Raw genomic sequence first — 57,671 nt, 5'->3', positions numbered from 1 at the left:
ACATGCATGACCCACCGCGGCGGCATCAATGCCGACGGCAAGACCGGTGACGGTTGCGGTCTGCTCATGCAGAAGCCCGATCAATTCCTGCGTGCCATGGCCCAGGAGCACTTCGCTGTCGAGCTGCCCAAGCAGTACGCCGTCGGCATGGTGTTCTTCAACCAGGACCCGGTCAAAGCCGAAGCTGCCCGCGCCAACATGGACCGCGAGATCCTCGCCGCTGGCCTGAAACTGGTCGGCTGGCGCAAGGTGCCGATCGACACCAGCGTCCTCGGCCGCCTGGCCCTGGAGCGCCTGCCGCAGATCGAGCAGGTGTTCATTGGCGGTGAAGGCCTGAGCGACCAGGAATTCGCCATCAAGCTGTTCAGTGCCCGTCGTCGTTCGTCGGTGGCCAACGCCCACGACGCCGACCACTACATCTGCAGCTTCTCGCACAAGACCATCATCTACAAAGGCCTGATGATGCCGCGCGATCTCGCGGCGTTTTATCCAGACCTGGGTGACGAGCGCCTGCAAACCGCGATCTGCGTGTTCCACCAGCGCTTCTCCACCAACACCCTGCCGAAATGGCCGCTGGCGCAGCCGTTCCGCTTCCTCGCCCACAACGGCGAGATCAACACCATCACCGGCAACCGCAACTGGGCCGTGGCTCGTCGCACCAAGTTCGCCAATGACCAGATCCCGGACCTCGAAGAGCTCGGCCCGCTGGTCAACCGCGTCGGTTCCGACTCGTCCAGCATGGACAACATGCTGGAACTGATGGTCACCGGTGGCATCGACCTGTTCCGCGGCGTGCGCATGCTGGTACCGCCAGCGTGGCAGAACGTCGAGACCATGGACGCCGACCTGCGCGCCTTCTACGAATACAACTCCATGCACATGGAGCCGTGGGATGGCCCGGCCGGTATCGTCATGACCGAAGGCCGCCACGCGGTGTGCCTGCTCGACCGTAATGGTCTGCGCCCGGCGCGCTGGGTGACCACCACCAATGGTTACATCACCATCGCCTCGGAAATCGGCGTATGGGGCTATCAGCCTGAGGAAGTGCTGGCCAAGGGCCGTGTCGGCCCGGGCCAGATCCTTGCCGTGGACACCGAAACCGGCCAGATCCTCGACACCGACGCCATCGACAACCGCCTGAAGTCGCGCCACCCGTACAAGCGCTGGCTGCGTCAGCACGCCACCCGCATCCAGGCGACGCTGACCGACGACCAGGGTGTGGCCAGCTACGACGCTGACCAGCTCAAGCAATACATGAAGATGTTCCAGGTCACCTTCGAAGAGCGTGACCAGGTACTGCGCCCGTTGGGTGAGCAGGGCCAGGAAGCCGTTGGCTCGATGGGTGACGACACGCCGATGGCCGTGCTGTCGCAGCGCGTGCGCTCGCCGTACGACTTCTTCCGCCAGCAGTTCGCTCAGGTAACCAACCCGCCGATCGACCCGCTGCGCGAAGCGATCGTAATGTCGCTGGAAATCTGCCTGGGTGCCGAGCGCAACATCTTCCAGGAGTCCCCGGAGCACGCTTCGCGGGTCATCCTCAGCTCGCCGGTCATCTCGCCCGCCAAGTGGCGTTCGCTGATGAACCTGGAGCGCGAAGGCTTCGACCGCCAGCTGATCGACCTCAACTATGAGCAGAGCGTCGGCCTGGAAGCGGCCATCCGCAACATTGCCGACCAGGCCGAAGAAGCTGTGCGTGGGGGCAAGACCCAGCTGGTGCTGAGCGACCGTTATATCGCCCCGGGCAAGCTGCCGGTGCACGCTTCGCTGGCCGTTGGTGCAGTGCACCACCGCCTGACCGAACAGGGCCTGCGTTGCGACAGCAACATCCTGGTGGAAACCGCTACCGCCCGTGATCCGCATCACTTCGCCGTGCTGCTGGGCTTCGGTGCCTCGGCCGTTTACCCGTACCTGGCGTATGAAGTACTGGCTGACCTGATCCGTACCGGCGAAGTGCTGGGCGACCTGGACGAAGTGTTCAAGTACTACCGCAAAGGTATTTCCAAGGGCCTGCTGAAGATCCTGTCCAAGATGGGTATCTCCACCATCGCCTCGTACCGCGGTGCACAGCTGTTCGAAGCCATTGGCCTGGCCGAGGAAGTGGTCGGCCTGAGCTTCAAGGGCGTGTCCAGCCGCATCAAGGGTGCGCGCTTCGAAGACCTGGAAAACGACCAGAAGCTGCTGGCGGCCGAAGCCTGGAGCGCGCGCAAGCCGATCCAGCAAGGTGGCCTGCTGAAGTTCGTCCACGGTGGCGAATACCACGCCTACAACCCGGACGTGGTCAACACCCTGCAAGCGGCTGTGCAGCAGGGCGACTACGCCAAGTTCAAGGAATACACCACGCTGGTGGACCAGCGCCCGGTGTCGATGATTCGTGACTTGCTCAAGGTGAAAGTGGCCGACCAGCCGCTGGCGCTGGAGCAGATCGAGCCGCTGGAGGCGATTCTCAAGCGTTTCGACTCGGCGGGTATCTCGCTGGGTGCACTGTCGCCGGAAGCCCACGAAGCGCTGGCCGAGGCCATGAACCGCCTGGGCGCACGCTCCAACTCGGGTGAAGGCGGCGAAGACCCGTCGCGCTATGGCACCATCAAGAGCTCGAAGATCAAGCAGGTGGCCACCGGCCGTTTTGGTGTGACCCCGGAGTATCTGGTCAACGCCGAAGTGCTGCAGATCAAGGTTGCCCAGGGCGCCAAGCCGGGTGAGGGCGGCCAGTTGCCGGGCGGAAAGGTCAACGGCCTGATCGCCAAGCTGCGTTATGCGGTACCGGGCGTGACCCTGATCTCGCCACCGCCACACCATGACATTTACTCGATCGAAGATCTGGCCCAGCTGATCTACGACCTCAAGCAGGTCAACCCGCAGGCGCTGGTATCGGTCAAGCTGGTAGCCGAAGCGGGCGTGGGCACCATCGCCGCAGGTGTGGCCAAGGCCTATGCCGACCTGATCACCATCTCCGGTTACGACGGTGGTACCGGTGCTTCGCCGCTGACCTCGATCAAATACGCCGGCGCCCCTTGGGAGCTTGGCCTTGCGGAAACCCACCAGACCCTGCGCGGCAATGACCTGCGTGGCAAGGTACGGGTGCAGACCGACGGCGGCCTGAAAACCGGCCTGGACGTTATCAAGGCGGCCATCCTCGGCGCCGAAAGCTTCGGCTTTGGTACCGCGCCAATGATTGCCCTGGGCTGCAAGTACCTGCGCATCTGCCACCTGAACAACTGCGCCACCGGCGTGGCCACCCAGAACGACAAGCTGCGCAAGGACCACTACATCGGCACCGTCGACATGGTGATCAACTTCTTCACCTTTGTCGCCGAAGAAACCCGCGAGTGGTTGGCCAAGCTGGGCGTGCGCAGCCTTGGCGAGCTGATCGGCCGTACCGACCTGCTCGAAGTGCTGCCAGGTGACACCGAACGCCAGCAGTACCTGGACCTGTCGCCGCTGCTGGGCAGCTCGCACATTCCTGCGGACAAACCGCAGTTCTGCGAAGTCGACAAGAACCCGCCGTTCGACCTGGGCGAGTTGGCCGAGAAGATGGTTGATATGGCCATGCCGGCCATCCGCGACCAGGCGGGTGGCGAGTTCAGCCTCGACATCTGCAACTGCGACCGCTCCATTGGTGCGCGTGTGTCGGGCGAAATCGCCCGCCTGCACGGCAACCAGGGCATGGCCGCGGCGCCGATCACCTTCCGCTTCAAGGGGACTGCGGGCCAGAGCTTTGGTGTGTGGAACGCCGGTGGCCTGAACCTGCACCTGGAAGGCGACGCCAACGATTACGTCGGCAAAGGCATGACCGGTGGCAAGGTCACCATCGTGCCGCCAGCCGGCAGCCCGTTCGAAACCCAGCACAGCGCCATCGTCGGCAACACCTGCCTGTACGGTGCCACTGGCGGCAAGCTGTTTGCCGCAGGTACTGCGGGCGAGCGCTTCGCTGTACGTAACTCCGGCGCCCATGCTGTTGTCGAGGGCACTGGCGATCACTGCTGTGAATACATGACCGGCGGGTTTGTCTGCGTTCTGGGCAAGACCGGTTACAACTTCGGTTCTGGCATGACTGGCGGCTTTGCCTACGTGCTCGACATGGACAATAGCTTCGTCGACAAGCTCAACCACGAGCTGGTGGAAATCCAGCGTATCAGTGGCGAAGCGATGGAGGCCTACCGTAGCCACCTGGCGCGTGTCCTTGCCGAGTATGTGGATGAGACCGGCAGCGAGTGGGGGCGTGAGCTCTCGGAGAACCTGGACGACTACGTGCGGCGCTTCTGGCTGGTCAAGCCGAAGGCAGCCAACCTGAAGCAGCTGTTGTCCAGCACCCGTGCCAACCCGCAGTAAAAACAGCTGCAAGTGGCAAGCCTCGAGCTGCAGGTAATGGCAGTGCGAGGTTTGCCCGGCTTAAGTGATCGTCTTGCGGCTTGCAGCGTGTAGCTTGCAGCTGCTGTAAAGAGGTTTTGAAAAATGGCTGAACGTCTGAACAACGACTTCCAGTTCATCGAAGTGGGCCGAAAGGACCCGAAAAAAAAGCTGCTGCGCCAGCGCAAGAAGGAGTTCGTGGAAATCTACGAACCGTTCAAGCCGCAGCAGTCCGTGGAGCAGGCGCACCGCTGCCTGGGCTGCGGTAACCCGTATTGCGAGTGGAAGTGCCCGGTACACAACTTCATCCCCAACTGGTTGAAGCTGGTCTCCGAAGGCAACATCCTGGCCGCGGCGGAACTGTCGCACCAGACCAACACCCTGCCGGAAGTATGCGGCCGTGTTTGCCCGCAAGACCGCCTGTGCGAGGGTGCCTGCACCCTGAACGACGGTTTCGGCGCGGTGACCATCGGCTCGGTGGAGAAGTACATCACCGACACCGCCTTCGCCATGGGCTGGCGTCCGGACATGTCAAAGGTCAAGCCAACCGGCAAGCGCGTTGCCATCATCGGCGCCGGCCCGGCGGGCCTGGGCTGCGCCGACGTGCTGGTGCGCGCCGGGGTAACCCCGGTGGTGTTCGACAAAAACCCTGAGATCGGTGGCCTGCTGACCTTCGGTATCCCCGAGTTCAAGCTGGAAAAGACCGTGCTCAGCAACCGCCGTGAAGTGTTCACCGGCATGGGCATCGAGTTCCGCCTGAACACCGAGGTGGGCAAGGATGTGACCATGGAACAGCTGCTCGCCGAGTACGACGCGGTGTTCATGGGCATGGGTACCTACACCTACATGAAGGGCGGCTTCCCGGGTGAAGACCTGCCGGGCGTGCATGACGCACTGGACTTCCTGATCGCCAACGTCAACCGCAACCTGGGCTTCGAGAAGTCGCCGGAAGACTTCGTCGACATGCAGGGCAAGAAAGTGGTGGTGCTGGGTGGTGGTGACACCGCGATGGACTGCAACCGTACCTCGATCCGTCAGGGTGCCAAGGCGGTGACCTGTGCTTATCGTCGTGACGAAGCCAACATGCCGGGTTCGCGCAAAGAGGTTAAGAACGCCAAGGAAGAGGGCGTGAAGTTCCTCTACAACCGTCAGCCCATTGCCATTGTGGGCGAGGACAAGGTCGAAGGCGTCAAAGTGGTCGAGACTCGCCTGGGCGAGCCTGATGCCCGTGGCCGCCGCAGCCCTGAGCCAATCCCGGGCTCCGAAGAGATCCTGCCGGCAGACGCCGTGGTAATCGCCTTCGGCTTCCGCCCGAGCCCGGCGCCTTGGTTTGAACAGCATGGCATTCAGCTGGACAGCCAGGGTCGTGTGGTTGCCCCGGAGAAGGGCAAGTTCAAGCACCAGACCAGCAACCCGAAAGTGTTTGCCGGTGGCGACATGGTGCGCGGTTCGGACCTGGTGGTGACTGCGATCTTCGAAGGGCGTACGGCTGCCGAGGGTATCCTGGACTACCTCGAAGTCTGAGGTTCGACCTGTTCGCGGGCATGCCCGCTCCCGCAGGGTTAAGCGCAGAACCCGTGGGGGCAGGCATGCCCGCGAAGCTTTTGTATACAAAAACGCTTGATCTGTGGCATCCAATAGACAAAACACATGGCCATGGCCGTGCCTTTTGCGCTGGTGTCTGAGAAAATGCCCGCACTATTTTTCCGGATGCCGACATGACTGCCCTGAAGAACGATCGTTTCCTGCGTGCACTGCTCAAGCAACCCGTAGACGTCACCCCGGTGTGGATGATGCGCCAGGCCGGCCGCTACCTGCCGGAGTACCGCGCCAGCCGCGCCAAGGCCGGTGACTTCATGAGCCTGTGCATGAACCCGCAGTTCGCCTGCGAGGTCACCCTGCAGCCGCTGGACCGCTACCCGCTGGACGCAGCGATCCTGTTCTCGGACATCCTTACCATTCCCGATGCCATGGGCCTGGGCCTGTACTTTGAAACCGGCGAAGGCCCGCGTTTCAAGAAGGTCATCAGCACCCCCGCCGACATCGAGGCGCTGCCAGTTCCGGACCCACAGAAAGACCTCGGCTACGTGATGGATGCGGTCAGCACCATTCGCCGTGAGCTCAATGGCCGTGTGCCGTTGATCGGCTTCTCCGGCAGCCCGTGGACCCTGGCTACCTACATGGTCGAAGGCGGCTCGTCGAAGGACTTCCGCAAGACCAAGGCCATGGCCTACGACAACCCGCAAGCCCTGCACCTGCTGCTGGACAAGCTGGCCCAGTCGGTCACCAGCTACCTTAACGGCCAGATCCTGGCCGGCGCCCAGGCCGTACAGATCTTCGACACCTGGGGCGGCAACCTGTCGGCGGCGGCCTATCAGGAGTTCTCCCTGGCCTACATGCGCAAGATCGTCAGCGGCCTGATCCGCGAGCACGAGGGGCGCAAGGTGCCGGTGATCCTGTTCACCAAGAATGGTGGCTTGTGGCTGGAAAGCATTGCCGAAGCCGGCGCCGACGCGCTGGGCCTGGACTGGACCTGCGAGATCGGCGACGCCCGTCGCCGCGTGGGTGACAAGGTGGCGCTGCAAGGCAACATGGACCCGACCGTGCTGTATGCCAAGCCCGAGGCCATTCGCAAGGAAGTGGCGCGCATCCTGGCCAGCTATGGCCACGGCACTGGCCATGTGTTCAACCTTGGCCACGGCATCACGCCGGAAGTTGACCCGGAACATGCGGGTGCATTCATCAACGCCGTGCACGAACTGTCGGCGCAGTACCACCAGTGACTTGATGCACTGCACAGTAAACCCGGCTTCGATGCCGGGTTTTTTGTACGTTAAGTTTGAATTCAGCGATCGTCGCTAATCTGGTCCCATCGAAACCGAAACAGGACCCGATTATCATGAAAATCCGTTATCTCGCCCTCATCCTCGCCCCCTTGTTCAGCACTGGCGCATTTGCGGCTGGCTACACCGGCCCTGGCGCCCAGTCGGTAACCACGGTTGCCGCCGCGAACGACGCCGCCGACGACACCCCGGTTGTGCTGCAGGGCTTCGTGACCAAGAAGATCAACAACGACGACAAGTACGAGTTCAAGGACAACACCGGCACCATCACTGTCGAGATCGACGATGAGGACCTGCCGCCGACACCGTTCAACGACAAGACCAAGGTGAAGCTGACCGGTGAGGTTGAAAAGCACCTGATGAGCCGGGAAGTGGATGTGGATATTGTCGAGATCATCAACTGATCTGATGGCCTCTTCGTGGTCACACCCGCTCCCACAGGTTGTGGGTGCGGGCGTGCCCACGAATGCATCACACCGTTTTGGGTGGCAACTTGCTCAGGTGCAACGCCACCATCAAGGCCACCGCCAGCAAGCTGCCAATGAACAGCCCGATCCCGTTCCAGCCCCACTGGTGCCAGAACACCCCGCCCGCCGTACCGGCCACGCTGGAGCCAGCGTAGTAGCAGAACAGGTACAGCGACGACGCCTGCCCCTTGGCCTTCAGCGCCCGGCGGCCGATCCAGCTGCTGGCCACCGAGTGCGCACCAAAGAAGCCGAAGGTGAACACCAGCATGCCCACGATCACCATCACCAGTGGACTGGCCAGCGTCATCAGCAAGCCAACCGCCATTACCACGATACTGGCCCAGAACACCTTGCGCCGGCCCAGTTTGTCCGCCAGGGCGCCGACCTGTGCAGAACTGTAGATACCCGACAGGTAAACCACCGACAGCAAGCCGACCAGCGCCTGGTTCATGTGGTAGGGCTCGGCCAGCAGGCGGTAGCCGATGTAGTTGAACAATGTGACGAAGGCGCCCATCAGCAGGAAGGCTTCAAGGAACAGCCAGGGCAGGCCGGCGTCCTTGAAGTGCATGACAAAGCCGTCCAGCAGGCTGCGTGGGTTCATCGTCTGTGCGCGGAAATTGCGTGACTCCGGCAGCACCTTCCAGAACACCAGCGCGGCCACCAGGGCCAGGCCGCCAATGGTCAGCATCGCCGTGTGCCAGCTGACGAAGTCGATCAGTACGCCCGTGATGAGCCGCCCGCTCATGCCGCCAATCGCGTTGCCGCCGATGTACAGGCCCATGGCCAGGCCAATGTGTTGCGGGTGGATCTCTTCGCTCAGGTAAGTCATCGCCACTGCCGCCAGGCCGCTCAGCGACAGGCCGACCAATGCGCGGGTGGCCAGTACCAGCTCCCAGCTGGGCATCACTGCGCTGGCCAAGGTGGACAGGGCGGCGCAGACCAGCGCGAACACCATCACGGGCTTGCGTCCGATGCGGTCAGAAATGGGGCCGGTGATCAGCAGGCCGAACGCCAGCATGGCGGTGGACACCGACAGCACCAGGCTGCTCTGTGCCGCGTTGATGGCAAACTCCCGGGACAGCAGAGGCATCATCGGCTGTACGCAGTACAGCAAGGCGAAGGTGGCGAAACCGCCGCTGAACAAGGCCAGCACGGTTTTCATGAAGGCGGGTGTGCCTTTTTCGATCCACATTTCGGTCAGGATGGCAGGTTTTGGCTCAAGGAGGAGGGGGGCTACTGCAGTTTTCACGGGCGGGTACCTCTGGCGCAATGAAAAAAGCATATAGCTGGCTAACGATTAGATCCAATATATTGTTCGACCTATTTGAGATGTTTTACGACTTGATTGGAGCGGCTCATGGAACTGCGTCATCTGCGTTACTTCATTGCTGTGGCCGAAGAGCTGCACTTTGGCCGCGCCGCCCAGCAGCTGGGTATTTCCCAACCGCCCTTGAGTCAGCAGATCCAGGCCCTGGAGCAGGAGTTGGGGGCGCGGTTGTTCGACCGGACCAACCGTCGTGTCGAACTGAGCGAGGCCGGTCGATTGTTCCTCGAGGAGGCGCGCCAGGTATTGGCGCAGGTGGAGAAGGCCGCGGATGTCGCCCGGCGTGCGCAGTTGGGCGAGCTGGGGGAGATGAAAATCGGTTTCACCTCCTCGGCCCCGTTCACCTCGAAAATCCCCAAGGCCATTCACGCCTTCCGTCAGCGCTTTCCGGCGGTGCACCTGAACCTCAAGGAAATGAGCAGCCGTGATGTTGCCGAAGGGGTATTCGACGAGTCCATCGAGGTGGGGTTGATGCGGCCGATGCCGCTGCCGGAGGGGTTGGTGGCCACCGAGTTGTTCCGAGAACCGTTGGTGGCGGTGATCAATGCCTCGCATCCGCTGGCTGAGGGCACTGAGCAAGGCGTCTACATGGCGGCGTTGGCCCCTGAGCCCTTCGTGTTCTTCCCGCGCAGTTATGGCAGCGGCTTGCATGCACAATTGCTGAGCCTGGCCCGGCATGCGGGTTTCAGCCCCCATTTTGCGCAAGAGGCAGGGGAAGCGATGACCATCATCGGCCTGGTCTCGGCGGGGCTGGGGGTGTCGGTGTTGCCGGCGTCGTTCCAGCGCATGCGCATCGAAGGGGTGGTGTACCGCACCTTGCTCGATGAAGAGGCGATGACGGCGGTGTGGCTGGTGCAGCGCGAGCGTGGTCATTCGGTCATGGCCAAGGCATTTGCCGAGTTGTTGACAGGGCAGGTGGTCGGTCAGGCGTGATGCCGGTCAAATGGCACTGGTCATTGCCCCACTGCCACCACATACTCGGGCATTCGTTGATACACGGAGGTCAATCATGCGGCGCGTGGTGTTCAATCAGAAGGGTGGCGTGGGCAAGTCGAGCATTGCCTGCAACCTGGCGGCGGTCAGTGCCAATGAAGGCTACCGGACCTTGTTGATCGACCTGGATGCCCAGGCGAACTCGACCCAATACCTCACCGGCCTGACCGGCGAGGACATCCCCATGGGCATCGCCGATTTCTTCAAGCAAAGCCTTTCCAGCGGGCCGTTCAGCAAGAAGAACAAGGTCGATATCTACGAAACCCCGTTCGACAACCTGCATGTGGTCACCGCCACTGCCGAGCTGGCCGACCTGCAGCCAAAGCTGGAGGCAAAACACAAGATCAACAAGCTGCGCAAGTTGCTCGACGAGCTGGACGAGGATTACGAGCGTATCTACATCGATACCCCGCCGGCGCTTAATTTCTATGCGGTTTCTGCGCTGATCGCTGCCGATCGCGTGCTGATCCCCTTCGACTGCGACAGCTTTTCGCGCCAGGCCCTGTATGGGCTGCTGGCCGAGATCGAAGACCTCAAGGAAGACCACAACGAAGACCTGGTGGTCGAAGGCATCGTGGTCAACCAGTTCCAGTCACGTGCCAGCCTGCCGCAGCAGATGCTCGACGAACTGCTGGCCGAAGGGTTGCCGGTGCTGCCGGTGTACTTGGGCAGCTCGGTGAAAATGCGCGAATCGCACCACGCCAGCCTGCCGCTGATTCACCTGGAGCCGCGGCACAAGCTGACTCAGCAGTTTGTCGAGCTGCATTCGCTGCTTGAAGAAAACGCTTAAACCCCTTGGCTACGCAGCCACTCCAGCAGCGACTGGAGTGGAAACGCCCCGGCCTGGCGGCTGATTTCGCGGCCGTTCTTGAACAGCAGCAGGCTGGGGATCGAGCGTATGCCCAGTTGCCCTGCGAGGTTACGGTTGGCTTCGCTGTCGAGCTTGGCCAGGCGGCAGCGGCCAGCAAGCTTCCGGGCGGCCTCTTCGAAGGTGGGGGCGAATGACTTGCACGGGCCGCACCAGTCGGCCCAGATGTCGACCAGCAGCGGCAGGTCGCCTTTGATCTGGCTGGCGTAGCTGGCTTCGGTAAGTTCGAAGGGGGTGCTCAACAGCACATCCTTTTTGCAGCGACCGCATTTCGGCGCATCGCCCAGGCGCTCGGCGGGCAGGCGGTTGAGGCCGTTGCAGTGGGGGCAGGGGATTACCAGTGGGTCGGTCATTTCATCTCCGGTGTTGGGTTCACGGTTTCCTTGTGTGAGCGGGCGTGCCCGCGAACACCGGCGAAGCCGGTGCAATCCATCACGCTGCCTGCTTCGCGGGCACGCCCGCTCCCACAGGATTCGGCACTAATCAGGAAGAGCAGCTGATTTCCAGGTGCTTGCCCCACTCCGGCGGTCGCTCGGCGTAGGCTTGCATCCCGGGCTGTTCCTCGAAAGGCCTGGCCAGGACTTGGTGCAGCCGTCGAACTTCACTGTAGTCCCCCGCCTCGGCCGCTTCGATGGCTTTCTGCGCCAGGTAGTTGCGCAGCACGTACAGCGGGTTCACCGCATGCATCCGCTCGCGGCGGCCTTCGGCATTGCCGGGCTCACGCCCACAGCGGGCCAGGTAGTCTGCGCCCCAGGCATCGAAACCGGCCAGGTCGATAAAGTCATCGCGCGCCACCTTCAGCGCCTCGGCTACCGGCTGCTCACCCAGTTTGCGGAAGAACAGGCTGTAGTCCACGCCACCGCGTTGCATGCACTGCAGCAGGCGCTCGACCAGCACCATGTCATCATCTTCGGCGGTGGTCAGCCCTAGGCGCCGGCGCATCAGGTCCAGGTAATGGGCCTGGTACAGCGGCAGGAACAGGCCCAACGCTTCCTTCAGTGGCTCAACTTCGATCACGGTGGTCAGTGCCTGGGCCAGCGCGCTGAGGTTCCAGTGGGCGATGGGCACCTGGTTGGCGTAGCTGTAGCGGCCACGGTCGTCGGAGTGGTTGCAGATGAAGTTGGCGTCGAAGTCATCCAGGAACGCGTAGGGGCCAAAATCGAAGGTGATGCCGAGGATCGACATGTTGTCGGTGTTCATCACGCCGTGGCAGAAGCCATACGCCTGCCAGCGGGCGATCAGTTCGGCATTGCGCTCGACGATGGTGCGGAACATGGCCAGGTAAGGCTGCTCGGCGTCACGGCATTCGGGATAGTGCTGTTCCAGCACGTGGTCGATCAACACGCGCTGCTGCTCGGGCTGCTTGGTGTAGTAGAAGTACTCGAAATGGCCGAAACGCACATGGCTCTGCGCCAGACGCGTCAGCATGGCCGCGCTTTCACGGGTTTCGCGCCACACCGGGGTGCTGGAACCGATTACGCACAGTGCCCGGCTGGTCGCGATACCCAGGGCGTGCAGGGCTTCGGAGGCGAGAAACTCGCGAATCGACGAGCGCAGCACGGCACGGCCGTCACCCATGCGGGAGTAGGGTGTCTGGCCGGCGCCCTTGAGGTGCAGGTCCCAGTGTTCGCCTGCGTCGTTGAGCACTTCGGCCAGCAGCAGGCCACGGCCGTCGCCCAGACGTGGGTTGTACGAGCCGAACTGGTGGCCGGAATAAACCATCGCCCGAGGGTCGGCCTCTTCCCACAGTTTGTGGCCGCTGAACAGCTCGGCGAACACCGGCAGCTCGGCCTGGGCGGGGTCGAGGTCGAGCAAGGCCATGGCCGACTCGCTCGCTACCACCAGGCGCGGGTCTGCAATGGGCTCGGGCAGCACCTGGGTGGAGAACGCATCGCCCAGGCGGGCGAAGCGGTTGTCGAAGGTGAGTTGGTCGAGGGCTTTCACGGGACTGCTCCTTGGAATCGGTGCCAATGGGGCCGCTTGGCGGCCTTTCGCGGGTGAACCCGCCCCCACAGCGGCCAGCGCCCGATGTAGGAGCGGGTTTACCCGCGAACGAGGGCGAAGCCCTCGCAGCCATTTTGCACACAATAAAGTATTCGAGCCCATTCAGGCCGAAGCAGTGCCATCCGATTTCGGCTGTTCCATCGGAATCAATTGCTGCTTGCTGCCCTTCGCATCCATCAGGAACACCTCTACCTGGCGTACCGAGATCTTGATGTTATGGGCCTTGAACTCGCGGTTGATGTAGCGGTTGATCTCGTCCAGCGTCGGGTTGCGGTCGCCCAGGTCACGGACGTGCATGCGCAGTTCGTGGTCCAGCGAGCTTTCGCCGAAGTTGAGGAAGTACACGATCGGTTCCGGATCCTTGAGCACGCGTGGGTTCTCATGCGCGCCCTTGAGCAGCAGGTCGCGCACCAGGTCGAGGTCTGAGCCATAGTCGATGCCCAGCTTCAGCGTCACCCGGGTGACCGTGTCGGTCAGCGACCAGTTGATCAGTTGGCCAGTGATGAAGGTCTTGTTGGGGACGATGATGTCCTTGCGGTCGAAGTCGGTGATGGTGGTGGCGCGGATGCGGATCTTGCTTACCGTGCCCGACAGGTTGCCGATGGTGATGGTGTCGCCAATCCGTACCGGGCGCTCGAACAGGATCATGATGCCGGAGATGAAGTTGGCGAAGATTTCCTGCATGCCGAAGCCCAGCCCTACTGACAGCGCGGCCACCAGCCATTGCAGCTTGTCCCAGCTCACCCCCAGGGTCGACAGGGTGCTGACGATGCCGATGCCGACGATGGTGTACGACAACAGCGTGGTGGTGGCGTAGGCACTGCCCTGGGCCAGGTTCAGGCGAGACAGCACCAGTACCTCCAGCAGGCCTGGCAAGTTACCGGCCAGGGCGAAGGTGATGCCGACGATCACCAGCGCGCCGAGCAGGTCGCCGAGGCTGATCGGTACCATGCTGGCGGCGGCGCCGGTGCCGCTGGTGTATTCGTAGAGGACGAAATTGTTGAGGTAGGCGAACACCGAGATCAGGTCGGCCCACACCCAGTACAGGCCGGCGATGAAGCCGCCGAGCAGGGCCAGGCGGATCAGGCGCAGCGACTGCTGGTTGACCTGTTCGATATCCAGCGTTGGCTCCTCGGTGATGACTTCGCCATCCAGCCCTTCCTTGGCCGCCGCACGCTTGGTCAACGCACGCTGGTAGGCCAGGCGCCGTGCAGCCACCGACAGGCCGCGCACGAAGGCGGCTTCGATCACCAACCAGAACAGCAGCAGGTACAGGGTGTAGATGAGTCGGTCGGTAAGCTTCAGTGCCGTGTAGTAGTAGCCGAAGCACACGGCGACGAACAGGGCGATGGGCAGGGCGGTGAACGCTACCCCCACCGCCCTGCGGAACAGCGAGGTGTCACGGTGTGCCGGGCTGCTGAGCAGCAGACGGCTGAGCAGCCAGGCCATCAGCGCATAGCAGGTCAGCACCACGCCGATGCCCAACACGTCGTCTGCCAGTGCCGAAGGCTGGTGCTCGGCCACCGCCACCACGCCGACCAGTGCCAGCACCACAGTGCCCAGGCGGCGAACCCAGCCGCGCAGGAACTCGACCTGCGGTTTGTGCCAGCGGAAGTGGACTTCCGCCACGCCACCGGGTGCGAGGATACGGTAGGCGGTGTAGAACACCAGCCAGGCCTGGGCCAGCTGCCAGAGTGCGGCGCCCAGGTTGGCGTTTTGCCCGCGGGCGTCGATCTGCAAGGCATAGCTGCACAGCGCCAGGCCAAGGCTGACGGGCATCGCCAGCAGAATGTTGATAAGGATTGCCTGGGGCGTGTGCCATTGGCTGTCACGGCGGAAGTGGCCGATATCCTGGTGCACCTTGCCCAACCGTTGGTAAAGGTATTTGCGCCGCCACAACAGCGCGCCGATCACCAACAGCAGCGGCAGGAACAGCAACGGGCGCTGGCTCAGGCCATCGGCCAGCTCTTTCAGGCTGGAGCCCCATGGCAGGTTGGCGACCTGGTCGGCCAGGCGCTCTGGCACGTATTGCAGCCAGTCCCAGTCCAGCGGCTTGTTGCTGGGGATCCAGAACATTTGCTCGTCGAGGGTGGTGCGCAGGCTCTGCGCGGTGCCCAGCAGCTGCTTCTGGTTGAGCTGCAGGGTGATCGATTCGTTGAGCAGCGCCGACAGCTCGCGGTTCAGCCGCTCCAACAGGTCGCTGCGGGTGATGGCCACTTCCAGCAGGGCCTTGCGCAGCTGCGGTGTCACATCTTCCTGCGGTTGCGCCGCCAGCAGCTTGTCGACGTAGGTGACCGGGCTGCTCATCTGCTCGCGTTGCTGGTTGACTTCGAACTGGTACAGGCGGGTGTCGGCGATCTGGTCGGCCAGGTCGCGGTCGACCTTCAGGTGCGGCAGGGTCTGTTTCTGTTTATAGAGAATCTTCGACAGCAGCAGGCTTCCCTTGAGCACGTTGATCTGCTCGTCAAGCGCCTGGTCGGCCTGGGTCAGGCTGTCGAGCTGCTGCTTGGTGCGCAGGTTCTGCTGGGTCAGTTCGTTAAGGCGATCGGTGCTCTTGAGCAGGTAGTCGGAAAGCTTGAGGTTGATCGCGCTTTCAGTGGCCAACAGGCTGCTGCCGCCGGCCTTCTGAGCCTCGATCGACTGCTGGGTGACGGCTTCCTGGGACTGGGCCAGGCGTTTGGCGTTGATCAGCGTCTGCAGGTCCTGGATTTCCTGCTCCAGGCGCGCAGCGCGCTCGACCAGCAGGTCGTGACGCGCATTGCCGAGGTCTTGCAGCAGGCTGTTGCCGGCCAGTTCCTGGCGGCGCAGCAGGGTCAGCGCGTTGAGCGAGGCCAACTCGGCGTTGAGCTGATTGCGCTGGTCGGCATTGATGGCTTTGCCACCGTCCTTGCCGGTTTTGAGGATGTTGTTGATCTGCTGGGTGCGCGTCTGGCTGCTGCTGATCTCGGCCTGGGCGCGCTCGGGGCGGGTTTGCGAGTTGATGATCAGGCTGTTGGCTTCAGACAGCGCCTTTTGCAGCTCGCCCTGCTGCGTGTTGCGTTCGCTGAGCATCTGTTCAAGCTGTGGCACGGTGAGGGTGGCGTAGCGCTGTGCCACCGGTTGTGCCTTGGTTTCCTTGAGCTTGGCCAACTCCTTCTGGCTGTCGCTGGTCTCCTTGGGGGCACTGCTCAGCTGCTGCTTGAGTGCAGCCAGTTTCTTTTCGTTGTCTTCCTTGGCAGCAAGCAGGCTCAACGTTTGCTCGAGCACCTGCTGCAGCGCCTTCTGGTCTGCCTCGGGCAGCTTGCGCTCGGCGATCTTGTCGAGGCTGTTCTGGATACTGGCGGTGGTCGGGGCTTCTGCCGCGCCAGCCGCAAAAGAAAGGGACAGGCACAACCCGAGCAGGGCTGTGCGAAGGTACACGCGCAGGGACATAGGCAGACTACTTGTGGATCCGGCTGAAACGAAGTTTAGAGGAACAATCCTGGTCCGGGTCGCGTTCCTTCGGGGAATCTGACGCCTACTTTCTGGATCTTGTTCCCGTCCATGGTTGCCACGGTCCAGATCGTGCCATGCCATTCGACCTGGTCCCCTACTACTGGAGCGCCTCCGACCTTCTGTCGGATGAACTGTGCCAGCGGCATTTTCGCGTCGAGGCCATCGAGCTTCAGGCCATACAACGCTGCCACCGCACCCAGTTCGGCATCGCCTTCGAGCACGAAGTCGCCGAAGAAGCGCAGGTCCAGGCCACGCTGTGGCGCCTGGCTGAACAACTTACCGAGGGCCGGCAGGTTGTGTTCGTGGCCGATCACGCAGAGCATGTCGCCAACCTCCAGCACGGTGCTGCCCGACGGGTGCAGCAGTTGCTCACCACGGAACAGCGCGGCAATCCGCGTGCCTTCGGGCATTTTCAGTTCGCGCAGGGCGGCACCGATGCACCATTTTTCTGCGCCCAGGCGGTAGACGAACATCTCCCACTCGCTGGTGATGTGCACCTCAAGGGCGGAGCGGGAGATCGGCGCCGGGTCTGGCGGTACCGTCACTTTCAGCAGCTTGGCCACCCACGGCAGACTGGTGCCCTGCACCAGCAGTGACACCAGCACGATGAAGAACGCCAGGTTGAAGAACAGCTGGGCGTCTGGCAGGCCCGCCATCAGCGGGAACACCGCCAGAATGATCGGTACCGCGCCGCGCAGGCCGACCCACGAAATGAAGCCCTTTTCGCGGCCATGGAAAGCCTTGAACGGCAGCAGGGCCGCGACCACCGACAGTGGCCGCGCCACCAGGATCATCCACAGCGCCAGGCCCAGTGCCGGCAGGGCGATGGGCAGCAGGTCGTGCGGCGTGACCAGCAACCCCAGCACCAGGAACATGCCGATCTGGGCCAGCCAGGCCATGCCGTCGAGCATGTGCAGGATGCCGTGGCGGCTACGGATCGGCTTGTTGCCCAGCACCAGGCCGCACAGGTAAACAGCGAGGAAGCCGCTACCATGCAGGGCGTTGGTCAGCGAGAACATTACCAGGCCGCCGGCCACTACCAGAATGGGGTACAGGCCGCCGGCCAGATTGATACGGTTGACCAGTTGCAGCATCAGCCAGCCGCCGCCCAGGCCCAGCAGCGCGCCGATACCGAACTCACGCAGCAAGTGACCCAGCAGGCTCCAGTGCAGGCCGGTCTCGCCGCTGGCGATCATGTCGATCAAGGTGACAGTGAGGAACACCGCCATTGGGTCGTTGCTGCCCGACTCGATCTCGAGGGTAGCGGAAACCCGCTCGTTCAGGCCTTTGCCGCCGAGCAGCGAAAACACTGCAGCGGCGTCGGTGGAGCCGACGATGGCGCCGATTAGCAGGCCCTGGATCAGGCTCAGGTTGAACAGCCAGGCGGCAACCAGGCCGGTGAGGGCGGTGGTGATCATCACCCCGACTGTGGCCAGCGACAGCGCCGGCCACAGCGCCACGCGGAAGCTTGCCACCCGCGTACGCAGGCCACCGTCAAGCAGGATGACGGCCAGTGCCAGGTTGCCCACCAGGTAGGCGGTTGGGTAATTGTTGAAGATGATGCCGCCACCATCGACACCGGCGAGCATGCCGACGGCGAGGATGATGACCAGAATAGGGATACCCAGGCGCGACGACAGCGAGCTGACCAGGATACTTGCACCCACCAGCAATGCGCCGATCAGGAACAGGCTGTTGATGGTGCTTGCATCCAAAGGCAGGTACTCCGAGACAGCGGGGAAGGGGCGTGGTAGCGCATTCAGCAACAGCTAGCAGGTCGCGTGCCAATCGATTCTAACCTGATGCCGGCGCAGGCTGTAAAGCGATACCGCATCGTCGCTGCGGCTTGCGGCTGTAATGGTTTGCCCACTGTCAGGCAGCCAAGGACATGAATGTCAAAGAAACCATTTCTCTCGCCCAGGTGGCCCAGCGCCTGCTCGGGCAATTTCCTGATTTGCACAATCTGGCGCGCCAGGCGGCGGGCCACGTGCTTCGCCGCCAACTGGGGTACTGGCTGGACCCGGACGGGCTCTATTGGCACGAGTTCCAGTCGGCGGCCAGCAGTTCGTCGAGCTTCACCGGCTGGCGCCACAGTGGGCCGCCACTGCGGTCTTTGAGCCTTACCGAACTGGTCATCCAGCGATTCAGCCCGCAGCAGCAGACCAGTGCTGACGAGTTGAGTGTTTATGGTGGCTTCTACCGGGTGGATGCCAGCCACGCAGTTTACGACGAGCGCAACGAAGTGCGGCTCGACCCTCGGCAAGTACTGACGGCGTTCTGGCAGTTGGATTTTGCAGGGCGCTATACCGAGGCGCTGAGCAAGTTCCGGTCACGGCATGGCGAAGACTATTGTGTCCTGGCCCGTGCCCGCTTCATTGCTGCTGTGGGCCAATCTGCGCTGAGCCAACCTGAGCGCCAGGAACTGATGGCGGTGACGGTCGCTGATGCCGCTCTGCCAAGCACCGTGCAAGGCCTGCGACAGGCCAGGCAGGCGAATGCCCAACCTCAATGGAACGCTCTTGTCATCGGCGGTATCAGCGCCAAGCTGATGTTCTTGCACAAGCTGAAGACTGGCAGGTTGTGCCTCTATCTTGCCGATGCGCAGGCTGTGGTGCAGGTGTTCGACGATCGCCATGCGTTCCAGATGTGGATGGCTGACCAGGCCACCACGACTGCGGGGCGAGAGCGGCTGGTCAGGCTGTTCGTCGGGGACGGGGTACTGGTGCAGTCGCTACGCCCGCGTCTACGCAATTACTTCAAGTTGCTCGCACAGTCGCGAGGCGACACCACGTTTTCAGGACAGGCCATTGAAGGGGACCTGTTCGTTCGTCTGCGTGATTCGGTCATGGATGATCTGACCAGCGACGCCCACGAACGGCTGACCACCAACGCACAGTTGCGCAAGGCCGATTGGCTGTCGGGCTTGCAAGCAGCGAGTTTTATAATTGCGCCGATGGCGCCGCTTGGCTGGCCAGTGATATTGGCATCGCTCGGTCTGGGCACCGCAAGCCTGGCGCTGCACCTGGACAGGGCAATCAATGGCAAGCAGGCCTGGCGCACGGCAGCATGGTGGTCAGTACTGACGGATATCCTGTTCATCCTGCTCGATATAGCCATGATGCGTGCCAGCGAGCTGTTCACTGATGGCCACGTCCCCCCGCGTGTGACTGGTCAGGCGCAAGCCTCCGCTGCCAAGGTCGATTGGGAGCTTTACATGGCGCCGGCGGCAGACGACCTGCTGGCTGTGTCGGATCAGGCGCTGGCCCGCCAGGAAGCCCTGTTGGGCGCGGTTCCGTGGGCTGATCTCGATGCCGTGGGGCCCAATGGCGAGTATCTGGATGCATTCGGTGAGCCCTACCCTGTCTACCGCGATGAGCTCGGGTTTGGTTCGCCCGCCATTGCCGAGTACACCAGCTCGCCGGAGCGCTACAACAACCTGTGGCGGGGTATGCCGCTGGAGGGCACTCGCGCCGGGAATATCCAGCGCAGCCATGACCTTGCCCGCGCACTTGGGCAGATTGGCGTCAGTAATCAGGTGAGGCTGTATCGGGCTGCCTCCAGCCTGCGGGGCACGGGTTTTCAGGCAGTTGGTGAGGGTGCCATTGAAGTGGGTGACGTGCTGGTGACCACCGACTTCACGTCATTCACGGAAAACCCCTATGCCCTCTGGGAGGTTTTCAACGACCCTCAGGCTCAGGTCAGTGGCCGGGGTGCCTTTGATGAGAATGCGCTGGTTTATGTGCTGGAGCCGGGCGAGGACATGCAGGCGACGCCCATCGGGCCCTTTTCAAGGCGACCTGATGAGGCAGAGTCTTTGATGATGCCCGGGCGCTACCTGCAAGTGGAGAAGGTGACGGCCGTTCAAGGGCACAATTATCGCTTTACCGAGGTGTGCCTGAAGGCACTGGCGCAGGCGCCAGGCGGGACGGCCGTGCGTGACATGCGCACAGGCAAGCTGTTCGATCGCCAGGCACTGGCGATGCGGCTGGGCACGGAGGATGATTCGTTGATGCGCACATTCTTTGCGCTACCCGCCTGAGCAAACGTGAAAGGGGCCGCTGCGCGGCCCCTGATCAAGGCCTCAGCCCTGCTTCACTTCACGCATCGGCTTGCCTTTCACTGGCGCATCGCCCGCCACGTAGTACTTGGCGGTGCTGCGCGGCAGTGGCTTGCGACCACGGATCTTGTCCGAAATCTTCTCGGCGATCATGATCGTGGTGGCGTTGAGGTTGCCGGTGATGATCAGCGGCATGATCGAGGCATCGACCACGCGCAGGCCCTTCATGCCGTGCACGCGGCCTTCACCATCGACCACTGCCATGTCGTCGGTGCCCATCTTGCACGAGCAGGACGGGTGGAAGGCGGTTTCGGCGTGCTCGCGGATGAATTTGTCCAACTGCTCGTCGGTTTGCACGTCAGCGCCCGGGCTGATTTCGCGGCCACGGTACGGGTCCAGCGCCGGCTGGGCCATGATTTCACGGGTCAGACGAATGCCGTCACGGAATTCCTGCCAGTCCTGCTCGGTGGACATGTAGTTGAACAGGATGCTCGGGTGCTGGCGCGGGTCTTTCGACTTGACCTGGATGCGGCCACGGGCAGGCGAGCGCATGGAGCCCATGTGCGCCTGGAAGCCATGTTCCTTCACGCCATTGGAGCCGTTGTAGTTAATCGCAACCGGCAGGAAGTGGTACTGGATGTTCGGCCACTTGAACTCCGGACGAGTCCGGATGAAACCCCCGGCCTCGAACTGGTTGCTGGCGCCGATACCGGTGCCATTGAACATCCACTCGGCACCGATCGCAGGCTGGTTCCACCACAGCAGCGACGGGTATAGCGAAACCGGCTGGGTGCAGGCGTACTGCAGGTACAGTTCCAGGTGGTCCTGAAGGTTTTCACCAACGCCCGGAAGGTCGTGCACAACCGGGATGTCGAGGCTTTCCAGCAGGGCGCGCGGGCCGACGCCGGAGCGCTGCAGCAGTTGCGGCGAGGCGATGGCCCCGGAGCTGACGATCACTTCCTTGCGGGCGCGGGCTTCGACGCGTTCTTCGCTGTCGCCGACCAGGTAGGTCACGCCGATGGCGCGCTTGCCGTCGAACAGAACGCGATCCGTGAGGGCGTGGGTGACGATGGTCAGGTTCGGGCGCTTCTTGGCCTGGTCCAGGTAACCACGGGCAGTGCTGGAGCGGCGGCCGTTCTTGGTCACGGTGCGGTCCATCGGACCGAAGCCTTCCTGCTGGTAACCGTTGAGGTCTTCTGTGCGTGGGTAACCGGCCTGTACGCCGGCTTCGACCATGGCGTGGAACAGCGGGTTGTTGCCGGCTTTCGGCGTGGTCACGCTGACCGGGCCTTCGCCGCCATGGTAGTCGTTCGGGCCGATGTCACGGGTTTCGGCCTTGCGGAAGTACGGCAGGCAGTCCAGGTAGGTCCAGTCTTCCAGGCCTGGCAGTTCTGCCCAGCCGTCGAAGTCCATGGCGTTGCCGCGGATGTAGCACATGCCGTTGATCAGCGACGAGCCACCCAGGCCCTTGCCACGGCCACATTCCATGCGGCGGCCGTCCATGTACGGCTCCGGGTCGGTCTCGTAGGCCCAGTTGTAGCGGCGGCCTTGCAGCGGGAAGGCCAGGGCGGCTGGCATCTGGGTGCGGAAGTCGAAGCGGTAGTCGGGGCCACCGGCTTCCAGCAGCAATACGGTGACGCCGGCGTCTTCGGTCAGGCGGGTCGCCAGGGTGTTACCGGCCGAGCCGGCACCGACGATGATGTAATCGAATTCTTGGGACATGAAAGTACCCTCGTGTTGGCGGTGATCGGGGAGCGGGAACGCCCGTGCGCGGTGGCACGGGCGGGGCTAGACAGGGTTCAGAAAACCGAGTTGTAGCCGCCCAGCTCGACCTGGACCGACTTGATGCGAGTGTATTGAGCCAGCGAGCTGACGCCGTTTTCACGGCCGACGCCCGACTGCTTGTAGCCACCTACCGGCATTTCGGCCGGCGATTCACCCCAGGCGTTGATCCAGCAGATACCGGCTTCGAGCTTGTGGATGATGCGGTGGGCGCGGGTGATGTCGTTGGTGCAGACGCCGGCGGCCAGGCCGTAGTCGGTGTCGTTGGCACGGCGGATCACTTCTTCTTCGGTTTCGTAGGTGAGGATGCTCATCACCGGGCCGAAGATCTCTTCCTTGACGATGGTCATGTCGTCGGTGCAGTCGGTGAACACCGTCGGCGCAACGAAGGCACCTTTGGCGAAGTCACCGGCAGTCAGACGCTCGCCGCCGCACAGCACGCGGGCACCTTCTTCCTTGCCTTTGGCGATGTAGCCCAGCACGCTTTCCATGTGCTGGAAGCTGACCAGCGGGCCGAAGTTGGTGTTTTCGTCTTCTGGGTTGCCAACGCGGATGCGGGCAACGCGCTCGGCGATCTTGGCTTCGAAGGCCGCCTTCATTTCAGCCGGGATGAACACGCGGGTGCCGTTGGTGCACACCTGGCCCGAGCTGTAGAAGTTGGCCATCATGGCGATGTCAGCGGCCTTGTCCAGGTCGGCGTCGGCACAGATGATCAGTGGCGACTTGCCGCCCAGCTCCATGGTCACTTCCTTCAGCGAAGAGCTGGAGGCGCTGGCCATGACTTTCTTGCCGGTGGTGGTACCGCCGGTGAAAGACACTTTTTCGATGCGCGGGTGCTCGGTCAGCCAGGTGCCGACTTCGCGGCCGCTGCCGGTCAGAACGTTGAACACGCCGTTCGGCAGGCCGGCTTCGGTGTAGATCTCGGCCAGTTTCAGGGTGGTCAGCGAGGTGACTTCCGACGGTTTGAAGATCATCGCGTTGCCAGCGGCCAGGGCCGGGGCAGATTTCCACAGGGCGATCTGGATCGGGTAGTTCCAGGCACCGATACCCACGGTCACGCCCAGCGGCTCGCGGCGGGTGTAGACGAAGGACGATTCGCGCAGCGGGATCTGCTCGCCTTCGATGGCCGGTACCAGGCCTGCGTAGTATTCCAGCACGTCGGCGCCGGTAACGATGTCGACGTAGCGGGTTTCGGAGTACGACTTGCCGGTGTCCAGGGTTTCCAGCATGGCCAGCTCATCGTTGCGCTCGCGCAGGATGTCGACGGCGCGGCGCAGGATGCGCGAACGCTGCATGGCAGTCATCGCAGCCCAGACTTTCTGGCCACGCTCGGCGCTTTCCACGGCCTTCTCGACGTCAGCCTCGGTAGCACGCTGTACGTGGGCGAGGACTTCGCCGGTGGCCGGGTTGATGGCTTCGAAAGTGGCATCGCTGCCAGCGTCGACGTAAGCGCCATCAATGTAGAGTTTTTGCGTTCCGAAACGGGCCATAGTGTCCTCGCAAGTGCAGTGTGTGGTTTGGCTTGCGCGTCATGCTCCTGCCGGGTTGGCAAGGGCCCTGCGCGCATTGTCAGCAGCCTGGTCGTTTGTGCCCAGGGTGTGCTGCTTGGCCAGTTGTAGTTCCATGTATTCGTAAGCAATCCGTATCGCCTGGTCGGTGTCGAATGCATCACCCGACAGGGCGCCACGCAGCCACAAACCGTCGATCAGGGCTGCCAGGCCGCGGGCTGCCTTGCGCGCATGGTAGAGCGGCAGGGCGCGGCGGAACTGGCAGCACAGGTTGGAATACAAGCGGTGGTCGTTGATCCGCTGCAACCTGTGCAAATCGGGCTGGTGCATGCTGGAAGCCCAGAAGGCCAACCAGGTTTTCATTGCCGGGCCGTTTACCTGGCTGGCATCGAAGTTGCCCTCGATGATCACTTTCAGGTGAGCGCGCGGGCTGTCGTCTTTCAGGGCCTGGCGACGTGCTCTGACGCCTTCGTTGAGCATGCTCATGATGTAACCCATCGTCGCTGCGATCAGGCCGTTCTTGTCCCGAAAGTAGTGACTGATGATGCCGTTCGACACACCGGCCAAACGGGCAATCAGCGCAATGCTGGCGTCCCCCAGTCCGACCTGATCGACCGCCTGCAATGTGGCTTCGATCAACTGCTGGCGCCGGATGGGTTGCATACCGACCTTGGGCATCTTGCTATCTCCTCAGGCCTGCGAGCAGACGACAGGCGGCTGACTCGGCGAAGGCCAGTCTATTTTGTTTTGATTGAACGTTCAATCAATAAAGAATAAGCTCTGCGACAATTTGTGCCATTGACAGTTTTTCAGGCGGTCGAGAAGGCACGGATTGACACCCCAGGAAATCGCGTAACCCCCGGAATACAAGGTGTTGACGGGCATGAGCGATGCGAAATGCAGATTCTGCCGTACGGCCATTGGCCCTGCGACAGGCCCTTGGAGCGGGCGGGGTGACCTGTGACGAATGCGCGCACCTCCGTTGAGGCGTGGCATTTTCAGCAGGCCACCTGTCTGTTTTTGGCAACGTATCGATTCGGGATCACGGTTTCCAGGGTTCTTTTATAACACCTGATGCAGTGGGGATATTCCACCAATTGCTCGGGAAAGACTGATTAGCCTCCACAGCCGCACTGCCCGGAGCATTCGTGCAATGAGTTCTGCCTCACTTACCAAGCCCCCCGCCGAGAGGGTACGGGTCAACCGCGTGGTGTTTTTCACCTCCGCGCTGATGATCCTTGTTCTGACTGCCTTGCTGATCGCTGTACCCGAAACCGCCGGCCAGGTGCTGGGCGTGGCCCAGAAGTGGCTGACGCGCACCTTTGGCTGGTACTACATGCTGGTCATCTGCGGATACCTGCTGTTCGTCGTCTACCTGGCTTTCTCCGACTACGGCAGCCTCAAGCTGGGTGGCAAGGACGACCAGCCTGACTTCAGCTACGGCGCCTGGGCCGGCATGCTGTTCTCGTCCGGTATCGGTATTTCGCTGCTGTACTTCGGCGCCTCCGAGCCCCTGGACCACTACTTCAACCCACCGGAAGGCACTCCTGCCAGCCTCGAGGCCGCGCGCCAGGGCCTGCAGCTGACCTTCCTGCACTGGGGCCTGCACGGCTGGGCGATCTATGCCCTGGTCGGCCTGGCTGTGGGTTACTTTGCCTACCGCCACAACCAGCCGCTGGCACTGCGCTCGGCGCTGTACCCGCTGGTGGGCGAGCGTTGGGTCAAGGGCGCTGCCGGCAACGCCGTCGATATCTTCGGCATGTTCGTCACCCTGCTGGGCCTGGTGACCAACCTGGGCATCGGCGCGATGCAAGTATCGTCCGGCCTGGAATACCTGTTCGGCATGGACCACAGCAAGACCAACCTGCTGGTGGTGATCCTGGTCATGGCCGGCGTGGCTACCGTGGCAGCGGTATCGGGCGTGGAGAACGGCATCCGCCGCCTGTCCAACCTGAACATCATGCTGTTCAGTGGCCTGTTGATCTTCGTGCTGCTGGGCGGCGAAACCCTGCACCTGCTCAACGGCTTCGTGCAGAACGTTGGCGACTACCTGAACGGCATCGTGCTGAAAACCTTCGACCTCTATGTGTATGAAGGCGAAGCCGGCAAGTCGGAGCGCTGGCTGGGCCTGTGGACCGTGTTCTACTGGGCCTGGTGGATCTCCTGGGGCCCGTTCGTCGGCATGTTCATTGCCCGTATTTCCAAGGGCCGCACCGTGCGCCAACTGGTGATGGGTGTGCTGCTGATCCCGCTGGGCTTCACCCTGGCCTGGCTGTCGATCTTCGGCAACACCGCACTGGACCTGGTGATCAACCAGGGCGCCGTGGAGCTGGGCAAGACTGCGCTGGAACAGCCATCGATGTCGATCTACCAGCTGCTGGAATACTTCCCGGCAGCCAAGATCGTCATTGGTGTGGCAGTGTTCGTCGGGTTCGTGCTGTTCCTCACGCCGGCCGACTCCGGCGCGGTGATGATGGCCAACCTGTCGTGCACAGGCGGCAAGGTCGACGAAGATGCCCCGCACTGGATGGTGGTGTTCTGGTCCGTGGTGATCACCCTGGTGACCATCGGCCTGCTGTTTGCCGGTAACTTCGAAGCCATGCAGACCATGGTCGTGCTGGCGGGCCTGCCGTTCTCGGTGGTGCTGGTGCTGTTCATGTTCGGCCTGTACAAGGCCATGAAGCAGGACGTGGTGATCGAGCAGGAGCGCGCCGAACTGGCCGCCCGTGGCCGTCGCGGCTTTAGCGAGCGCCTGACCCAGCTGGAACTGCAGCCGACCCAGGCCGTGGTGCAGCGCTTCATGGACAAGCAGGTCAGCCCGGCGTTGAAAGAAGCCGCTGCACAGCTGCAGACGCAGGGCTTCGAGGTGGAAACCCGCGTTGGCCAGTCGCGCAACCTGATGGGCTTGCGGGTGATGATGGAAGAGGGCAACCCGTTCGTCTACGAAGTGAGCCTTGACGGCTATATGGCCGCGCCGAGCGAGGCGCCGGTCGAGGGTGAGCCTGAACTGCGCCAGCGCTTCTACCGCGCCGAGGTCTACCTGCATGACGGCAGTCAGGAGTACGACCTGATGGGCTTTGCCCCAGACCAGATCGTGCGTGATGTGCTCGATCAGTTCGAGAGCCATCGCCAGGTGCTTGGCCGCGTCTATAGCTGACTTCCCGGCAGGCCGCCGCACTGCCAGGTGTCGCGGCTTGCCAGCAGCAATATGTAGCACCTGTTTCGATACCATTTCCAGGACGCTTTGTGGTTCATTCCACAACGAGTCCTGGTCATGCCCGCCACTCACGCGCACAACCTCAATCACGCAGTCGCCGCCCAGTTCGCCAGCCGTCCTACATTCCGGCAGGTCGCAGGTGAACAGATCATGAAGGTGATCCTGAAGCACTATCCTCTGGTTGGCGTGCATCGCCCTGAAATGACCTCGGCTGCACCGCTGTACCTGATGTCCATGCAGCCGGATGGTGTCTGGCACCCTCAGCCGCTGGTGGATGTTGTGCTGCAGGCCCTGCTTGAGGCTAAACCACTGGACCTCACCCCAGCGGGTGACTACCGCCTTAGCCTGAACCCGCCCCGGCGCTTTTTCGCCATCGAGTCGAGCTTCGAAACTGCTGAGGGCGATTTGATCGAACCCGCGCGCCTGACCGATGGCCTCAACGCGTTGCTGCCGATGCTGCTTTGGCACTTCCAGCAAGCGCAGATCGACTATTGGAACGGCGACGCCACGATCGACCGGGACCTGTGGTTGCAGCAGTTGTTGCGCGCCAACCTGCTCGACGGCCTGAAGGACGAAGCGCTGGACGACGAACAACGCAAGCTGCTGCGTGACCTGATGATGGGCAACCGTACCGGGCTCGATGTGCAGCTGGTGCGGGTAGCGTTACGTGAGGGCGAAGACACGTTCCATGAGCTGTTGCCCGGTTTGCTGATTACCGCCTCCAGTGAAGTTCGCGAACTGACACTCTGGTGTTCTCCCGAAGGCCTGGTCCGCAGTTTCGACGCCCAGGGTGCATTCGGCTCGGCGTTGCAAATGCAGATGGCGGGACGTTACCGGTTTGATGAGTTGAACTGGCAAGGCCTGACTGTGGAGGGCGACGCTTTCGCCCTGTACAGCGCCTTGTTGCTGGAAATCTTGCTCGAGCGCGTGGCCCGCCTGCGCTGGAGTGCGATCGACAGCGTCGACCAACTGGAGCATTACTGCCATGTGGCCTGCGACCCCGCGTCCTTTTTTGCCGAGTTCAGTGACTATGGCTCCGGTGGGCTGGGCTTGGCGCTTCCCAAGGGCCTGTCGCGAGCCGATACGGATAGCCAGACCGCCTACCTACAAGCCATGCTCGACTTGTCGCTACTGCAACAGCGCACCCCAGCCCAGGGCATTCAGGACGGTCTGCCGGACTTGCACACCTATGCGGCGACGCGCCTGCGCGAGGAGATGCTGCATGACCACCCGGTGGACGCCAATTACTTTCCTGATGACCTTATCCTCACTGTCGAGAGCTTTGTCAGTGACGGTCACGGGCTGGGCTTCGGCCAGAAGACCGGCGACAAGAAGCTGACTTTGACGCAGTTGGCGATCGGCCGCCTGGATGCCACCGCAGGAGGGGTGGTGACACACATCGCGCACCGTGAAAACCAGCTGATCATGAAGTGGATGACCATTGATTACGTCCGTGAGCTGGTACAGCGAGTCGACATCGGCGGCAGTTATCCACGTCATGTACAGTCGATGATCGATCGCTCGGCGAGCCGGGCCGAACACATCTCGGCATTTGCCATACGCTGGCGTATCACCCTGATGTTCGATGCTGCGCGGGCGCGTGCCGTCAAACGGCTCGACAAGTTCGCCTACGGCGCCCTGGCAGAATTCTGCCGTAGCGGCCAAGAAGGTGCAGCCGCTGTGCGGATTGCACCGCTTGCGTTCAAACGCTCGCCGACATCAGAGAGGGTCGACGTGGCGCATGGTTTCTACGTGATCGAAATCATCGAGTTGGGTGTTCATCTGTTGTACTGCCCGCTGTACACCGAAAAGGCGCTGATTCAGTTCGGCAGCGCTCAGGCACTGTTGGATGCGATCAGCCGCCCGGGGGCGTTGCAGGACAGTGTGCTGCTGTGGATCGAGCAAGCTCAGCGCGCGGTCTACGATAATGGCGGCTTCCGGGAGCCGCACCTGCCCCAATGGCTGCTCGACCCTTACACCCTCCCGGAGAAACCGCAGCCTGTTCAGTTGGCGCTGCAATTCTGGGCGCGGGACGTGGATCGGCAGATGTTCGAAGCCAAGGGCCGGATGTTGCTGGAGCTGGCGGATCGCAGCGCCGTGAGCAACAGCGAGGTGCGCTGGCGGCTGGTCACGGCATTTTCCTGGGAACTGCTGAATGTTGTGTTTCCGGTGTTACCGGGGCCGCTAACCTCGGTTGCCTGGCTCTATATCGGCATGCGCAGCTTGATCAACGATGTGCATGGCCTGGCCAGTTCACATTTCGACGAGCGCATCCAGGCGATGGTCGATGTGCTGAACAACACCTTGCTGGCGCTGATACACCTGCAGACGCCGAAACTGGCAGCCCCGCCCGTCTCTGGCGACCTGCCGCCATCGCTGCTCCAGGGGCCAGCTGCAGGCGATGGGATCGAGCTGGCGAACCTTTCCACCGCGACGCGGGAGCCCAGCGTCTCGGTCGACAGCCTGCAGGCGATGGCCAACACCCACCTCGATTTTTCCTGGCGTGGGGCTGGGGGGCTCAACGGCCTGTCGAGTGCCCAGCGCGGCCAAATGCGGGCGTTGGCGGCCAGCGTTTCGCTGGAGGGGCGTGAACCGCAGACGCAGGGCGTGGCTGCGGGGCTGGTGCGGATTGGGGATGATTTCTACGTGTCTTTGGTCGGTAATGTCTACCGAGTCAGCCTTGATAACGCAGCGTTTCGCATCATCGGTCCGGACGGCACGGTTGGGCCCTACCTGATGCGCGACGGCGATGTCTGGCACCTCAATAATTCGCGCTTGCACGGTGGCAATGATCGCTCCGGCGAGTTGGCCCGCGAGCGACTGCGCAAGAAGCTTAGCGGGCCGATCGCCAAGGCTCAGGCCGAGATAGAGCGGCTTATCCTAACCGCGGAGGATGCCACGAAGGATTTCAACGCGTTGAGCGAGCAGATTGTCGGTTTGCGTGATCCGGTAAGAAAAGTCGAGGAACGGTTGCAAAAGGCGCCACCCACCGAGCCGGGCGAACGTGCGCAATTCGAGCAGGCTACCGAGTTGTTCAAGCTCAAGTTCCAGCAGTTGCAAGAGCAGACGAGTAAGTTGCGCAACCAGCGCCTGCCCTTGAACGAGAGATTGTTCCTTGATTATCTCGAGGCCGAACGCAACATTACCTACGTGCTTGACAAGTCGAGCGCATCGACGCACGTCGGCAGCGTGAGAGATCAACGGATACTCTTGGGCCAGGTCCGCAAGAACCTGATCAGCTTTGGCATGTTCTTCATCGATGAGCTCCTGGCCTTGGGTGGGTTCAGGGAATACGACCAACTTACCAATGCGCTCAATGACGCACCGCCAGAGAAACAGGCCGAGTTGTATGCCAGGTTCCGGACGATGTTGGAGAAGTTGCTTGAAGAGCAGCCCAGGATCATCAATGTCTCCAGCCAGCTGGATCGCCTGTTGGCCATCACCGATATCGACATGCAAGTGCCTTACATCAATACCACGCTGACCGTCTCGAGCATTATCGCGAGCCGCAAGACGACCACGATCAACATCCGGTTTTTCCAGGCCATGGGTCTGGTCGAGCTAGCCCTGCAGTGGCACAAAGGCACGCCTACCCAGCACTACATGATCTTCCGCCATGCGCTCGCCAGTCAGCGTCTGCGGGTGGCCGCACAAACGCATCATCTGCTGATGTTCTGTGACTTGCCTGTCGCCGAACGAATCGAGGTGCTGCAAAGTGCGTGGGACGAATACCTCGCGGCGATTCTCAACGCCGAACGGATCAAGACACTCGGCAGCAAGCTCATCGATGTCCAGCGCCTTGAGGCCTACAAGCAACAGATGGTGGAACTGAAAACCATAGCCGGTGAGGCGTTGGTCGAGGCCATGCGCGAGCAGGCGGACGGGCAGGTTCGTGGCACACGTCGTGCGGTCTATTCACGAAAGAGCCTGCAGGTGGCCCATACGCGGGCTGGTCAGATTGTCATTGGCAGCGAAGCGGTGGTCGACGGGCAGGCTGTGCTGCAAGTTGTAGCGGCTTTCAACAAGAGCGCGCTGCATCGCTTCCAGAAGCAGGGAAACACCTGGGTTGAAGAGGTAGCCGCGGGCGAACCGGAACAGCCATCGCGGACTTCTACGCCGGAGTCCGAAAGGAACAACCGGGAGCTGGCCGAGGCCATGCTGGCACAGAACGAAAATGTCATCGCTCAAGCCAGAGCCCTGGTTGCCAAGGATGCTGACGACATGGGCCTGATGTCGATGCTGGACGGCCAGATCAACGAAGTGGCCGAGCTACGTGAACAGCTCAGCGATGCCGACGCCGAGCACGCGCTGCTGGCGGGCATGGACGATGCGTTGATTCAGTTGCGTCAGGCCCGCCGCGACTGTTTGGTAGCGCTTTACAGCAAGACGCGCTATCCAGGTGCCAGAGGGCTGAATTTTCTCCATCAGCAGGGTTTGCTCGCCGTGGAATATGTCGGGCCTCGGCAGGTGGTTTCCGATGGCTATCTGGACGAGTACCGGATCAGCCTGTTGCGTGCACCCGGTGAGGGTCGAGGTAAACCCTTGTGGGCCGCACATTTCCATTTTGCCGACTCGCAGGCGGCGCCGACGGCGTTTGGCAAAGGCCATCTCAAGCTGTGGAGCCAGCGCAAGATGGGGTATCGCGAGCAAATGAAGGCGGCGAGCGAGGGGCAGGTACTGAGCATTTATCGGGGTAACCTGACCTACGCACAGGCCAAGGATGTCATTCCGTTCAACCTCTGAACCTTCGCCCGGGTGGCCCAGCGCCGCGATCAGCGAATGTTAGCGGTTGCTGTAACGGCCATGCTTGCCGTGTGCAGGCATGGCCTGGTTGCCACGTGTGGCGATCATCTGTGGCAGCGTGACCAGTTCGACCCCCAATTGCTTGAGCCGTGGAATTTGACTTTCCAGTACCGCTAGCGTCTGCGGGTAGGGGTGGCCGATCAATACGGCCGAGCCTTGCTTGCGGGCCAGTGCAATACCCTGTTGCAGCTGAGCGTCGATGGCTTCCGGCGTGCGCACGTCATCCAGAAATACATCCCGTGACACATGCGCGACATCGTGTGCTTGAGCCTCGGCTGCGGCGACCGTGGCGGCACTGGTGCGGCTGTCGACAAAGAACAGATGGCGCCGCTGCAGCTCACCCATCAACCACGCCATGGGTTCACGCTGTGCGGTCATGCGGCTGCCCATGTGGTTGTTGATGCCGGCGGCGTAGGGCACCTTGACCAATGCTGCGTCCAGGCGCCGCGCCAGCTCTTCGATGGCGATGCCCGGGTGCCAGGCATAGGGTCCGGTGGCCGGGTCCATGGGCATGTGCAGGATCACCGTCTTGCCGGCCTTGTGCGCCTGGCGGGCAAAGTCGGTGGCATGCGGGGTGTCGGGCATGATCGCCATGGTCACCGGCCCGGGCAGGGCCAGGGTACGGCTGTCACGCTCGGGGCTCTGGCCCAGGTCGTCGATGATGATGCTCATGTAGGCCTTGTTGGCCGGCGCCGCTTGCGCGATTCCGGCCATCAGGCAAAACAACAGACACAGCAGATAACGCATAGGGTGGATCAGTCGCCCTTGGTGATGTTCAGGCCCTTGAGCAGGCTCAGTGCCTGGCTCAGCTGGAAGTCGTCATCCTGCGGGCGCTCCTTGCGCTTGCTGCTGCCGGTCGGGCGGTCGGCGCCGCCGTTGCCGTTGCCCAGGTGGCCCTGCAGGTCGGCTTCCTTGAAGTTTTCGGTGTCGGCTTCGGCGGTGAGCTTGGCCGGGCGCACCTCGATGTCCGGGACAATGCCCTGAGCCTGGATCGAGCGGCCGTTGGGGGTGTAGTACAGCGCAGTGGTGAGCTTCAGGGCGCGGTCGTTGGCCAGTGGCAGCACGGTCTGCACCGAGCCTTTGCCGAAGCTGTCGGTGCCCATCAGCACGGCACGCTTCTGGTCCTGCAGGGCGCCGGCGACAATTTCCGATGCCGATGCACTGCCACCGTTGATCAGTACCACCAGCGGCACGCCTGCGCTGGCATCGGCCGGGTCGGCCGAGAAACGCAGCTCGGAGTTGGCGATGCGGCCTTTGGTGTAGACGATCAGGCCTTTGGTCAGGAAGTGGTCGGCCACTTCCACTGCCGATTGCAGCACGCCGCCTGGGTTGTTGCGCAGGTCCAGCACCACCCCGCGCAGCTTCTTGCCGTTGTCCTTGCGCAGCTTGGCCAGGGCCTTGCCCACTTCGTCACCGGTCTTGACCTGGAACTGGGTGATACGGATGTAGCCGTAGTCGTTCTCCAGTAGCTGGCTCTTCACGCTCTTGACCTGAATGACTGCACGGGTCAGGTTCACGTCGAACGGGTTGCCGCCGTCGCGCACCAAGGTCAGGGTGATTTTCTCGCCGACCTTGCCGCGCATCTTGTCGACGGCTTCGGTCATGGTCTGGCCGCGGGTCGGGGCGCCGTTGATCTTGACGATCAGGTCACCAGCCTGCACGCCGGCACGCGAGGCTGGGGTGTCGTCGATTGGCGAAACTACCTTGATGAAGCCGTCTTCCTGGCCTACTTCAATGCCCAGCCCGCCGAACTCGCCGCTGGTGCTTTCCTGCAGCTCCTGGAAGTCCTCGGGGCCGAGGTAGGCCGAATGCGGGTCAAGGTTGCTAAGCATGCCCTTGATGGCGTTTTCCAGCAGGGTCTTGTCGTCTACCGGTTCGACGTAGGCAGCTTTGATGCGGTCCAGGACCTCGGCAAAGGTGCGCAGTTCTTCCAGCGGCAGTGGCGCCTTGGCGGTCACCTCGGTGGCTGGCACTGCAGCGGCCTTGGCCGGCTCTGCGGCGGTGGCCAGGGGCGCGCCGACCGCCAGGGCGATGGACAGGGCCAGCTGGGTGAGACGAGGCGAGTGCAGCATGTCGAACGAACTCCTGATCCTGTAAGCGCTCCCTGGGGAGCATCGGCGCAGCACTCAGGCTGCGCCGTAGAAATTTGACTAGCCCCGGCACCACTGCGAAGGGTCGGTAGGCCGGCCCTGCTGGCGGATAGCGAAATACAAGCCTGCCGCGTCCTGACCACCGCTGTCGCCAACGGTGGAAATGGCTTCACCGGCCTTGACGATATCACCGGCATTCTTGAGCAGGCTCTGGTTGTGGCCGTACAGGCTCAGGTAACCGTTGCCATGGTCGAGAATGACCAGAAGCCCGGCACCGCGCAACCAGTCCGCGAATACCACACGCCCGCCGTGCACGGCACGTACCTGGGTGCCTGGGTTGGCGCTGATCATAACCCCGTCCCACTTGGCACGGGCGTCGCTACCGCGGGCATCACCGAAACGTGCCAGCAATCGACCATTGACTGGCCATGGAAGTTTGCCCCGCGCAGCAGAAAATGCGCCGCCGTAGTTGGCGCCATCGCTGGAAACCATCGGCCCGAGGGTGGTACGGGCCTTTTTCGGAGGTTCCACTGGCTCTGCAGGCTCACGGGCCCGGTCGCGGGCAGCGGCGGCGGCCAGCGCTTCCTGCTGGCGGCGTTTTTCCGCTTCCTGCTGCGCCAGCAGGGCCTTCTTGCGTGCCTCTTCAGCTTCACGGGCCTGGCGGGCGAGGGTTTCCTCGATGGTCTTCAAGACCTTGGCCAGGTCGGCCTGGTCCTGTTCGCGCGCTTGCAGCTTCTGATCGCGGTCCTTCACATCGCTGTTGAGCTTTGCCAGTACCTGCTGGCGCTTGGCGCGCTCGGTTTCCAGGGCCTGGCGGCGGCTGTCGAGGTCGGTGCGCTGGGCCAGCAGTTGTTGTTGCTGGCTGGAAATTTCCTGTTCGACGTTGGCCAGTTGGCGCAAGGTCTCGTTGAAGGTGCGCAATTGCTCCAGGCGCGCCTTGCTCAGGTAGTCGTAATAGGTGAGGGTGCGGGCGAATTTCTCGGGGTTCTGCTGGTTGAGCAGCAGCTTGAGGTATTCCTCGCGACCATTGTTCTGGTAGGCCGAACGGGCCTGAATGGCGATCAGTCGTTGTTGTTCAACGCGGGCGCTCTGGAGTTTTTTTTTCTCGGTATCAAGGCGCTCCAGCTCGCCTTCAGTCTTTTTTAGTTCTTGCTGCAGGGCCTCCACCTGCTTTTCGAGGTTGCCGATGTCGGTTTCGGTGGCTTTGAGGTCTTTTTGCACACCGGCCTTTTCTTCCTGGAGCTTGCTCAGCGTTTTCTTGAGCTCGGCAATGTCCTGGCGGGTGGCATCCAGTTGCTGCTGGGTCTGCGCACGCTCATCGGCGAAGGCCGGGCTGAGCAGGCAAGACAGGGCTAGGAGGATCAGGGCGCGAAGCATGGGGTTTGGCGTACCAAGGATGGAGACTGGCCTAGTATGCCCGCCTGGGCAGGCAAAAAAAACGCCTCGCTGCGGATGCAGGGGGGCGTTTGTCTGGAATTCATGTGCAATTGGGGCTGCAACGCAGCCCCTTTCGACATTCAGGCGTCGACCAGAATCGAGGTACCGGTCATTTCCACCGGCTTTTCCAGCCCCAGCAGCTTCAGCATGGTTGGCGCCACGTCGGCCAGCACGCCGCCCTCGCGCACTTTCACGTTGCGCTTGCCCACGTAGATGAACGGTACCGGCTCGGTCGTGTGCGCGGTGTGCGCCTGGCCGGTGCACTCGTCTTCCATCTGCTCGACGTTGCCGTGGTCAGCGGTGATCAGCGCTTCGCCGCCGACCTTGTCCAGTGCGTCGACAATGCGCCCTACACAGGTATCCAGTGCTTCGACGGCCTTGACCGCTGCCTCGAACACGCCGGTGTGGCCGACCATGTCGCCGTTGGCGTAGTTGACCACGATGACGTCGAAGCGCTGCTGTTCGATGGCTTCGACGATGCGATCGGTCACCTCTGGTGCGCTCATTTCCGGTTGCAGGTCATAGGTGGCGACCTTCGGCGACGGGATCAGGATGCGTTCTTCGCCTTCGAACGGCTCTTCGCGGCCACCCGAGAAGAAGAAGGTGACGTGGGCGTATTTCTCGGTTTCGGCGATGCGCAGCTGGGTCTTGCCGTTTTTTGCAAGGTATTCGCCCAGCACGTTGTTCAGGCTGGACGGAGCGAAGGCTGCTGGTGCCGGGATCTTCGCCGAATACTGGGTCAGGCCGATGTACGCCGCCATCTTCGGCAGGCGCGCACGGGCGAATTCCGTGAAGTCTGGCTCTACGAATGCACGCGACAGCTCGCGAGCACGGTCGGCGCGGAAGTTCATGAAAATCACGGCATCGCCATCTTCGACCTTGACGGCTTCGCCAATGCGCGTGGCCTTGACGAATTCGTCGCTTTCGTCGCGGGCGTAGGCTGCTTCAAGGCCTGCCAGGGCTGTGTCAGCGGTGTACTCGGCAGCGCTGTCGACGATGAGGTTGTAGGCAGCGCTGACGCGGTCCCAGCGGTTATCGCGGTCCATGGCGTAGTAGCGGCCGATCAGGCTGGCGATACGGCCCTTGCCCAGTTTGGCGAAGGTGGCGTCGAGCAGTTCGATGGACGACTGCGCGCTGCGTGGCGGGGTGTCGCGGCCATCGAGGAAGGCGTGCAGGTAGATCTTTTCGGCGCCACGCTGGGCGGCCAGTTCGGCCATGGCCACCAAGTGGTCCTGGTGGCTGTGTACACCACCATCGGACAGCAGGCCCAGGATGTGCACGGCCTTGCCAGCACCGACTGCCTTGTCCACAGCACCGGTCAGTACCGGGTTTTCGAAGAACTCGCCGTCGCGGATGGCCTTGGTCACCCGCGTGAAGTCCTGATACACGACGCGACCTGCGCCGAGGTTCATATGACCGACTTCGGAGTTGCCCATCTGCCCGTCCGGCAGGCCGACATCCATGCCCGAGCCGGAAATGAGGCCATGCGGCTGGGTGGCGCACAGGCGGTCATAGACCGGTTTATTGGCGGCAAAGATGGCGTTGTGTTCGGGGATATCGCTATGGCCGAAGCCATCCAGGATAATCAGGACCAGGGGTTTGGGCGTGCTCGTCATCAATCAAACTCACGGTTGTTCAAAGATGATAAAGACACGCATTTTAGGGCAAATACGCCACCTGCGGCGAATATTCGTCCCATTCCACCGACCGGCGCACCTGTGGTGGCAACATGAAGGTGGTTTTGTGGCCGGCCCCTCGGGCTTTGGTGGCACCAAGGGGCTGTGTATACTGGCCGGCATTTTCAATCGCCTGGAACACCGCTGATGGTTGCTCACCTGATTCAATTCGCGACAGATCACTACATCCTGGTTGCGATCTTCCTCATTCTGCTGGTCCTGCTGCTCATCAATGAAATCCGTCGTGGTGGCCAAAGCCTGACCAACGGCCAACTGACAGCCCTGGTCAATGCCGAGAAGGCCCTGGTGATCGACATTCGCCCGGCCAAGGAATACTCCGCCGGTCATATCGTCGGTGCGGTGAACATCCCGCAGGACAAGCTGGCCAACCGCATGACCGAGCTGGGCAAGCATAAAGAAAAGACCTTGATCGTCGTCGACGCGATGGGCCAGCAGTCCGGCACCATTTGCCGCGAGCTGCTCAAAGCTGGTTACAACGCCGCCAAACTGAGCGGTGGCGTTTCCAGCTGGAAAGCCGATAACCTGCCCCTGGTGAAGTGATATGAAGCCTGTCATCGTCTACTCCAGCGACTACTGCCCCTACTGCATGCGCGCCAAGTACCTGCTCGAGAGCAAGGGCGTGGCCTTCGAGGAAATCAAGGTCGACGGCAAGCCGCAGGTTCGCGCCGAGATGAGTCAGAAAGCCGGCCGCACGTCGGTGCCGCAGATCTGGATCGGCAGCACCCATGTCGGTGGATGCGATGACCTCTATGCCCTGGAGCGCGCGGGCAAGCTCGACGCGTTGCTGGCGGCCTGATTTGCACTGCATTCAAAAACATTAGGATAAGGATCTGACATGACTGACCAACAGACCAACGGCGCTGCTGCAGAAGACAACAGCCCTCAGTTCTCCCTGCAACGCATCTATGTGCGTGACCTGTCGTTCGAGGCCCCGAAAAGCCCGCAGATCTTCCGTCAGACCTGGGAACCGAGCGTTGCCCTGGACCTGAACACCAAGCAGAAATCCTTGGAAGGTGACTTCCACGAGGTCGTGCTGACCCTGTCGGTTACCGTCAAGAACGGTGACGAAGTGGCCTTCATTGCTGAAGTGCAGCAGGCCGGTATCTTCCTGATCGCCAACCTCGATGCGCCTTCGATGAGCCACACCCTGGGTGCGTTCTGCCCGAACATCCTGTTCCCTTATGCCCGTGAGGCCCTGGACAGCCTGGTGACCCGCGGTTCGTTCCCGGCGCTGATGCTGTCGCCGGTCAACTTCGACGCCCTGTACGCGCAAGAAATGCAGCGTATGCAGGAAGCGGGTGAAGCGCCTACTGTGCAGTAATTACTGCCGGTTTCAAGAAAGCGCCTCTCGGGGCGCTTTTTTGTTGCCGGCGCGGGCCTCTTCGCGGGTAAACCCGCTCCTACAGGGGATTGAGCCGTTCCCTCGGCCTGCGTAGGAGCGGGTTTACCCGCGAAGAGGCCCGCACAGGCAACCCATCAGCTCCCGGCAAACCCGTTCTGCCGCCACGCCTCATACACCGTCACCGCCACGGTATTGGACAGGTTCAGGCTACGGCACCCCGGCCGCATCGGCAGGCGCAGGCGATGCTCGGCCGGCAGGCTATCCAGCACCTCGGCCGGCAACCCGCGGCTCTCTGGCCCGAACAGGAAGGCGTCGCCCGGCTGGAAGGCCACTTCGTGGAACGGGTGCGAGCCCTTGGTGGTAAAGGCGAACAACCGTGGGTTGCCAAGGCTTTCCAGGCATCCGGCCAGGCTATCGTGGCGCTTGAGCGTGGCATACTCGTGGTAGTCCAGCCCTGCGCGGCGCAGGCGCTTGTCATCCAGTTCGAAGCTGATGGGTTCGATCAGGTGCAGGGCACAGCCGCTGTTGGCGCATAGACGAATGATGTTGCCGGTATTCGGCGGAATTTCTGGTTGAAAAAGGATGACGTGAAACATGCACGGCTCCAAACGTGAAGATGACGGGCATTCTACCCCTGAACCGGACGTGCGTTCGAAGGCCTTCCCACGGGTGATGCTGTCGTTGGCGATCGTCGGCTTGATGGTAGGGCTGATGATCGGTCGCCTGACTACGCCGGACGAGCGTGAACTGCAGCAGGTGCAAGTGATGCAGGATGGCCTGGAGCTGTGGTTCAACGAAGAGCCCAAGCTGCATGGCGAGAACGTGGAAGGGACGGTGGCGTTGCTGTTCCAGGCCCAGGGCAAGGCTCAGCAAGGGCAGCTCAGCCTGCAGGGCAAGCCGGTGAGCTGGCGGGTACAGCACAGCAAGGAAGGTTTGTTGCTGACGGTGGTGGCCGCGCGCCCCCTGCACGGCGAATGGGCCGGTGCAGAGGACGCTGGGCGCTGGCGGGTGCAAGTGAAACTGCACGAATAAAAGAGGGGATATCCCGGCCTGCCTGTACCAGGGTCCCCAAAAGGGGTACTGCGTATAAAGGGGGGATGCCCGGCCTGCCTGTACCGAGGTCCCCAAAAGCGGCGGTGCTGCAAATAAAAGAGGGGTTCACCCGGCCTGCCTGTACCAGGGCCCCCGAAACTGGAGATGTGTTGCTTATTGCAGGGGGCGTGCCAGTTTTGCAAAAGCCGTGAATACTGGGCTTTGCGGGTGATTTGGCCGGATTTTGAGGGGATTTGTGCCTTTCAGAGGTGCAGCGGGCACAGGAACGGTGCATTCAGAAGGCTGAAATGACTGGGGCCGCTTTGCGCCCCATCGCGACACAAGGCCGCTCCTACAGGATCGTGGTAGGAGCGGGTTTACCCGCGAATACGGTGGTGGTGGCAACGCTGAACGGCAGGTGGAGATTGGCCAGCAGGCCCGGCCTCTTCGCGGGTGAACCCGCTCCTACGACGACCGCGATGTGTGTCCACCGCATCAGCCTTGGGGGCAGAGGTGATCCTGTGGGAGCAACTGTCTTGCTCAATTTCTAAAAGCTGGCGCGATCCCTGTGGGAGCGGGCATGCCCGCGAACACCGGCAAGGCCGGTGCCCTGCAACGCGGTGGCTGCTTCGCGGGCTCGCCCGCTCCCACAGACCGCGCAAGTACCGAGCGTTGAGCAACTGCGCCACCACCGCCCGCCGCTGCCGTTCGCCAAGCGCAATCTGGACCAGGACGCGACCTTTGGGAGCAACTGTCTTGCTCAATTTCTAAAAGCTGGCGCTGTGGGAGCGGCCTTGTGTCGCGATGGGCTGCAAAGCAGCCCCAGCAATCTAAAAAGCTAATTCAGAGCTCAGTGGTCATCACCTTCCTCATCATCCCCCCCGGCCACATTCATCCCCAGCTCCTTGATCTTGCGCGTCAGGGTATTGCGCCCCCAACCCAGCAACAGCGCAGCATCGCGACGGCGGCCGGCGGTGTGCTTGAGTGCCGTCTCGATCATGATCCGTTCAAAGCTCGGCACTGCGCTGTCCAGCAGGCTGGTCTGCCCGCGCGCCAAGGCCTGGTCGGCCCACTGGCGCAGGGCCTGCTCCCAGTTGGTTACCGGCGCGGCATCGTGTGGCAGGTTCAGCAGTTCTGGTGGCAGGTCGCCGATCAGCACTTCGCGGCTGGAGGCCATCACGGTGATCCAGCGGCAGGTGTTCTCCATCTGTCGCACATTGCCCGGCCATGGCAGGTTGCGGATGAACTCTTCAGTCTCCGGCTTGAGGATCTTCGGCTCGACTGCCAGCTCCTGGGCCGCCCGGGCAAGGAAGTGGCGGGCGAGGGCGGGGATATCCTCGCGGCGGTCGGCCAGGCGCGGAATATGGATACGGATCACGTTCAGGCGGTGGAACAAGTCCTCACGGAACTTGCCGGCCTGCACCAGTGACTCCAGGTTCTGGTGGGTGGCGGCGATGATGCGCACGTCGACCTTGACCGGCACATGGCCGCCCACGCGGTAGAACTCGCCATCGGCCAGCACACGCAGCAGGCGGGTCTGGGTGTCGGCAGGCATGTCCCCGATTTCGTCGAGAAACAGCGTGCCACCATCGGCCTGCTCGAAACGGCCGCGACGCAAGTTGGCAGCACCTGTGAAGGCGCCTTTCTCATGGCCGAACAGCTCCGACTCCATCAAGTCCTTGGGGATGGCGGCCATGTTCAGGGCAATGAACGGGGATGCTGCGCGTGGGCTGTGCCGGTGCAGGGCGTGGGCCACCAGTTCTTTGCCGGTGCCGGACTCGCCGTTGATCAGCACGGTGATGTTGGAGTGGCTGAGGCGGCCGATGGCGCGGAACACCTCCTGCATCGCCGGGGCTTCACCAATGATTTCCGGGGTGCGCGCCAGGTTCTGTGGCACATCCAGGCCTTGCTGCTCCTGGGCGTGCTGGTTGGCGCGCTTGACCAGCGATACCGCTTCGTCGACGTCGAATGGCTTGGGCAGGTACTCGAAGGCACCGCCTTGGTACGAGGCCACGGCGCTGTCCAGGTCGGAGTGGGCGGTCATGATGATGACCGGCAGGCGCGGGTGCTGCTCGCGGATCTGCGCCAGCAGGTCGAGGCCGCTGGTGCCAGGCATGCGAATGTCGGAAATGATCACGTCGGGTTGCTGACGTGCCAGGCGCCCCATGACACCGTCTGCGCTGTCGAAGCTCTGGGTGGTCATGCCTTCCTGTTGCAGGGCTTTTTCCAGGACCCAGCGGATGGAGCGATCATCGTCGACGATCCATACGGTTTCACTTCGGCTCATGAGGCGGTGGCTCCTTGTTCCAGAGGCAGGTAAATCGAGAAGGCGGTATGGCCAGCGTGGCTTTCACACTCGATCAGGCCCTGGTGCTGGCTGATGATGTTCTGGGTAATGGCCAGGCCCAGCCCGGTACCGTCCGGGCGGCCACTGACCATGGGATAGAAGAGGGTTTCCTGCAGTTCCGGCGGGATGCCCGGGCCGTTGTCGATGATCTCTACCCGCGCTACCAGGCGGTGACGCACGTGGCCGATGGTGAACTGGCGCAGGGCGCGGCTGCGCAAGGTGATGCGACCCAGGCGCAGTTCATTCTGCGAGCTGATCGCCTGCATGGCGTTGCGCACGATGTTGAGTACGGCCTGAATCATCTGTTCTCGGTCGATCAGCACGTCCGGCAGGCTTGGGTCGTAATCGCGCACCAAAGTGATGCACCCCTGGCTTTCGGCATCGACCAGGCTGCACACCCGCTCCAGCACTTCGTGAATATTGGTCATGGCCAGCGACGGCAGCTTGTTCGAGCCGAGCATGCGGTCGACCAGGTTACGCAAGCGGTCGGCCTCCTCGATGATCACATTGGTGTAGTCGCGCAGCCCTTCCTCGGGCAGTTCGCGGGCCAGTAGCTGGGCCGCTCCGCGGATGCCGCCAAGGGGGTTCTTGATTTCGTGGGCCAGGCCGCGCACCAGCATCTTGGTGGTTTCCTGCTTGCTCAGTTGGGCCTCTTCCTTGGTGATGCGCAGCAACCGGTCACGCGGGTGCACCTCGAGCAACAGCAGGGTCTGGCCTTGATGCAGTATCGGCGTTACCGCGTAGTCGACGGTGATGGTCTGCCCGGTCAGCGATGTAAGCTGCGCTTCACGCTTGGTGAACGGGTGCGCCTGCTCGACCGCCTGGCGCAGCGAACTGAGCGCCTCGGTCGATTCGGTGAACAGCTCGCTGATGAACTGCCCATGGCTGCGCTGGCCACTGACGGCCAGCAGCATTTCTGCGGCCGGGTTCATGTACTCCAGGCGCAGCTCGGCGTTGAGCAGCAACGTGGCGGTGGTCAGGTTGTCCAGAAGCAGACGGTGCTGTGCATCGCTGATGGTCATAAGGCGTCGTTGACCTCGTTTGGCGCTTGCCTGGCACTGCTTTGGTCAGGGCCGGACGCGGGGTGGATCCACTGATGCGAGACTCTGAATAAGAAAATGCAAGAAACAAACCAAAGCTCCGAAAAGAAGCGGGATTTACCGATAAAGGCCTGAATCTGCGCAAATTCGGATCAGAAAGTCTTGATGAAACGTTTAATCTGAACCAGATTGGGGAGCAATTGAGGGCATGGCATGAATTAGTGCACCAAGATAGAGCATAGCGTGGCAGGCGAATCAGTGGTGCTTCTGCAAGGTGCGCAGAAACAAAAACGGCCTCCCGAGGGAGGCCGTTTTGATCATGTCATCGGCGCGAGGCGCCAATCAGATCAGCAGCTGTAGTACAGCTCGTATTCCAGCGGGTGTACGAAGGTACGGACCTTGATTTCTTCTTCGCTCTTCAGCTCGATGAAGGCATCGATGAAGTCGTCGGAGAACACGCCGCCCTTGGTCAGGAACGCACGGCCTTTATCCAGCTCTTCCAGAGCTTCTTTCAGGCTGCCGCACACTTGCGGGATGTTCTTGGCTTCTTCTGGTGGCAGGTCGTACAGGTTCTTGTCGGCCGCGTCGCCTGGGTGAATCTTGTTCTGGATGCCGTCCAGGCCAGCCATCAGCAGGGCCGCGAACGCCAGGTACGGGTTGGCCGATGGGTCCGGGAAGCGTGCTTCGATACGGCGGGCTTTCGGGCTGCCAACGTAAGGAATACGGATCGAGGCGGAACGGTTGCGAGCCGAGTAGGCCAGCATTACCGGGGCTTCGAAGCCTGGGACCAGACGCTTGTACGAGTTGGTCGACGGGTTGGTGAAGCCGTTCAGGGCCTTACCGTGCTTGATGATACCGCCGATGAAGTACAGGGCGGTGTCGGACAGGCCGGCATAGCCTTCACCCGAGAAGGTGTTCTTGCCGTCTTTCCAGATCGACATGTGCACGTGCATGCCCGAGCCGTTGTCGCCGTACAGTGGCTTCGGCATGAAGGTGGCGGTACGGCCGTAAGCGTCGGCAACGTTGTGCACGACGTATTTCAGCGCCTGTACTTCGTCAGCCTTCTTCACCAGGGTGTTGAACTTGACGCCGATTTCGTTCTGGCCGGCAGTCGCCACTTCGTGGTGGTGAACTTCAACGGTCTGGCCCATTTCTTCCAGGGCGTTGCACATGGCAGTACGGATTTCGTGGTCGTGGTCGAACGGCGGAACCGGGAAGTAGCCGCCTTTCACGCCTGGACGGTGGCCTTTGTTGCCGCCTTCCACGTCAGCGCCGGTCATCCACGAGCCCTGCTCGGAGAAGATCTTGAACATCGAACCGGAGATGTCCGAGTGGAACTTCACTTCGTCGAAGATGAAGAACTCAGGCTCTGGGCCGGCGAATACGGTGTCACCGATGCCGGTGCTCTTCAGGTACTCTTCAGCACGCTTGGCGATGGCACGTGGGTCGCGGTCGTAGCCCTGCATGCTCGACGGGTCGACGATGTCGCAGGTGATGATCAGGGTTGGTTCTTCGGTGAACGGGTCCAGAACGGCGGTTTCGTCGACCGGCATCAGGATCATGTCGGAAGCTTCGATGCCTTTCCAGCCAGCGATGGAGGAACCGTCGAACATCTTGCCGACTTCGAAGAAGTCTTCGTCCAGCGCATCACGCGACGGCATGGTCACGTGGTGCTGAATGCCTTTGGTGTCCGTGAAACGCAGATCAATCCACTTGACGTCATGATCTTTGATGAGTTGAACCGACTTCGACATGTTGTCCTCCGGATGGTCTAGAGCGCGGTGGGCCGCTGCCCTGGAAAAAGGGTGTTGCCGGGCGCGGATAGTCGGCCAAGCTTACCTGCCTCACAAGGGAGCAAATTGCATGCCAGTGCCCGAAAATGGCGAGGGTGGGATAAAAGGGGGCGTTTGCGGGCATTTGGCGTTGGGGCAGGCAGGGAAAGTGCACTCTTAAGATGCGAATTTTGGAGGTGGCGCACCATAAGGGTGCACGCCTTGGTTTTTGTGGTGCCCGTGAGACCGAGCGCCGCCCGCGCGGCGCATCGCGAGCAAGCTCGCTCCTACGTCTGTTTCGGGCCAGTTACGCCTGTGACAGGCGCGCGCGACCGCCTTGTTTGTACGACGCAATATATTGCGCCATGCGCCAAGGCGTTCGCGCGCAAATCCCACAGGCATATAGGCCCGAAACAGACGTAGGAGCGAGCTTGCTCGCGATGCGCCGCGCGGGCGGCGCTCGATCTAACGGGCACCAAAAAATCCGGCTCTGACATTTATCTCAAAGCTTCTGATCAAAAGTTGGTCAAATCCTGAGCAATTTCCGATATAATTCGCGCCCCTCATTTTCGGCAGGCCCTGCGCGCGCTGTTAACCAATGAAACTTATCGTCAAAGTCTTCCCAGAAATCACCATCAAAAGCCGGCCGGTGCGCAAGCGCTTCATCCGCCAGCTTGGCAAGAACATCCGCAACGTGCTCAAGGATCTCGACCCTGAGCTCGCGGTCGATGGTGTCTGGGACAATCTCGAGGTGGTCACCCGCGTCGAAGACGAAAAAGTCCAGCGCGAGATGATCGAACGCCTCACCTGCACCCCGGGTATCACCCACTTCCTGCAGGTAGAGGAATACCCGCTGGGTGACTTCGACGACATCGTCGCCAAGTGCAAGCACCACTTCGGCCACCTGCTGGCCGGCAAGCACTTCGCCGTGCGCTGCAAACGCGGTGGCCACCATGATTTCACCTCGATGGACGTCGACCGTTACGTCGGCAGCCAGTTGCGCCAGCAGTGTGGCGCCGCCGGGATCGAGCTGAAAAAGCCTGAAGTGCTGGTGCGCATCGAAATCCGCGACCAGCGCCTGTACGTGATCCACAACCAGCACAATGGCATCGGCGGTTATCCGCTGGGTGCCCTGGAGCAGACTCTGGTGCTGATGTCCGGTGGTTTCGACTCCACCGTTGCGGCCTACCAGATGATGCGCCGCGGCCTGATGACCCACTTCTGCTTCTTCAACCTCGGCGGCCGTGCCCACGAGCTGGGCGTAATGGAAGTGGCCCATTACCTGTGGAAAAAATACGGCAGCAGCCAGCGCGTACTGTTCATCAGCGTGCCGTTCGAAGAAGTGGTTGGCGAGATCCTCAACAAGGTCGACAACAGCTACATGGGCGTGACCCTCAAGCGCATGATGCTGCGCGGCGCCGCCCATATGGCCGACCGCCTGCAGATTGACGCGCTGGTGACCGGCGAAGCGATTTCCCAGGTGTCCAGCCAGACCCTGCCGAACCTGTCGATCATCGACTCGGCCACCGACAAGCTGGTGCTGCGCCCGCTGCTGGCCAGCCACAAGCAGGACATCATCGACCAGGCCACCGAAATCGGCACCGCGGACTTTGCCAAGCACATGCCGGAATACTGCGGCGTGATCTCGGTAAACCCGACCACCCATGCCAAGCGTCACCGCATGGAGCACGAAGAAAAGCAGTTCGACATGGCCGTGCTGGAGCGCGCTCTTGAGCGCGCCAAGTTCATTTCCATCGATCATGTGATCGATGAGCTGGGCAAGGACATCGAAATCGAGGAAGTGGCCGAGGCGCTGCCAGGCCAGATCGTCATCGACATTCGCCACCCCGATGCCCAGGAAGACGAACCTCTGGTGCTGGAAGGTATCGAAGTCCAGGCCATGCCGTTCTACGCCATCAACAGCAAGTTCAAGCACCTGGACCCCACGCGCCAGTACTTGCTGTATTGCGACAAGGGTGTGATGAGCCGTTTGCACGCACACCATCTGCTCAGTGAGGGACATGCCAATGTGCGTGTTTATCGTCCGACATAAGACGCCGGGGCTGTATGGCGGCAGTATTCGCCATCGCCCTCCCGACCGCCGGGCCCGCTGAGCCTTAAACGGTACATATTGGCCGCCTACACTGGGCGGCAACCGAATCCTCTGATCGAGATACACTTGTGATCGAAAATCTGCGTAACATCGCCATCATCGCCCACGTTGACCATGGTAAAACCACTCTGGTCGACAAACTCCTGCGTCAGTCCGGCACTCTGGAGCGTAACGAGCTCAACGACGAGCGCGTCATGGACTCCAACGACCAGGAAAAAGAGCGCGGTATTACCATTCTGGCGAAAAACACCGCCATCAACTGGAACGGCTACCACATCAACATCGTCGACACCCCCGGCCACGCCGACTTCGGTGGCGAGGTTGAGCGTGTAATGTCGATGGTCGACTCCGTGCTGCTGCTGGTCGACGCCCAGGACGGCCCGATGCCGCAAACCCGCTTCGTGACCAAGAAGGCTTTCGAAGCCGGCCTGAAGCCAATCGTCGTGATCAACAAGGTTGACCGTCCGGGCGCACGTCCTGACTGGGTTCTGGACCAGATCTTCGACCTGTTCGACAACCTCGGTGCCACCGACGAACAGCTGGACTTCAAAGTGGTCTACGCCTCGGCCCTGAACGGCATTGCCGGCCTGGACCACACTGCCATGGCCGAAGACATGACCCCGCTGTACCAGTCGATCGTCGACAACGTACCAGCACCGTCTGTTGACCGCGACGGCCCGTTCCAGATGCAGATCTCGGCACTGGACTACAACAGCTTCCTCGGCGTTATCGGTGTTGGCCGCATCGCCCGTGGCCGCGTCAAGCCGAACACCCCGGTTGTCGCCATCGACACCAACGGCAAGAAGCGTAACGGCCGTATCCTGAAGCTGATGGGTCACCACGGTCTGCACCGCGTTGACGTCGAAGAAGCCCAGGCTGGCGATATCGTCTGCATCAGCGGTTTCGATGAGCTGTTCATCTCCGACACCCTGTGCGCCCCGGATGCGGTAGAAGCGATGAAGCCGCTGACCGTTGACGAGCCGACCGTTTCGATGACCTTCCAGGTCAACGACTCGCCGTTCTGCGGTAAAGAAGGTAAGTTCGTCACCAGCCGTAACATCAAGGACCGTCTGGACAAGGAGCTGCTGTACAACGTTGCTCTGCGCGTTCAGGAGACCGACTCCCCTGACAAGTTCAAGGTTTCGGGCCGTGGTGAGCTGCACCTGTCGGTGCTGATCGAAACCATGCGTCGTGAAGGCTTCGAAATGGCCGTGGGCCGTCCTGAAGTGATCATCCGCGAAGTCGACGGCGTGAAGCAGGAACCGTTCGAGAACGTCACCATCGACATCCCTGAAGAATCCCAGGGCAAGGTCATGGAAGAGATGGGTCTGCGTAAAGGCGACCTGACCAACATGGTTCCGGATGGCAAGGGCCGTGTTCGTCTGGAGTACAACATTCCAGCCCGTGGTCTGATCGGTTTCCGTAACCAGTTCCTGACCCTGACCAACGGTGCAGGCATCCTGACCTCGATCTTCGATCGCTACGACACCATGAAGTCGGGCCAGATGTCCGGCCGCCTCAACGGCGTACTGGTTTCGGTCGAGACCGGCAAGGCACTGACCTACTCGCTGGAAACCCTGCAGGCTCGCGGCAAGCTGTTCGTTGAACACGGCCAGGAGATCTACAACGGTCAGATCATCGGCCTGAACAGCCGTGACAACGACCTGGGCGTGAACCCGACCAAAGGCAAGAAGCTCGACAACATGCGTGCTTCGGGCAAAGACGAAGTCATCGCCCTGGTACCGCCAGTTCGCCACACCCTCGAGCAGGCCCTGGAATTCATCCAGGACGACGAGCTGTGCGAAGTGACTCCTAAGTCGATCCGTCTGCGCAAGAAGATCCTGGACGAAGGCGAGCGTACCCGCGCAGCCAAGAAAGCCAAGAACTGAGTTAGCTCAGGCTGAATGAAAACGCCCCCGGTCGAAAGGCCGGGGGCGTTTTTGTGTGCCTTGTGGAAAGCTCCAGTAGGAAGCGACTGTGTTTTGCAGGTGCTTGTTCGACGGCAAACCGAGGAGCCTTGTGACAATCAGAAGCCGTGCTTAGGTTGGCTGGCTCTTGCTTTGGAGCTTGGAACATGAATTGTCGTTACCTGTTGTTTATTCCGTGTCTCGCCGTCAGTTTTCAGGCCAGTGCCCAGCAGGCGTGTAGCGCGTTGCGACCGCAGGAAATAGCCCGCTGTCATGTCGAGAAGGTGAGACAGGCACCCTTGCAGTACCAGTTGGAGCAGAAGACACCCGCACAGGGCTATACGCTGTATCAATACCGGATGACCTCACAGACCTGGTCGCCTGAGCCCGTTGTTGAGCCCCGCCTGTGGGAGCACCGCGTCGAACTGTTCGTGCCAGACGTGGCATTGGCGGAGAAAGCGTTGGTAGTAGTCAATAACGGTGTGAGGTTTGGTGAGGAACAACAAATCCCTGACTACTCGTCCGAGGCGTTGAGTGCCATTGCCGTGCAGACACAGACTGTTGTGGCGTCGATCAGCGATGTGCCCAACCAGTATGTGACCTTCCGTGATGCACAAGCGCCGATGCGCGAGGATGATGCCGTGGCCCACACCTGGGCGCATTGGCTGCGTAACGAAGCGGCTGCCCCGGAGCTGCCGCTGCATGTGCCAATGGCCGCTGTCGCCAGCAGGGGCATGGACCTCATGGCTGACGCGTTGCCCGAGCTACGCCTCGAGCAGTTCATCATCACCGGTGCCTCGAAACGCGGTTGGAGTGCATGGCTGACGGCCATGGCCGATGATCGGGTAATTGCCATCGTGCCCAGCGTCATCGATGTTGCCGACACTTCCAGCATGCTGGAGGGCTTGCGCAAGCGGTACGGTGGTTCATGGCCATTGGCGCTTTGGCCCTATCAGGCTGCGGAGGTATTGCAGCAGTTGGGCAGCCCGGCCTTCGCTCGGTTGATGGCACTGATGGACCCGATGCAGTACCTGGATGAGCCGGGTGCTCGCCTGAAGATACCGAAATACCTGGTGTCCGCCAGCGGGGATGATTTCTTCGCCCCTGATCACGCCACGGACTACCTGCAGCGCCTGCCTGGCCAGACCAGCCTCAGGGTGCTGCCGAACTCGGACCATGGGGGCGTGCGTGCGCATGTTGTCACTACCCTCGTGCCGATGGTTCAGCGTATCCAGGCCAGCCTGCCGATGCCTCGCGTGCAAGTGGCTCCGGGCGAAGGAGCTGCGCATGTGCTGGTACGGCTTTCGGAAATGCCTGTAGCAGTGAAGGTATGGACTGCGGCTAACCCCTTGGATCGGGACTTCCGCCATGCCTGCGGGGTACGCTACACATCGCAGACGATCATCCCCAGTGAGGCGTTCAGCCTTGACTGGGCGCCGCCGGCGCAAGGCTGGCAGGCGCGGTTCGTAGAGGCGCGGTTTGCTGATGGTTTCGTTGTCACCAGCCCGGTCAGCGTTTTGCCGCAGACTTATCCTGAGCATCCACCAGCGGATCAGGGGGGTGCTTGCCGGAGCTTCCCCGCTGGCTGAAATGGGAGCGGTGGGTTCAGTGCTTCATGCCCAGCTCGGCATCGCCACAGAATCGAGCGCCGCCCGCGCGGCGCTCGATTTATGCCCCGGCGCAAGACTCAACGCCCAACCACCTTGGGCTTGTAGGCGCAATACCCCGGCCGTGGCCCGACCTTGGGGTGGTTGCGGCAGGTATCCGGGCGCTTGTCATAAATGGTGCACAGCCGGCTTTTACGATCCAGGTACATGCAGTCGTCGTTGCTCATCCGGGTCAGGGTGAAGATCCCGGACTTCTGGTTGAAGCGCTCGATGATGCCTTCTTTTTGCAGGCGCTTGGCCACGTTCTTGGGTGGTTCGTCTTTTTCGAACTCGTCGACCACGCCGATACGGATCAGATCCTTGATCTTCACCTCCACCGGCAGGGTGCAGCAGGTCGAATGGCAGCCATGGCACATGTTGCTGGTGTAGCGCTGCCAGGTCTCCAGGCGGTCGACTTCGGCCGCGGCGATCAGGGTCGTTTTCATCTTTATAGGGTGGATCACGGTCTTGGGGCGCGCGATGATACCGGAATTGTTCAATTTATGAACAACCTTTTGCCGGAATCGCAGAGTGGGCATGAAAACTGCGAACCGTAACTGTCGCTCTCTGTCGAAGGGTCTAGTCTCAACACTCTCCCTCCGCTTTCGTCAACTTGCCCGAGGATGCCGCATGTCCCAGGAACCTAAAGCACGTGACGCCGAAGTCGCGGATTTTCGCGCTGCTGTACTGAACAAGCTGACCTATGCGGTCGGCAAGGACCCCGAGCACGCCTTCGACCATGACTGGTTCGAAGCCATTGCCCTGGCCGCGCGCGATCACATGGTCGACCACTGGATGGATCACACCCGGCAGGCCTATCGGCGCAGCCAGAAGCGTGTCTACTACCTTTCCCTGGAGTTTCTCATCGGCCGCTTGCTGTACGACAGCCTGAGCAACCTGGGCCTGCTGGACGTCGCCCGCGATGCCCTGGAAGGGCTGAATGTGGACCTCGAACGCATTCGCCTGCTCGAACCGGACGCCGCGCTGGGCAATGGTGGCCTTGGCCGTCTGGCGGCGTGCTTCATGGAGAGCATGTCTACCCTGGGTATCGCTGCCCATGGTTACGGCATCCGCTACGAGCACGGGCTGTTCCGTCAGGCCGTGGTCGATGGCTGGCAGCAGGAACAGACCGAGAACTGGCTGGATTTCGGCAACCCCTGGGAGTTCGAGCGCGCCGAGGTGATCTACCCGATCAGCTTTGGCGGCAGTGTCGAAACGGTGCACGATGCAAGCGGTACCCAGCGCCAGGTATGGTGGCCGGGCGAGACGGTGCGGGCGGTGGCCTACGACACGCCGGTAGTCGGCTGGCGTGGATCCAGCGTCAACACCCTGCGCCTGTGGCGCGCGCGGGCGCTGGAAGAGCTGCACCTGGAGCGCTTCAACGCCGGTGACCATTTGGGGGCTGTGGCTGAAGTGGCGCGTGCCGAGAGCATTTCGCGTGTGCTTTACCCCGCCGACAGTACCGAGGCCGGCCAGGAACTGCGCCTTCGCCAGGAGTACTTTTTCGTCTCGGCTTCGCTGCAGGACTTGCTGCGGCGCCACCTGAACATGCACAAGGACCTGCTCAACCTGCCTGATGCAGCGGCGATCCAGCTAAACGACACCCACCCTTCGATTGCGGTGGCGGAGCTGATGCGGTTGCTGGTGGATCAGCACGAAGTGCCTTGGGAAAAGGCATGGGAGCTGACCGTCGGCACGCTCGCCTACACCAACCATACTCTGTTGCCAGAAGCCCTGGAAACCTGGCCGGTAGCGCTGATGGAGCGCATGCTGCCGCGGCACATGCAGATCATCTACCTGATCAATGCCTACCATATCGATGCGTTGCGGGCCAAAGGCCTGCACGATTTCGACGTGCTGCGCGCAGTTTCGCTGATCGAGGAAGACAACGGCCGACGGGTGCGCATGGGCAATCTGGCGTTTCTCGGCTCGCACAGCGTCAACGGCGTGTCGGCGCTGCACAGCAAGTTGATGAAGAGCACGGTGTTCTCCGAGCTGCACAAGCTCTACCCGCAACGGATCAACAACAAGACCAACGGCATTACCTTCCGCCGCTGGTTGTACCAGTCCAACCCTCAGCTGACCGAGATGCTGGTCGAGGCGCTTGGGCCGGAACTCAAGGACGACCCGCAGACGCTTCTGGCGGGCCTGGTGCCGTTCGCCGACAAACCCGGTTTCCGCAAGCAGTTCGCTGCCCAGCGGCTGCACAGCAAGCGTGCCCTGGCCAGCATCATTCAGGATCGCATCGGCGTCACGGTCAACCCCGAGGCGCTATTCGACGTTCAGGTTAAACGTATTCACGAATACAAGCGCCAGTTGCTCAACCTGATGCACACCGTTGCACTGTACCAGGCCATACGCAACGAACCTGGCACCAACTGGGTGCCGCGGGTGAAGATCTTCGCTGGCAAGGCTGCGGCCAGTTACCATCAGGCCAAACTGATCATCAAACTGGCCAACGACATCGCCCGGGTGGTGAACAACGACCCGACAGTGCGCGGCCTGCTGAAGGTGGTGTTCCTGCCCAACTACAACGTCAGCCTGGCCGAGAGCATCATCCCGGCGGCGGACCTTTCCGAGCAGATATCCACCGCGGGTTACGAAGCTTCCGGTACCAGCAACATGAAGTTCGGCCTCAATGGTGCGTTGACCATTGGCACCCTGGATGGCGCCAACGTGGAGATGTGCGAACAGGTGGGGGCCGACAACATGTTCATCTTTGGCCTGACCTCGCAGCAGGTTGAAGCGCGCAAGCGTGCCGGTGATTTTGGCGCAAATGCTGCCATAGCCGCTTCCAACCGCTTGACCGATGTGTTGCAGGCCATTCGCAGTGGTGTGTTCTCGCCAGACGACCCTTCCCGGTACACCGGGTTGATCGACGGCCTGGTGGCCTATGATCGCTTCCTGGTGTGTGCCGATTTCGATGACTACTGGGATGCTCAGCGCCGGGTCGAGGATCTGTGGCACACACCGCAGGAGTGGTGGCGCAAGGCGGTGCTCAATACCGCGCGGATGGGCTGGTTCTCGTCGGACCGCACCATTCGCGAATATGCCACCGAGATCTGGAAGGCATTGGATTGAGGTGAGGCCGTTCGCGGGCACGCCCGCTCCCACAGGTGTCTCGCAAGCTTCAAGGCTTGCGCTGTACCTGTGGGAGCGAGCGCGCCCGCGAATGGACACACAACCAGACCACCGGCCTGGCGAAGGCTGAACTACCGACCTATTGTGCCGTCTGAGAGCCGTGGCGAGTCTCATCACTCGCTAGCCCGTCACTCTCCCTGTAAACTGCGTGGGTTTTTCATCCCCCCAATCCGTTCGGAGCCATACATGTCCCGCGTTACCCTGAGTCGCTATCTGATTGAGCAGACCCGCAGCAACAATACCCCTGCCGATCTGCGCTTCCTGATCGAAGTGGTAGCGCGTGCGTGCAAGGAAATCAGCCACCACGTGTCCAAAGGCGCCCTCGGTGGTGTGCTGGGCAGCATGGGCACTGAAAACGTGCAGGGCGAGGTCCAGAAGAAACTGGACGTGATTTCCAACGATATCCTGCTGGAAGCCAACGAGTGGGGCGGTCACCTGGCTGGCATGGCTTCCGAAGAAATGGACAACGCGTACCAGATCCCGGGCAGGTACCCGAAAGGCGCCTACCTGCTGGTCTTCGACCCGCTGGACGGTTCGTCGAACATCGACGTCAACGTGTCGGTCGGTACCATCTTCTCGGTTCTGCGTTGCCCTAACCAGTACCTGAGCCAGAACGAAAGCCTCAACGAAGAAGCGTTCCTGCAGCCAGGTACCGAGCAGGTTGCTGCCGGTTATGCCATCTACGGCCCGCAGACCATGCTGATCCTGACCCTGGGCAACGGCGTCAAGGGCTTCACCCTGGATCGCGAACTGGGCAGCTTCGTGCTGACCCACGAAAACATCCGCGTACCGGAGACCACCGCCGAGTTCGCCATCAACATGTCCAACCAGCGTCACTGGGAAGCCCCGGTACAGCGCTATGTGGGCGAACTGCTGGCAGGCGAGACCGGCCCGCTGAAGAAGAACTACAACATGCGCTGGATCGCCTCGATGGTGGCCGACGTGCACCGCATCCTGACCCGTGGCGGCCTGTTCATGTACCCACGTGACGCCCGCGAACCAAGCAAGCCGGGCAAGCTGCGCCTGATGTACGAAGCCAACCCGATGTCGTTCATCATCGAACAGGCCGGTGGCGCTTCCACCAACGGTTACGATCGCATCCTCGACATCAAGCCAGAAAGCCTGCACCAGCGCGTGTCGGTGATTCTCGGCTCGAAGGAAGAGGTCGAGCGCGTCACCGCTTACCACAAGGAGTAAGTCATGCTCGCACCTTGGCAGCCGTTGCTGGAATGGTGGTTCGGTTGGGGCACCAGTGCCCAGGCCGTGGCTGACGAGAAGAGCACGCTGTGGTTCGGCAAGCATTACGATGCCGACGCCCATGCGCTGTTTGGCGACCTGGTCGAGCACGCTCTGGCGGGTGGGCTCGAAGAGTGGCAGCAAACCCCGCAGGGCTGGCTGGGCCTGCTGATTTTGCTCGACCAGCTGCCACGCATGATCTACCGCGACACGCCGCGTGCCTTCGACGGCGACCGGCGTGCCCAGGTAGTCGCCATGCAGGGCCTGCAGAAGGGCTGGGACTACCAGCTGCTGCCGATCCAGCGCGTGTTCGTGCTGCTGGTACTGGAGCATGCCGAAGTGCTGGACTGGCAGAACCTGTGCGTGGAGCGTTATCGAATGCTGCTGGACGAACAGCCCGAGGCCAACCGCCGGCTGTTCGAAGGCTTCCTCGACTATGCCGAGCAGCACCAGCGGGTAATTGCCCGCTTCGGGCGCTTCCCGCACCGCAACCTGGTGCTGGAGCGGCCGAGCACCAGCGAAGAGATGGACTTTTTGCTGGAGCCTGGGTCCCGGTTCTGAGGCCCAAGGGGCCTGCTGTGCAGGCATCGCGACGCAAGGCCGCTCCCATTGGGGGCGGCCTTTTTTATTGGGCGCATGATTAATGCTTTGTGATTAATCGCACAGTAGTGGCCATCCGACCAATGGTGTAGGGACATAGGGGGTGGGGCAGGGAACCTGGGAGGGATTTTCACGTCGAAGGTCACTGCAGGCCACTCGCCTGTATCATCTTTCAGGAGTGTCCCTTCATGTCGTTGCGTTCCCTCGCCCTGTTGTCGCTGTGCGTCGTGCTGACTGCCTGCAGCAAGATCAATCAGGAAAACTATTCCAAGATCAAGGCCGGTATGAACAAGGCCGAGGTCGAGCAGTTGCTCGGCACGCCGACCGAGTGTTCTGGCGCGTTGGGCATGAGCAGCTGCACCTGGGGGGACGAGAAGAGCTTCATCAGCGTGCAGTACGCAGCTGACAAGGTGCTGATGTATTCCGGGCAGGGCCTCAAATGAGGCGTGCGTACCTGCTGATGGGGGTATGCCTGGCGTTGCTGCTGGGCGGTTGTGCAGGTTCCGTGCACGACCCGCTGGCGCCGAAAACCGCCGGCCATGTCGACCTCAAGCGCTACCAGGGCAAATGGTACGAGCTGGCGCGCCTGCCCATGCGCTTCCAGGAAGGCTGCGAGCAGTCCGAGGCCCATTACAACCTCAGGCCTGATGGCAGTTATGGCGTGCTCAACCGCTGCCGCACCATGGGTGATGAATGGCTTCGCGCCGAAGGGCATGCGAATATCCAGGAGCCGGGGCACACCGACAAGCTGTGGGTCGAGTTCGATAACTGGTTCACCAGGCTGGTGCCAGGCGTGGCGCGGGGTGAGTACTGGATTCTTTATGTGGACGACCACTACCGCACGGCCATCGTCGGCAGCCCGGACCGCAAGTACCTTTGGATTCTGTCGCGCACACCGACACTGCCGGCCTGGGAGCGTGAGAACCTGCTGTCCAGGGCGCGGCAGCAGGGGTATGACACCAGCCGCTTGATCTGGCGGGCGTCCGATCAGCAAATAGTAAAAATGCACTGAGTTTTTTGGGGTTGCGTTGCAACCCTTCGCGGGCTTGCACGCGAAGGGCTGCAACGCAGCCCCGGTACGCTCAGCCCAAAAGCTGGCGCAACACCTTGGCAAACGCCCGCCCGCTTTCTTCTTCCTGGGCATGCCGCCCCTGGCGCACCACCCATTGCCCATTCACCATCACATCGCGCACCTGGCGATCGCCACCGGCAAACAGCCAACGGTTGAGAATGGCATCACCCTCCGCCATGGCGATGTAGGGGTCCTGCCCATCGAGCACCAGCCAGTCGGCGCGCTTGCCCACCGCCAACTCGCCGATCGCCTGCCCCAGCGCCTGCGCACCACCGCTCAGCGCCGCGTCATACAGCGTGCGCCCGACCATCGGCTGGTCGCCGCGATACAGGCGGTTGCGTCGCTGGTCCCGCAGGCGCTGGCCATATTCCAGCCAGCGCAGCTCCTCCACCACGCTTAACGACACATGGCTGTCCGAACCAATGCCCATGCGCCCGCCCTGTGCCAGGAAATCCACTGCCGGGAAGATCCCATCGCCCAGGTTGGCTTCGGTGGTCAGGCACAACCCGGCGACCGCGCCGCTGCGGGCCATGGCAGTCACTTCGTCCGGTTCGGCATGGGTAGCGTGTACCAGGCACCAGCGGCGGTCCACGTCCACGTGCTCGTACAGCCACTGCAGCGGGCGCAGGCCGCTCCAGGCCAGGCAGTCGTCGACTTCCTTCTGCTGTTCGGCGATGTGGATATGCACCGGGCACTGCCTGTCGCTGGCCGCCAGCACTTCGGCGATCTGCCCAGGCCTCACCGCCCGCAGCGAGTGGAAGCACAGGCCCAGGTGCTGCGCGGGTTGCGCGGCCAGCAACGGGAAGAGTTGCGCTTGCAGTTGCAGGTACTGTTCAGTGGAGTTGATGAAGCGCCGCTGCCCGTCGTTCGGCGCCTGGCCGCCAAAGCCTGCATGGCTGTACAGCACCGGTAGCAAGGTCAGGCCGATGCCGCTGTCGGCTGCAGCCGCGCTAATGCGTCGCGACAGCTCGGCCGGGTCGGCGTAGGGCTTGCCGGCCTGGTCGTGGTGCACGTAATGGAATTCGGCCACTGAGGTGTAGCCGCCCTTGAGCATCTCGATGTACAGCTGGCGGGCGATGACCTGAAGCTGCTCTGGGCTGATCTGCCCGACCAGGCGGTACATCAGGTCTCGCCAGGTCCAGAAACTGTCGTTGGGGTTGCCGGCGACTTCCGCCAGGCCTGCCATGGCGCGCTGGAAGGCATGCGAGTGCAGGTTGGGCATGCCGGGCAGCAGCGGGCCGGCCAGGCGCTCGGCGTCTTCGGCCGAAGCGCCAGGCTCGATGCTGGCCACACGGCCATCGCTGGCGACCTCGATACGCACATGGCTGGCCCAACCCGTAGGTAGCAGGGCGCGTTCGGCGAAGTAGGCTGACATCGGTGGAATCCTGTTATTGTTAACTTGTATATACATATACAGGCGTTTGCCTGCCGGGTAAACTGCGGCAAGCTACCGCTCATTTCATTTGCACAAGGATCCATCGCCGTGCCGACACCTCCTGTCTCCGTGCTGGT

Annotated in this window: 39 protein-coding genes and 1 pseudogene (1 of these 40 only partly in view); 22 read left to right on the top strand and 18 right to left on the bottom strand. The window is 61.9% G+C overall.

Annotation, left to right across the window (positions count from 1 at the left end):
• The 4 genes from gltB to ACF8FB_RS06650 all read left to right on the top strand — a co-directional run.
• Positions 1-4,329 carry the 3' portion of a glutamate synthase large subunit gene (gene gltB, locus ACF8FB_RS06665; protein WP_392511137.1) on the top strand. It extends 117 nt beyond the left edge of the window, so only the last 4,329 of its 4,446 coding nucleotides appear in the window; its start codon lies off the left edge, out of view; it ends in the stop codon at positions 4,327-4,329.
• Positions 4,330-4,452: 123 nt separating this feature from the next.
• Positions 4,453-5,871, top strand: coding sequence for an FAD-dependent oxidoreductase (locus tag ACF8FB_RS06660; protein WP_003249156.1), 1,419 nt, complete (start codon positions 4,453-4,455; stop codon positions 5,869-5,871).
• 194 nt (positions 5,872-6,065) lie between these two features.
• Positions 6,066-7,130 carry a uroporphyrinogen decarboxylase gene (hemE, locus tag ACF8FB_RS06655; protein WP_010955621.1) on the top strand — a complete coding sequence of 355 codons (1,065 nt, stop codon included), beginning with the start codon at positions 6,066-6,068 and terminating at the stop codon, positions 7,128-7,130.
• Between the two features lie 116 nt (positions 7,131-7,246).
• Positions 7,247-7,594, top strand: coding sequence for a YgiW/YdeI family stress tolerance OB fold protein (locus tag ACF8FB_RS06650; RefSeq protein WP_014859120.1), 348 nt, complete (start codon positions 7,247-7,249; stop codon positions 7,592-7,594).
• A gap of 67 nt (positions 7,595-7,661) precedes the next feature.
• Here ACF8FB_RS06650 and ACF8FB_RS06645 read toward each other — a convergent pair whose 3' ends face one another.
• Entirely contained in the window at positions 7,662-8,849 is a 1,188-nt protein-coding gene (locus ACF8FB_RS06645) for an MFS transporter (RefSeq protein ID WP_232014165.1), read from the bottom strand.
• Between the two features lie 165 nt (positions 8,850-9,014).
• Between ACF8FB_RS06645 and ACF8FB_RS06640 the strand changes: the two genes are divergently transcribed.
• Both ACF8FB_RS06640 and ACF8FB_RS06635 read left to right on the top strand, forming a co-directional pair.
• A complete protein-coding gene (locus ACF8FB_RS06640; RefSeq protein ID WP_010955618.1) occupies positions 9,015-9,914 on the top strand; it encodes a LysR family transcriptional regulator in 900 nt (299 codons plus the stop codon).
• Between the two features lie 76 nt (positions 9,915-9,990).
• The gene (locus tag ACF8FB_RS06635; protein ID WP_010955617.1) at positions 9,991-10,764 is read left to right on the top strand and encodes a ParA family protein; all 774 of its coding nucleotides are present in this window, start codon (positions 9,991-9,993) and stop codon (positions 10,762-10,764) included.
• Here ACF8FB_RS06635 and trxC read toward each other — a convergent pair.
• The 4 genes from trxC to ACF8FB_RS06615 form a co-directional block, all read right to left on the bottom strand.
• Positions 10,761-11,195, bottom strand: coding sequence for a thioredoxin TrxC (trxC, locus tag ACF8FB_RS06630; protein ID WP_010955616.1), 435 nt, complete (start codon positions 11,193-11,195; stop codon positions 10,761-10,763). The two genes, ACF8FB_RS06635 and trxC, sit on opposite strands and share 4 nt — an antisense overlap.
• 130 nt (positions 11,196-11,325) lie before the next feature.
• Positions 11,326-12,786: a protein adenylyltransferase SelO gene (selO, locus tag ACF8FB_RS06625; RefSeq protein WP_392511136.1), complete on the bottom strand. Its 1,461-nt coding sequence runs from the start codon at positions 12,784-12,786 to the stop codon at positions 11,326-11,328.
• Positions 12,787-12,948: 162 nt separating this feature from the next.
• A complete protein-coding gene (mscK, locus tag ACF8FB_RS06620) occupies positions 12,949-16,257 on the bottom strand; it encodes a mechanosensitive channel MscK (RefSeq protein WP_392511135.1) in 3,309 nt (1,102 codons plus the stop codon).
• Between the two features lie 35 nt (positions 16,258-16,292).
• Positions 16,293-18,035 (bottom strand): potassium/proton antiporter, encoded by a 1,743-nt coding sequence (locus ACF8FB_RS06615; protein WP_392511134.1) that lies wholly within the window; start codon positions 18,033-18,035, stop codon positions 16,293-16,295.
• Between the two features lie 173 nt (positions 18,036-18,208).
• On the opposite strand from ACF8FB_RS06615, the gene ACF8FB_RS06610 reads away from it, so the two are divergent.
• A complete protein-coding gene (locus tag ACF8FB_RS06610; RefSeq protein ID WP_392511133.1) occupies positions 18,209-20,359 on the top strand; it encodes a dermonecrotic toxin domain-containing protein in 2,151 nt (716 codons plus the stop codon).
• 42 nt (positions 20,360-20,401) lie between these two features.
• On the opposite strand, the gene betA is transcribed toward ACF8FB_RS06610, so the two are convergent.
• From betA to betI, 3 genes are all read right to left on the bottom strand, one after another.
• On the bottom strand, positions 20,402-22,099 hold the full coding sequence (betA, locus tag ACF8FB_RS06605) for a choline dehydrogenase (protein ID WP_010955611.1): 1,698 nt from the start codon (positions 22,097-22,099) through the stop codon (positions 20,402-20,404).
• 77 nt (positions 22,100-22,176) lie between these two features.
• Positions 22,177-23,649 carry a betaine-aldehyde dehydrogenase gene (gene betB, locus ACF8FB_RS06600; RefSeq protein ID WP_003249182.1) on the bottom strand — a complete coding sequence of 491 codons (1,473 nt, stop codon included), beginning with the start codon at positions 23,647-23,649 and terminating at the stop codon, positions 22,177-22,179.
• 39 nt (positions 23,650-23,688) lie between these two features.
• Positions 23,689-24,345 carry a transcriptional regulator BetI gene (gene betI / locus ACF8FB_RS06595; RefSeq protein ID WP_014859113.1) on the bottom strand — a complete coding sequence of 219 codons (657 nt, stop codon included), beginning with the start codon at positions 24,343-24,345 and terminating at the stop codon, positions 23,689-23,691.
• A gap of 532 nt (positions 24,346-24,877) precedes the next feature.
• On the opposite strand from betI, the pseudogene ACF8FB_RS06590 reads away from it, so the two are divergent.
• The 3 genes and pseudogenes from ACF8FB_RS06590 (at position 24,878) to ACF8FB_RS06580 (ending at position 31,627) form a co-directional block, all read left to right on the top strand.
• A pseudogene (locus ACF8FB_RS06590) lies at positions 24,878-26,412 on the top strand (BCCT family transporter).
• Positions 26,360-26,824 (top strand): hypothetical protein, encoded by a 465-nt coding sequence (locus ACF8FB_RS06585; protein ID WP_172830944.1) that lies wholly within the window; start codon positions 26,360-26,362, stop codon positions 26,822-26,824. Before ACF8FB_RS06590 ends, ACF8FB_RS06585 begins: the two are co-directional and overlap by 53 nt.
• Before the next feature lie 117 nt (positions 26,825-26,941).
• Positions 26,942-31,627, top strand: coding sequence for a dermonecrotic toxin domain-containing protein (locus tag ACF8FB_RS06580; RefSeq protein ID WP_392509448.1), 4,686 nt, complete (start codon positions 26,942-26,944; stop codon positions 31,625-31,627).
• 39 nt (positions 31,628-31,666) lie between these two features.
• Here ACF8FB_RS06580 and ACF8FB_RS06575 read toward each other — a convergent pair whose 3' ends face one another.
• The 4 genes from ACF8FB_RS06575 to gpmI all read right to left on the bottom strand — a co-directional run bounded on the left by ACF8FB_RS06575 (position 31,667) and on the right by gpmI (position 36,830).
• Positions 31,667-32,434, bottom strand: coding sequence for a divergent polysaccharide deacetylase family protein (locus tag ACF8FB_RS06575; protein ID WP_392509447.1), 768 nt, complete (start codon positions 32,432-32,434; stop codon positions 31,667-31,669).
• 8 nt (positions 32,435-32,442) lie between these two features.
• Positions 32,443-33,759: a S41 family peptidase gene (locus ACF8FB_RS06570; RefSeq protein WP_004576741.1), complete on the bottom strand. Its 1,317-nt coding sequence runs from the start codon at positions 33,757-33,759 to the stop codon at positions 32,443-32,445.
• Between the two features lie 78 nt (positions 33,760-33,837).
• Positions 33,838-35,154, bottom strand: a complete 1,317-nt coding sequence (locus ACF8FB_RS06565; protein ID WP_014592693.1) for a murein hydrolase activator EnvC — start codon at positions 35,152-35,154, stop codon at positions 33,838-33,840.
• 140 nt (positions 35,155-35,294) lie between these two features.
• A complete protein-coding gene (gpmI, locus tag ACF8FB_RS06560; RefSeq protein ID WP_010955606.1) occupies positions 35,295-36,830 on the bottom strand; it encodes a 2,3-bisphosphoglycerate-independent phosphoglycerate mutase in 1,536 nt (511 codons plus the stop codon).
• 207 nt (positions 36,831-37,037) lie between these two features.
• Here gpmI and ACF8FB_RS06555 point away from each other — a divergent pair, with 207 nt between their 5' ends.
• From ACF8FB_RS06555 to secB, 3 genes are read left to right on the top strand one after another with little or no spacing between them, the layout of a single operon-like run.
• Positions 37,038-37,451 (top strand): rhodanese-like domain-containing protein, encoded by a 414-nt coding sequence (locus tag ACF8FB_RS06555; protein WP_010955605.1) that lies wholly within the window; start codon positions 37,038-37,040, stop codon positions 37,449-37,451.
• Position 37,452: 1 nt separating this feature from the next.
• Positions 37,453-37,707: a glutaredoxin 3 gene (gene grxC / locus ACF8FB_RS06550; RefSeq protein WP_003249204.1), complete on the top strand. Its 255-nt coding sequence runs from the start codon at positions 37,453-37,455 to the stop codon at positions 37,705-37,707.
• A 39-nt stretch (positions 37,708-37,746) separates the two neighbouring features.
• Positions 37,747-38,232 carry a protein-export chaperone SecB gene (secB, locus tag ACF8FB_RS06545; RefSeq protein WP_003249206.1) on the top strand — a complete coding sequence of 162 codons (486 nt, stop codon included), beginning with the start codon at positions 37,747-37,749 and terminating at the stop codon, positions 38,230-38,232.
• A gap of 155 nt (positions 38,233-38,387) precedes the next feature.
• Here the strand turns inward: secB and trmL are convergent, their stop codons facing one another.
• Positions 38,388-38,849: a tRNA (uridine(34)/cytosine(34)/5-carboxymethylaminomethyluridine(34)-2'-O)-methyltransferase TrmL gene (trmL, locus tag ACF8FB_RS06540; protein WP_392509446.1), complete on the bottom strand. Its 462-nt coding sequence runs from the start codon at positions 38,847-38,849 to the stop codon at positions 38,388-38,390.
• Here trmL and ACF8FB_RS06535 point away from each other — a divergent pair.
• Entirely contained in the window at positions 38,848-39,285 is a 438-nt protein-coding gene (locus ACF8FB_RS06535; protein WP_010955603.1) for a hypothetical protein, read from the top strand. The two genes, trmL and ACF8FB_RS06535, sit on opposite strands and share 2 nt — an antisense overlap.
• Positions 39,286-40,135: 850 nt before the next feature.
• Here ACF8FB_RS06535 and ntrC read toward each other — a convergent pair.
• The 3 genes from ntrC to glnA all read right to left on the bottom strand — a co-directional run bounded on the left by ntrC (position 40,136) and on the right by glnA (position 44,426).
• Complete coding sequence (gene ntrC / locus ACF8FB_RS06530; protein WP_010955601.1) at positions 40,136-41,572, bottom strand: nitrogen regulation protein NR(I); 1,437 nt, start codon at positions 41,570-41,572, stop codon at positions 40,136-40,138.
• On the bottom strand, positions 41,569-42,654 hold the full coding sequence (gene glnL, locus ACF8FB_RS06525; protein ID WP_010955600.1) for a nitrogen regulation protein NR(II): 1,086 nt from the start codon (positions 42,652-42,654) through the stop codon (positions 41,569-41,571). The genes ntrC and glnL overlap by 4 nt, the downstream gene beginning before the upstream one ends.
• A gap of 365 nt (positions 42,655-43,019) precedes the next feature.
• A complete protein-coding gene (gene glnA, locus ACF8FB_RS06520; protein WP_003249219.1) occupies positions 43,020-44,426 on the bottom strand; it encodes a type I glutamate--ammonia ligase in 1,407 nt (468 codons plus the stop codon).
• Positions 44,427-45,042: 616 nt separating this feature from the next.
• On the opposite strand from glnA, the gene thiI reads away from it, so the two are divergent.
• The 3 genes from thiI to ACF8FB_RS06505 all read left to right on the top strand — a co-directional run bounded on the left by thiI (position 45,043) and on the right by ACF8FB_RS06505 (position 50,053).
• Entirely contained in the window at positions 45,043-46,497 is a 1,455-nt protein-coding gene (thiI, locus tag ACF8FB_RS06515) for a tRNA uracil 4-sulfurtransferase ThiI (RefSeq protein WP_003249221.1), read from the top strand.
• A gap of 128 nt (positions 46,498-46,625) precedes the next feature.
• Positions 46,626-48,446 (top strand): translational GTPase TypA, encoded by a 1,821-nt coding sequence (typA, locus tag ACF8FB_RS06510; RefSeq protein ID WP_010955599.1) that lies wholly within the window; start codon positions 46,626-46,628, stop codon positions 48,444-48,446.
• A gap of 185 nt (positions 48,447-48,631) precedes the next feature.
• Positions 48,632-50,053, top strand: coding sequence for a PhoPQ-activated pathogenicity-related family protein (locus tag ACF8FB_RS06505; RefSeq protein ID WP_392509445.1), 1,422 nt, complete (start codon positions 48,632-48,634; stop codon positions 50,051-50,053).
• A gap of 98 nt (positions 50,054-50,151) precedes the next feature.
• Here ACF8FB_RS06505 and ACF8FB_RS06500 read toward each other — a convergent pair whose 3' ends face one another.
• Positions 50,152-50,556, bottom strand: a complete 405-nt coding sequence (locus ACF8FB_RS06500; RefSeq protein ID WP_003249225.1) for a YkgJ family cysteine cluster protein — start codon at positions 50,554-50,556, stop codon at positions 50,152-50,154.
• A gap of 184 nt (positions 50,557-50,740) precedes the next feature.
• Between ACF8FB_RS06500 and ACF8FB_RS06495 the strand changes: the two genes are divergently transcribed.
• The 5 genes from ACF8FB_RS06495 to ACF8FB_RS06475 all read left to right on the top strand — a co-directional run bounded on the left by ACF8FB_RS06495 (position 50,741) and on the right by ACF8FB_RS06475 (position 56,099).
• Entirely contained in the window at positions 50,741-53,191 is a 2,451-nt protein-coding gene (locus tag ACF8FB_RS06495; protein ID WP_392509444.1) for a glycogen/starch/alpha-glucan phosphorylase, read from the top strand.
• A 246-nt stretch (positions 53,192-53,437) separates the two neighbouring features.
• The gene (locus ACF8FB_RS06490) at positions 53,438-54,448 is read left to right on the top strand and encodes a class 1 fructose-bisphosphatase (RefSeq protein ID WP_010955595.1); all 1,011 of its coding nucleotides are present in this window, start codon (positions 53,438-53,440) and stop codon (positions 54,446-54,448) included.
• A 3-nt stretch (positions 54,449-54,451) separates the two neighbouring features.
• Positions 54,452-55,048, top strand: coding sequence for a DUF924 family protein (locus ACF8FB_RS06485; protein ID WP_104886960.1), 597 nt, complete (start codon positions 54,452-54,454; stop codon positions 55,046-55,048).
• A 227-nt stretch (positions 55,049-55,275) separates the two neighbouring features.
• Entirely contained in the window at positions 55,276-55,530 is a 255-nt protein-coding gene (gene bamE, locus ACF8FB_RS06480; protein ID WP_003249234.1) for an outer membrane protein assembly factor BamE, read from the top strand.
• Entirely contained in the window at positions 55,527-56,099 is a 573-nt protein-coding gene (locus ACF8FB_RS06475) for a lipocalin family protein (RefSeq protein WP_004576931.1), read from the top strand. The genes bamE and ACF8FB_RS06475 overlap by 4 nt, the downstream gene beginning before the upstream one ends.
• A gap of 70 nt (positions 56,100-56,169) precedes the next feature.
• On the opposite strand, the gene ACF8FB_RS06470 is transcribed toward ACF8FB_RS06475, so the two are convergent.
• Complete coding sequence (locus ACF8FB_RS06470) at positions 56,170-57,534, bottom strand: formimidoylglutamate deiminase (protein WP_392511132.1); 1,365 nt, start codon at positions 57,532-57,534, stop codon at positions 56,170-56,172.
• Positions 57,535-57,671: the final 137 nt, after the last annotated feature.

The sequence above is a fragment of the Pseudomonas sp. yb_2 genome (assembly GCF_043103905.1).
Lineage (GTDB): Bacteria > Pseudomonadota > Gammaproteobacteria > Pseudomonadales > Pseudomonadaceae > Aquipseudomonas > Aquipseudomonas alloputida.
This window is presented reverse-complemented; position numbering and strand designations above follow the sequence as displayed.

What these genes read in the sequence shown, in the direction of transcription:
- ACF8FB_RS06660 (WP_003249156.1), top strand. Translation starts at nt 4,453, where the DNA reads ATGGCTGAACGTCTGAACAACGACTTCCAGTTCATCGAAGTGGGCCGA.
- hemE (WP_010955621.1), top strand. Translation starts at nt 6,066, where the DNA reads ATGACTGCCCTGAAGAACGATCGTTTCCTGCGTGCACTGCTCAAGCAA.
- ACF8FB_RS06650 (WP_014859120.1), top strand. Translation starts at nt 7,247, where the DNA reads ATGAAAATCCGTTATCTCGCCCTCATCCTCGCCCCCTTGTTCAGCACT.
- ACF8FB_RS06645 (WP_232014165.1), bottom strand. Translation starts at nt 8,849, where the DNA reads ATGTGGATCGAAAAAGGCACACCCGCCTTCATGAAAACCGTGCTGGCC.
- ACF8FB_RS06640 (WP_010955618.1), top strand. Translation starts at nt 9,015, where the DNA reads ATGGAACTGCGTCATCTGCGTTACTTCATTGCTGTGGCCGAAGAGCTG.
- ACF8FB_RS06635 (WP_010955617.1), top strand. Translation starts at nt 9,991, where the DNA reads ATGCGGCGCGTGGTGTTCAATCAGAAGGGTGGCGTGGGCAAGTCGAGC.
- trxC (WP_010955616.1), bottom strand. Translation starts at nt 11,195, where the DNA reads ATGACCGACCCACTGGTAATCCCCTGCCCCCACTGCAACGGCCTCAAC.
- mscK (WP_392511135.1), bottom strand. Translation starts at nt 16,257, where the DNA reads ATGTCCCTGCGCGTGTACCTTCGCACAGCCCTGCTCGGGTTGTGCCTG.
- ACF8FB_RS06610 (WP_392511133.1), top strand. Translation starts at nt 18,209, where the DNA reads ATGAATGTCAAAGAAACCATTTCTCTCGCCCAGGTGGCCCAGCGCCTG.
- betA (WP_010955611.1), bottom strand. Translation starts at nt 22,099, where the DNA reads ATGTCCCAAGAATTCGATTACATCATCGTCGGTGCCGGCTCGGCCGGT.
- betB (WP_003249182.1), bottom strand. Translation starts at nt 23,649, where the DNA reads ATGGCCCGTTTCGGAACGCAAAAACTCTACATTGATGGCGCTTACGTC.
- betI (WP_014859113.1), bottom strand. Translation starts at nt 24,345, where the DNA reads ATGCCCAAGGTCGGTATGCAACCCATCCGGCGCCAGCAGTTGATCGAA.
- ACF8FB_RS06580 (WP_392509448.1), top strand. Translation starts at nt 26,942, where the DNA reads ATGCCCGCCACTCACGCGCACAACCTCAATCACGCAGTCGCCGCCCAG.
- ACF8FB_RS06575 (WP_392509447.1), bottom strand. Translation starts at nt 32,434, where the DNA reads ATGCGTTATCTGCTGTGTCTGTTGTTTTGCCTGATGGCCGGAATCGCG.
- ACF8FB_RS06570 (WP_004576741.1), bottom strand. Translation starts at nt 33,759, where the DNA reads ATGCTGCACTCGCCTCGTCTCACCCAGCTGGCCCTGTCCATCGCCCTG.
- ACF8FB_RS06565 (WP_014592693.1), bottom strand. Translation starts at nt 35,154, where the DNA reads ATGCTTCGCGCCCTGATCCTCCTAGCCCTGTCTTGCCTGCTCAGCCCG.
- gpmI (WP_010955606.1), bottom strand. Translation starts at nt 36,830, where the DNA reads ATGACGAGCACGCCCAAACCCCTGGTCCTGATTATCCTGGATGGCTTC.
- ACF8FB_RS06555 (WP_010955605.1), top strand. Translation starts at nt 37,038, where the DNA reads ATGGTTGCTCACCTGATTCAATTCGCGACAGATCACTACATCCTGGTT.
- grxC (WP_003249204.1), top strand. Translation starts at nt 37,453, where the DNA reads ATGAAGCCTGTCATCGTCTACTCCAGCGACTACTGCCCCTACTGCATG.
- secB (WP_003249206.1), top strand. Translation starts at nt 37,747, where the DNA reads ATGACTGACCAACAGACCAACGGCGCTGCTGCAGAAGACAACAGCCCT.
- ACF8FB_RS06535 (WP_010955603.1), top strand. Translation starts at nt 38,848, where the DNA reads ATGCACGGCTCCAAACGTGAAGATGACGGGCATTCTACCCCTGAACCG.
- trmL (WP_392509446.1), bottom strand. Translation starts at nt 38,849, where the DNA reads ATGTTTCACGTCATCCTTTTTCAACCAGAAATTCCGCCGAATACCGGC.
- ntrC (WP_010955601.1), bottom strand. Translation starts at nt 41,572, where the DNA reads ATGAGCCGAAGTGAAACCGTATGGATCGTCGACGATGATCGCTCCATC.
- glnL (WP_010955600.1), bottom strand. Translation starts at nt 42,654, where the DNA reads ATGACCATCAGCGATGCACAGCACCGTCTGCTTCTGGACAACCTGACC.
- glnA (WP_003249219.1), bottom strand. Translation starts at nt 44,426, where the DNA reads ATGTCGAAGTCGGTTCAACTCATCAAAGATCATGACGTCAAGTGGATT.
- thiI (WP_003249221.1), top strand. Translation starts at nt 45,043, where the DNA reads ATGAAACTTATCGTCAAAGTCTTCCCAGAAATCACCATCAAAAGCCGG.
- ACF8FB_RS06505 (WP_392509445.1), top strand. Translation starts at nt 48,632, where the DNA reads ATGAATTGTCGTTACCTGTTGTTTATTCCGTGTCTCGCCGTCAGTTTT.
- ACF8FB_RS06500 (WP_003249225.1), bottom strand. Translation starts at nt 50,556, where the DNA reads ATGAAAACGACCCTGATCGCCGCGGCCGAAGTCGACCGCCTGGAGACC.
- ACF8FB_RS06495 (WP_392509444.1), top strand. Translation starts at nt 50,741, where the DNA reads ATGTCCCAGGAACCTAAAGCACGTGACGCCGAAGTCGCGGATTTTCGC.
- ACF8FB_RS06490 (WP_010955595.1), top strand. Translation starts at nt 53,438, where the DNA reads ATGTCCCGCGTTACCCTGAGTCGCTATCTGATTGAGCAGACCCGCAGC.
- ACF8FB_RS06485 (WP_104886960.1), top strand. Translation starts at nt 54,452, where the DNA reads ATGCTCGCACCTTGGCAGCCGTTGCTGGAATGGTGGTTCGGTTGGGGC.
- bamE (WP_003249234.1), top strand. Translation starts at nt 55,276, where the DNA reads ATGTCGTTGCGTTCCCTCGCCCTGTTGTCGCTGTGCGTCGTGCTGACT.
- ACF8FB_RS06475 (WP_004576931.1), top strand. Translation starts at nt 55,527, where the DNA reads ATGAGGCGTGCGTACCTGCTGATGGGGGTATGCCTGGCGTTGCTGCTG.
- ACF8FB_RS06470 (WP_392511132.1), bottom strand. Translation starts at nt 57,534, where the DNA reads ATGTCAGCCTACTTCGCCGAACGCGCCCTGCTACCTACGGGTTGGGCC.